At 71.5% G+C, this 54,612-nt stretch carries 59 protein-coding genes, 2 tRNA genes, 1 pseudogene and 1 riboswitch; of the genes and pseudogenes, 46 read left to right on the top strand and 16 right to left on the bottom strand.

Going from position 1 to position 54,612, the window contains the following annotated elements; translation table 11 throughout:
- Positions 1 to 85 precede the first annotated feature (85 nt).
- On the top strand, positions 86 to 2,488 hold the full coding sequence (locus ABTY04_RS21805) for an immune inhibitor A domain-containing protein (RefSeq protein ID WP_352215081.1): 2,403 nt from the start codon (positions 86 to 88) through the stop codon (positions 2,486 to 2,488).
- 114 nt (positions 2,489 to 2,602) lie between these two features.
- Positions 2,603 to 2,905 carry a hypothetical protein gene (locus ABTY04_RS21800; protein WP_266628912.1) on the top strand — a complete coding sequence of 101 codons (303 nt, stop codon included), beginning with the start codon at positions 2,603 to 2,605 and terminating at the stop codon, positions 2,903 to 2,905.
- A 117-nt stretch (positions 2,906 to 3,022) separates the two neighbouring features.
- Here ABTY04_RS21800 and ABTY04_RS21795 read toward each other — a convergent pair whose 3' ends face one another.
- Positions 3,023 to 3,616 (bottom strand): nicotinamidase, encoded by a 594-nt coding sequence (locus ABTY04_RS21795; RefSeq protein ID WP_352215014.1) that lies wholly within the window; start codon positions 3,614 to 3,616, stop codon positions 3,023 to 3,025.
- A 196-nt stretch (positions 3,617 to 3,812) separates the two neighbouring features.
- A complete protein-coding gene (locus tag ABTY04_RS21790; RefSeq protein ID WP_352215013.1) occupies positions 3,813 to 5,141 on the bottom strand; it encodes a nicotinate phosphoribosyltransferase in 1,329 nt (442 codons plus the stop codon).
- Positions 5,142 to 5,221: 80 nt separating this feature from the next.
- Between ABTY04_RS21790 and clpS the strand changes: the two genes are divergently transcribed.
- From clpS to ABTY04_RS21755, 7 genes are all read left to right on the top strand, one after another.
- Positions 5,222 to 5,536, top strand: coding sequence for an ATP-dependent Clp protease adapter ClpS (gene clpS, locus ABTY04_RS21785; RefSeq protein ID WP_352215012.1), 315 nt, complete (start codon positions 5,222 to 5,224; stop codon positions 5,534 to 5,536).
- Positions 5,536 to 6,153, top strand: a complete 618-nt coding sequence (locus tag ABTY04_RS21780; RefSeq protein ID WP_352215011.1) for a DUF2017 domain-containing protein — start codon at positions 5,536 to 5,538, stop codon at positions 6,151 to 6,153. Before clpS ends, ABTY04_RS21780 begins: the two co-directional genes overlap by 1 nt.
- A 380-nt stretch (positions 6,154 to 6,533) precedes the next feature.
- Positions 6,534 to 7,967 carry an amino acid permease gene (locus ABTY04_RS21775; RefSeq protein ID WP_352215010.1) on the top strand — a complete coding sequence of 478 codons (1,434 nt, stop codon included), beginning with the start codon at positions 6,534 to 6,536 and terminating at the stop codon, positions 7,965 to 7,967.
- Positions 7,968 to 8,100: 133 nt separating this feature from the next.
- Entirely contained in the window at positions 8,101 to 8,523 is a 423-nt protein-coding gene (locus ABTY04_RS21770) for a M67 family metallopeptidase (protein ID WP_352215009.1), read from the top strand.
- A gap of 77 nt (positions 8,524 to 8,600) precedes the next feature.
- Positions 8,601 to 8,708, top strand: a complete 108-nt coding sequence (locus tag ABTY04_RS21765; RefSeq protein WP_311318620.1) for a putative leader peptide — start codon at positions 8,601 to 8,603, stop codon at positions 8,706 to 8,708.
- An 82-nt stretch (positions 8,709 to 8,790) separates the two neighbouring features.
- Positions 8,791 to 9,069 carry a MoaD/ThiS family protein gene (locus tag ABTY04_RS21760; protein WP_352215008.1) on the top strand — a complete coding sequence of 93 codons (279 nt, stop codon included), beginning with the start codon at positions 8,791 to 8,793 and terminating at the stop codon, positions 9,067 to 9,069.
- On the top strand, positions 9,069 to 10,019 hold the full coding sequence (locus ABTY04_RS21755; RefSeq protein ID WP_352215007.1) for a PLP-dependent cysteine synthase family protein: 951 nt from the start codon (positions 9,069 to 9,071) through the stop codon (positions 10,017 to 10,019). The genes ABTY04_RS21760 and ABTY04_RS21755 overlap by 1 nt, the downstream gene beginning before the upstream one ends.
- Before the next feature lie 150 nt (positions 10,020 to 10,169).
- On the opposite strand, the gene ABTY04_RS21750 is transcribed toward ABTY04_RS21755, so the two are convergent.
- Together ABTY04_RS21750 and ABTY04_RS21745 are read right to left on the bottom strand one after the other, a co-directional pair.
- Positions 10,170 to 10,532 (bottom strand): DUF488 domain-containing protein, encoded by a 363-nt coding sequence (locus ABTY04_RS21750; RefSeq protein ID WP_352215006.1) that lies wholly within the window; start codon positions 10,530 to 10,532, stop codon positions 10,170 to 10,172.
- Entirely contained in the window at positions 10,532 to 10,951 is a 420-nt protein-coding gene (locus ABTY04_RS21745; protein ID WP_352215005.1) for a hypothetical protein, read from the bottom strand. Before ABTY04_RS21745 ends, ABTY04_RS21750 begins: the two co-directional genes overlap by 1 nt.
- Before the next feature lie 215 nt (positions 10,952 to 11,166).
- Here ABTY04_RS21745 and ABTY04_RS21740 point away from each other — a divergent pair, with 215 nt between their 5' ends.
- Entirely contained in the window at positions 11,167 to 11,919 is a 753-nt protein-coding gene (locus tag ABTY04_RS21740) for an MBL fold metallo-hydrolase (protein ID WP_352215004.1), read from the top strand.
- Between the two features lie 83 nt (positions 11,920 to 12,002).
- Here ABTY04_RS21740 and ABTY04_RS21735 read toward each other — a convergent pair whose 3' ends face one another.
- Both ABTY04_RS21735 and ABTY04_RS21730 read right to left on the bottom strand, forming a co-directional pair.
- Positions 12,003 to 13,259 (bottom strand): PTS transporter subunit EIIC, encoded by a 1,257-nt coding sequence (locus ABTY04_RS21735; RefSeq protein ID WP_352215003.1) that lies wholly within the window; start codon positions 13,257 to 13,259, stop codon positions 12,003 to 12,005.
- A gap of 286 nt (positions 13,260 to 13,545) precedes the next feature.
- On the bottom strand, positions 13,546 to 14,847 hold the full coding sequence (locus tag ABTY04_RS21730) for a PTS transporter subunit EIIC (protein WP_352215002.1): 1,302 nt from the start codon (positions 14,845 to 14,847) through the stop codon (positions 13,546 to 13,548).
- Positions 14,848 to 15,093: 246 nt separating this feature from the next.
- On the opposite strand from ABTY04_RS21730, the gene ABTY04_RS21725 reads away from it, so the two are divergent.
- The 4 genes from ABTY04_RS21725 (at position 15,094) to rdgB (ending at position 17,333) form a co-directional block, all read left to right on the top strand.
- Complete coding sequence (locus ABTY04_RS21725) at positions 15,094 to 15,327, top strand: PTS sugar transporter subunit IIB (RefSeq protein ID WP_352215001.1); 234 nt, start codon at positions 15,094 to 15,096, stop codon at positions 15,325 to 15,327.
- 144 nt (positions 15,328 to 15,471) lie between these two features.
- Positions 15,472 to 16,197, top strand: coding sequence for a ribonuclease PH (rph, locus tag ABTY04_RS21720; RefSeq protein WP_352215000.1), 726 nt, complete (start codon positions 15,472 to 15,474; stop codon positions 16,195 to 16,197).
- Positions 16,198 to 16,302: 105 nt separating this feature from the next.
- Positions 16,303 to 16,689: a hypothetical protein gene (locus ABTY04_RS21715; RefSeq protein WP_352214999.1), complete on the top strand. Its 387-nt coding sequence runs from the start codon at positions 16,303 to 16,305 to the stop codon at positions 16,687 to 16,689.
- A gap of 38 nt (positions 16,690 to 16,727) precedes the next feature.
- A complete protein-coding gene (gene rdgB / locus ABTY04_RS21710) occupies positions 16,728 to 17,333 on the top strand; it encodes an RdgB/HAM1 family non-canonical purine NTP pyrophosphatase (RefSeq protein ID WP_352214998.1) in 606 nt (201 codons plus the stop codon).
- Positions 17,334 to 17,388: 55 nt separating this feature from the next.
- Here the strand turns inward: rdgB and ABTY04_RS21705 are convergent.
- The 3 genes from ABTY04_RS21705 to bcp form a co-directional block, all read right to left on the bottom strand.
- Positions 17,389 to 17,463 (bottom strand) — tRNA-Leu (locus ABTY04_RS21705).
- 47 nt (positions 17,464 to 17,510) lie between these two features.
- Entirely contained in the window at positions 17,511 to 18,167 is a 657-nt protein-coding gene (locus tag ABTY04_RS21700; protein WP_352214997.1) for an HNH endonuclease signature motif containing protein, read from the bottom strand.
- A 142-nt stretch (positions 18,168 to 18,309) separates the two neighbouring features.
- Positions 18,310 to 18,777, bottom strand: coding sequence for a thioredoxin-dependent thiol peroxidase (gene bcp / locus ABTY04_RS21695; RefSeq protein WP_352214996.1), 468 nt, complete (start codon positions 18,775 to 18,777; stop codon positions 18,310 to 18,312).
- A 121-nt stretch (positions 18,778 to 18,898) separates the two neighbouring features.
- Here bcp and ABTY04_RS21690 point away from each other — a divergent pair, with 121 nt between their 5' ends.
- The 3 genes from ABTY04_RS21690 (at position 18,899) to ABTY04_RS21680 (ending at position 20,095) form a co-directional block, all read left to right on the top strand.
- A complete protein-coding gene (locus tag ABTY04_RS21690) occupies positions 18,899 to 19,216 on the top strand; it encodes a DUF3618 domain-containing protein (RefSeq protein WP_352214995.1) in 318 nt (105 codons plus the stop codon).
- A gap of 94 nt (positions 19,217 to 19,310) precedes the next feature.
- Entirely contained in the window at positions 19,311 to 19,613 is a 303-nt protein-coding gene (locus tag ABTY04_RS21685) for a GroES family chaperonin (RefSeq protein ID WP_250569469.1), read from the top strand.
- Between the two features lie 51 nt (positions 19,614 to 19,664).
- A riboswitch (guanidine-III (ykkC-III) riboswitch) is annotated at positions 19,665 to 19,744 on the top strand.
- 30 nt (positions 19,745 to 19,774) lie between these two features.
- Positions 19,775 to 20,095: a DMT family transporter gene (locus tag ABTY04_RS21680; protein WP_352214994.1), complete on the top strand. Its 321-nt coding sequence runs from the start codon at positions 19,775 to 19,777 to the stop codon at positions 20,093 to 20,095.
- Between the two features lie 39 nt (positions 20,096 to 20,134).
- On the opposite strand, the gene ABTY04_RS21675 is transcribed toward ABTY04_RS21680, so the two are convergent.
- Positions 20,135 to 22,579, bottom strand: a complete 2,445-nt coding sequence (locus ABTY04_RS21675; RefSeq protein WP_352214993.1) for a transglycosylase domain-containing protein — start codon at positions 22,577 to 22,579, stop codon at positions 20,135 to 20,137.
- A 176-nt stretch (positions 22,580 to 22,755) separates the two neighbouring features.
- Here ABTY04_RS21675 and ABTY04_RS21670 point away from each other — a divergent pair, with 176 nt between their 5' ends.
- The 5 genes from ABTY04_RS21670 to ABTY04_RS21650 all read left to right on the top strand — a co-directional run bounded on the left by ABTY04_RS21670 (position 22,756) and on the right by ABTY04_RS21650 (position 27,821).
- Positions 22,756 to 23,583: an ABC transporter permease gene (locus tag ABTY04_RS21670; RefSeq protein ID WP_352214992.1), complete on the top strand. Its 828-nt coding sequence runs from the start codon at positions 22,756 to 22,758 to the stop codon at positions 23,581 to 23,583.
- Positions 23,584 to 23,788: 205 nt separating this feature from the next.
- Positions 23,789 to 24,553, top strand: coding sequence for an ABC transporter permease (locus tag ABTY04_RS21665; protein ID WP_352215080.1), 765 nt, complete (start codon positions 23,789 to 23,791; stop codon positions 24,551 to 24,553).
- A gap of 3 nt (positions 24,554 to 24,556) precedes the next feature.
- Positions 24,557 to 25,522, top strand: a complete 966-nt coding sequence (locus ABTY04_RS21660) for an ABC transporter ATP-binding protein (RefSeq protein WP_352214991.1) — start codon at positions 24,557 to 24,559, stop codon at positions 25,520 to 25,522.
- A gap of 190 nt (positions 25,523 to 25,712) precedes the next feature.
- The gene (locus ABTY04_RS21655; RefSeq protein ID WP_352215079.1) at positions 25,713 to 26,363 is read left to right on the top strand and encodes a DUF1707 SHOCT-like domain-containing protein; all 651 of its coding nucleotides are present in this window, start codon (positions 25,713 to 25,715) and stop codon (positions 26,361 to 26,363) included.
- Positions 26,364 to 26,456: 93 nt separating this feature from the next.
- On the top strand, positions 26,457 to 27,821 hold the full coding sequence (locus tag ABTY04_RS21650) for a DUF445 domain-containing protein (RefSeq protein ID WP_502996689.1): 1,365 nt from the start codon (positions 26,457 to 26,459) through the stop codon (positions 27,819 to 27,821).
- 88 nt (positions 27,822 to 27,909) lie between these two features.
- On the opposite strand, the gene ABTY04_RS21645 is transcribed toward ABTY04_RS21650, so the two are convergent.
- Complete coding sequence (locus ABTY04_RS21645; protein ID WP_352214989.1) at positions 27,910 to 28,209, bottom strand: hypothetical protein; 300 nt, start codon at positions 28,207 to 28,209, stop codon at positions 27,910 to 27,912.
- Between the two features lie 53 nt (positions 28,210 to 28,262).
- A complete protein-coding gene (locus ABTY04_RS21640; RefSeq protein WP_352214988.1) occupies positions 28,263 to 28,448 on the bottom strand; it encodes a hypothetical protein in 186 nt (61 codons plus the stop codon).
- Between the two features lie 154 nt (positions 28,449 to 28,602).
- Between ABTY04_RS21640 and ABTY04_RS21635 the strand changes: the two genes are divergently transcribed.
- The gene (locus tag ABTY04_RS21635; protein WP_352214987.1) at positions 28,603 to 29,139 is read left to right on the top strand and encodes a GNAT family N-acetyltransferase; all 537 of its coding nucleotides are present in this window, start codon (positions 28,603 to 28,605) and stop codon (positions 29,137 to 29,139) included.
- Positions 29,140 to 29,585: 446 nt separating this feature from the next.
- A complete protein-coding gene (locus tag ABTY04_RS21630; protein WP_352214986.1) occupies positions 29,586 to 30,572 on the top strand; it encodes a hypothetical protein in 987 nt (328 codons plus the stop codon).
- Here ABTY04_RS21630 and ABTY04_RS21625 read toward each other — a convergent pair.
- Entirely contained in the window at positions 30,493 to 30,837 is a 345-nt protein-coding gene (locus tag ABTY04_RS21625) for a DUF397 domain-containing protein (RefSeq protein ID WP_352215078.1), read from the bottom strand. The genes ABTY04_RS21630 and ABTY04_RS21625 overlap by 80 nt on opposite strands.
- 89 nt (positions 30,838 to 30,926) lie before the next feature.
- Here ABTY04_RS21625 and ABTY04_RS21620 point away from each other — a divergent pair, with 89 nt between their 5' ends.
- On the top strand, positions 30,927 to 31,853 hold the full coding sequence (locus ABTY04_RS21620; protein WP_352214985.1) for a YDG/SRA domain-containing protein: 927 nt from the start codon (positions 30,927 to 30,929) through the stop codon (positions 31,851 to 31,853).
- Positions 31,854 to 31,860: 7 nt separating this feature from the next.
- Here the strand turns inward: ABTY04_RS21620 and ABTY04_RS21615 are convergent, their stop codons facing one another.
- Positions 31,861 to 32,856, bottom strand: a complete 996-nt coding sequence (locus tag ABTY04_RS21615) for an SEC-C metal-binding domain-containing protein (RefSeq protein ID WP_352214984.1) — start codon at positions 32,854 to 32,856, stop codon at positions 31,861 to 31,863.
- A 56-nt stretch (positions 32,857 to 32,912) separates the two neighbouring features.
- Between ABTY04_RS21615 and ABTY04_RS21610 the strand changes: the two genes are divergently transcribed.
- The 4 genes from ABTY04_RS21610 (at position 32,913) to ABTY04_RS21595 (ending at position 35,839) form a co-directional block, all read left to right on the top strand.
- Positions 32,913 to 33,707, top strand: a complete 795-nt coding sequence (locus tag ABTY04_RS21610; protein ID WP_352214983.1) for a class E sortase — start codon at positions 32,913 to 32,915, stop codon at positions 33,705 to 33,707.
- A 90-nt stretch (positions 33,708 to 33,797) separates the two neighbouring features.
- Positions 33,798 to 34,073, top strand: coding sequence for a DUF6412 domain-containing protein (locus tag ABTY04_RS21605; RefSeq protein WP_352214982.1), 276 nt, complete (start codon positions 33,798 to 33,800; stop codon positions 34,071 to 34,073).
- A gap of 133 nt (positions 34,074 to 34,206) precedes the next feature.
- Complete coding sequence (locus tag ABTY04_RS21600) at positions 34,207 to 34,860, top strand: YidC/Oxa1 family membrane protein insertase (RefSeq protein WP_352214981.1); 654 nt, start codon at positions 34,207 to 34,209, stop codon at positions 34,858 to 34,860.
- Positions 34,861 to 34,981: 121 nt separating this feature from the next.
- Positions 34,982 to 35,839 carry a fumarylacetoacetate hydrolase family protein gene (locus tag ABTY04_RS21595; RefSeq protein ID WP_352214980.1) on the top strand — a complete coding sequence of 286 codons (858 nt, stop codon included), beginning with the start codon at positions 34,982 to 34,984 and terminating at the stop codon, positions 35,837 to 35,839.
- A gap of 153 nt (positions 35,840 to 35,992) precedes the next feature.
- On the opposite strand, the gene ABTY04_RS21590 is transcribed toward ABTY04_RS21595, so the two are convergent.
- Positions 35,993 to 37,075, bottom strand: a complete 1,083-nt coding sequence (locus tag ABTY04_RS21590; protein WP_352214979.1) for a Gfo/Idh/MocA family oxidoreductase — start codon at positions 37,073 to 37,075, stop codon at positions 35,993 to 35,995.
- Between the two features lie 40 nt (positions 37,076 to 37,115).
- Between ABTY04_RS21590 and ABTY04_RS21585 the strand changes: the two genes are divergently transcribed.
- From ABTY04_RS21585 to ABTY04_RS21530, 12 genes are all read left to right on the top strand, one after another.
- Positions 37,116 to 38,219 (top strand): ROK family transcriptional regulator, encoded by a 1,104-nt coding sequence (locus tag ABTY04_RS21585; protein WP_352214978.1) that lies wholly within the window; start codon positions 37,116 to 37,118, stop codon positions 38,217 to 38,219.
- A gap of 364 nt (positions 38,220 to 38,583) precedes the next feature.
- Positions 38,584 to 39,360 carry a hypothetical protein gene (locus ABTY04_RS21580; protein ID WP_352214977.1) on the top strand — a complete coding sequence of 259 codons (777 nt, stop codon included), beginning with the start codon at positions 38,584 to 38,586 and terminating at the stop codon, positions 39,358 to 39,360.
- Positions 39,361 to 39,393: 33 nt separating this feature from the next.
- Positions 39,394 to 40,158: a GntR family transcriptional regulator gene (locus ABTY04_RS21575; RefSeq protein WP_352214976.1), complete on the top strand. Its 765-nt coding sequence runs from the start codon at positions 39,394 to 39,396 to the stop codon at positions 40,156 to 40,158.
- Positions 40,159 to 40,306: 148 nt separating this feature from the next.
- On the top strand, positions 40,307 to 41,428 hold the full coding sequence (locus tag ABTY04_RS21570; protein ID WP_352214975.1) for a TIGR03364 family FAD-dependent oxidoreductase: 1,122 nt from the start codon (positions 40,307 to 40,309) through the stop codon (positions 41,426 to 41,428).
- Between the two features lie 5 nt (positions 41,429 to 41,433).
- Positions 41,434 to 42,159: a phosphonatase-like hydrolase gene (locus ABTY04_RS21565; protein ID WP_352214974.1), complete on the top strand. Its 726-nt coding sequence runs from the start codon at positions 41,434 to 41,436 to the stop codon at positions 42,157 to 42,159.
- The gene (locus ABTY04_RS21560) at positions 42,156 to 43,205 is read left to right on the top strand and encodes an ABC transporter ATP-binding protein (protein WP_352214973.1); all 1,050 of its coding nucleotides are present in this window, start codon (positions 42,156 to 42,158) and stop codon (positions 43,203 to 43,205) included. Before ABTY04_RS21565 ends, ABTY04_RS21560 begins: the two co-directional genes overlap by 4 nt.
- Positions 43,198 to 44,175, top strand: coding sequence for a 2-aminoethylphosphonate ABC transporter permease subunit (locus tag ABTY04_RS21555; protein WP_502996688.1), 978 nt, complete (start codon positions 43,198 to 43,200; stop codon positions 44,173 to 44,175). The genes ABTY04_RS21560 and ABTY04_RS21555 overlap by 8 nt, the downstream gene beginning before the upstream one ends.
- Positions 44,162 to 44,959, top strand: coding sequence for an ABC transporter permease (locus ABTY04_RS21550; protein WP_352214971.1), 798 nt, complete (start codon positions 44,162 to 44,164; stop codon positions 44,957 to 44,959). Before ABTY04_RS21555 ends, ABTY04_RS21550 begins: the two co-directional genes overlap by 14 nt.
- A 25-nt stretch (positions 44,960 to 44,984) precedes the next feature.
- Positions 44,985 to 46,067, top strand: coding sequence for a 2-aminoethylphosphonate ABC transporter substrate-binding protein (locus tag ABTY04_RS21545; RefSeq protein ID WP_352214970.1), 1,083 nt, complete (start codon positions 44,985 to 44,987; stop codon positions 46,065 to 46,067).
- Between the two features lie 160 nt (positions 46,068 to 46,227).
- A complete protein-coding gene (locus tag ABTY04_RS21540) occupies positions 46,228 to 47,007 on the top strand; it encodes an HAD-IIA family hydrolase (protein WP_352214969.1) in 780 nt (259 codons plus the stop codon).
- A gap of 79 nt (positions 47,008 to 47,086) precedes the next feature.
- Positions 47,087 to 47,746 carry a hypothetical protein gene (locus ABTY04_RS21535; protein WP_352214968.1) on the top strand — a complete coding sequence of 220 codons (660 nt, stop codon included), beginning with the start codon at positions 47,087 to 47,089 and terminating at the stop codon, positions 47,744 to 47,746.
- 10 nt (positions 47,747 to 47,756) lie between these two features.
- Positions 47,757 to 48,482: a class F sortase gene (locus tag ABTY04_RS21530; protein WP_352214967.1), complete on the top strand. Its 726-nt coding sequence runs from the start codon at positions 47,757 to 47,759 to the stop codon at positions 48,480 to 48,482.
- A 190-nt stretch (positions 48,483 to 48,672) separates the two neighbouring features.
- Here ABTY04_RS21530 and ABTY04_RS21525 read toward each other — a convergent pair.
- Positions 48,673 to 48,746 (bottom strand) — tRNA-Lys (locus ABTY04_RS21525).
- A 228-nt stretch (positions 48,747 to 48,974) separates the two neighbouring features.
- Between ABTY04_RS21525 and ABTY04_RS21520 the strand changes: the two genes are divergently transcribed.
- The 5 genes and pseudogenes from ABTY04_RS21520 to ABTY04_RS21500 form a co-directional block, all read left to right on the top strand.
- Positions 48,975 to 50,519, top strand: coding sequence for a peptidoglycan-binding protein (locus ABTY04_RS21520; RefSeq protein ID WP_352214966.1), 1,545 nt, complete (start codon positions 48,975 to 48,977; stop codon positions 50,517 to 50,519).
- A gap of 11 nt (positions 50,520 to 50,530) precedes the next feature.
- Positions 50,531 to 53,083, top strand: coding sequence for an SPFH domain-containing protein (locus ABTY04_RS21515; protein WP_352214965.1), 2,553 nt, complete (start codon positions 50,531 to 50,533; stop codon positions 53,081 to 53,083).
- Positions 53,084 to 53,289: 206 nt separating this feature from the next.
- Entirely contained in the window at positions 53,290 to 53,883 is a 594-nt protein-coding gene (locus ABTY04_RS21510; protein WP_352215077.1) for a lytic polysaccharide monooxygenase auxiliary activity family 9 protein, read from the top strand.
- 26 nt (positions 53,884 to 53,909) lie between these two features.
- Positions 53,910 to 54,239, top strand: a pseudogene (locus ABTY04_RS21505) (acyl-CoA synthetase); the annotation flags it as partial.
- Positions 54,240 to 54,286: 47 nt separating this feature from the next.
- Positions 54,287 to 54,612, top strand: a 326-nt coding sequence (locus tag ABTY04_RS21500) for a helix-turn-helix domain-containing protein (protein ID WP_352214964.1), incomplete at its 3' end; no start/stop codon positions are given.

Below are 54,612 nucleotides of genomic sequence, written 5' to 3'. Positions count from 1 at the left end.
CGCGCCGCGCGGAACCCCCCGCTCCTATGGAGACGTTCCGACCTGTGTCGCGGCCGCGGGAGGGGAACGACATCAAGTGACCAGCATTTCCAGTCGTCGACGAGCGCTGCGTGCCGCAGCCGTCGGTGTGACCCTGGCCGCGACCGCGGCTTCCGGCGCCTTCCTCGTCACTGCCCAGGCCTCCGAGACGCCGTCGACCGCGGCCGCCGTGGAGCGCCAGGACCCGACCGCCCCCGCCAAGGAGCAGGTCCAGCACAACCTGAAGGGCCCGTTCAGCGACCAGCAGGCCCAGGCCCGTGAAGCAGCCATCGACCAGGTGCTGACGGGCAAGAAGGCCGTCGAGCAGCGCGGCGCCTCCAAGGTCGTCAAGCTCGACGACAAGAAGTACGTCGAGCTCGGCCGTGAGAAGACCGACAAGATCTTCACGATCCTCGTCGAGTTCGGCGACCAGGTCGACAACACGACCATGTTCGACCCGGACGGTCCGGACGGCCCGAAGCCGGCCGTCCCGAAGTACGGCGGCACCCCCGGTCCGCTGCACAACACCATCGCGCAGCCCGACCGTGCGACCAACAACAGCACGGCCTGGCGCAAGGACTTCAGCCGCGACTACTTCCAGGACCTGTACTTCGGTACCGGCCAGGGCAAGGACTCGCTGAAGACCTACTACGAGAAGACCTCCTCGGGCCGCTACTCCGTCGACGGCCAGGTCGCCGACTGGGTCAAGATCCCGAACAACGAGGCCCGCTACGGCTCGAACTACTGCGGCCAGACCAACTGCGCCAACGTCTGGGACACCGTCCGCGACGGCGTCAACGCGTGGGTCGACGCCCAGAAGAAGGCCGGCAAGACCGACGCCGAGATCAAGGCGACGCTGGCGCAGTACGACCAGTGGGACCGCAACGACTACGACGGCGACGGCAACTTCAACGAGCCCGACGGCTACATCGACCACTTCCAGATCGTCCACGCGGGCGAGGACGAGTCGGCCGGCGGCGGTGTCCAGGGCCACGACGCGCTGTGGGCGCACCGCTGGTACGCGTACGGCACCGACAACGGCAAGACCGGCCCGGCCAACAACAAGGCCGGCGGTACCCAGATCGGCGACACCGGCATCTGGGTCGGCGACTACACGATGCAGCCGGAGAACGGCGGCCTCGGCGTCTTCGCGCACGAGTACGGCCACGACCTCGGTCTGCCGGACCTCTACGACACCACCGGTGGCGGCGACAACTCGGTCGGCTTCTGGTCGCTGATGTCGGCCGGCTCCTGGCTCGGTGACGGCAAGGACTCCATAGGCAACGTTCCGGGCGACATGGACGCCTGGAGCAAGTTCCAGCTGGGCTGGCTGAACTACGACACGGCCAAGGCCGCGACGAAGTCCACGCACAAGCTGGGTGTCTCGGCCTACAACACCAAGGACAAGCAGGCGCTGCTCGTCGAGCTGCCGAAGAAGCAGGTCAAGACCGACATCGTCGCTCCCGCCGAGGGCTCCTCGCAGTGGTGGAGCAACATGGGTGACGACCTCAAGAACACCCTGACCCGCACGGTCGACCTGTCCGGCAAGAAGTCCGCCGCGCTGTCCCTCAAGGGCTGGTGGGACATCGAGAAGGACTACGACTACCTCTACACCGAGGTGTCCACCGACGGCGGCGCCACCTGGACCGTCCTCGGCGGCACCGCCAACGGCAAGGCCATCCCGGCGGACGCCGCGGGCAACGCCGGTCTGACCGACGCCTCCGGCGGCTGGCAGGACCTGAAGTTCCCGCTCGACGCCTACGCCGGCAAGAAGATCGACCTCCGCTTCCGCTACCAGACGGACGGCGGCGCGGGCGGCAAGGGCTTCACCGCCGACGCCCTCGCGATCACCGCGGACGGCCAGACCCTGTTCACCGACGGCGCCGAGAACGGCGACAACGGCTGGACCGGCAAGGGCTTCTCCCGCGTCGGTGCCGGGTTCACCAAGGAGTACCCGCAGTACTACATCGCGGAGAACCGCCGCTACGTCTCGTACGACTCCACCCTCAAGGTGGGCCCGTACAACTTCGGCTGGGCCAACTCCAAGCCGGGCTGGGTCGAGCACTACCCGTACCAGGACGGCCTGCTGATCTGGCTGTGGGACAAGTCCCAGAAGGACAACAACACGAGCGTGCACCCCGGCTCGGGTCTGATCCTTCCGATCGACGCCAACGCCAAGCCGATGAAGTGGTCGGACGGCACCCTGCTGCGGAACAAGATCCAGCCGTACGACGCGCCGTTCAGCGCGTACTCGACGGACGCCTTCACCCTGCACAAGAACGGTGAGGCGCTGTTCCTGAAGCCGAAGCCCGCGAACCTGGTCTTCGACGACCACAAGGGCAAGTACTACTACGACGAGAACCCGACCGGTTCGGTGAAGGTCACTGACACCAACACCAAGATCAAGATCGCCAAGGAGACGTACGACGGTCTCCAGATGACGATCGAGGTCGGGCCCGCCGCCAAGTAACTCGGCAAACCTGCAGGTCAAAGCGTGATCGGCCGTCGCCCACTAGCGGGCGGCGGCCGATCGCGTTTAGATGCGGGGGCTGAGTTTTTCTTATTGACGGGGGAGCTGAAGATCATGCCCGGTGGTGGATTCGTCAGATTGCCAGGCGGCAGCGTGGTGGTCGCGCTCACGCTGCCGAGGCCCTGCGGCGAGGGCGGCAACGTCCGCGTGCTGGTGCACGCCGCGAACCGGGCCCGCGCCCTGACCAGGCTGCGGAACCTCGGGATGCGGGCGGTGTACCTGCGCGGCAACGCACAGCCGCCGACCCCGGACGAGGTCACGGCCGTCCTGCACCACCCGGACGGCCTGCTGTGGCGCGGCGCCCCGGACCGGGCCCAGGAGCTCTGGCACCCGATCCGGGCCCTGCTGGGCGGCTAGGGCCGGCCTGGGCCCGCCCTGTCCTGCCTGGGCCCGCCCGGTTCTGCCTGGGCCCGCGGGGACCCGTCTGGGCTCGGCCTGGACCCGCCTGGACCGTCCGGGCCCGGTGCGGACCGTCTAGCGGGCGCTCCCGCCGACGAGCCGGACCCCGGCCGACCGGAGCTCCTCCACCGCCCGTGCGGCGGTGTGGGGGGCCACGGCGGCCGTCAGGTCCAGCAGTACGCGCGTGGCGAACCCGGCGCGGACGGCGTCGAGGGCCGTGGCCCGCACGCAGTGGTCGGTGGCGATCCCGACCACGTCGACCTCCGTGACCTCCCGGTCGCGCAGCCACCGGGCGAGCGGCGTGCCGTTCTCGTCGGCGCCCTCGAACCCGCTGTACGCGGCTTCGTACGCGCCCTTGTCGAAGACGGCGGCGACGGCCCCCGAGGCGACCGCGGGCGCGAAGTTCGGGTGGAACCCGACGCCCTCGGTGCCGGCGACGCAGTGGACCGGCCAGGAGGTCTCGTAGTCCGGCTCGGCCGGGGCGTGCGCGAAGTGCGCACCGGGGTCGATGTGGTGGTCCCGGGTGGCGACCACGTGCCGGTAGCCGGCCGTGGCCTGGCCGATCAGCTCGGTGATCGCGGCGGCGACGTCGGCCCCGCCGGTGACCGCGAGGCTGCCGCCTTCGCAGAAGTCGTTCTGTACGTCGACGACGATCAGTGCGCGGTGCATGTCGCGTGTCCTTCGGTTGTCGTGGTTGCCGCTGCGCGGGCTCTTCCCCCGCCCCGCCCCTTCCCGAAACCGGGGGCGGTCCCACCCGGGGCCCGGGTCCGGCCCCGCCGGCGATCCGGGCGCCCGGGCCGGGTCCGCCCACCGGCGGGCGGGAGGGGCGCCGCCCGGGGCGGGCCCCGCGGGGCCAGGGACCCCGCTATGCGTACTCGGTCGGGATCACGGGCTCGCCGCGCGACAGCTGCGTCGCGGAGAGCGGGAGCCCGGCGCGGGCCTCGCGGTGGCGGTCGCGGGCCGCCTCCAGGGACTCGCGGGCGACCACCTCGCCGCTCTTGACCAGCTCGATCAGCAGCTGCCGGTCGGCGAGGGCGTTCGGGACCGGCCCGGTCCCGACGACCTCCGCCTCCGCGACCCCCTCGGAGTCGACCCGGCGCGCGGCCCACTTGCGGCCGCCGATCGAGGTCTTGCCGCCCGTGGACTTCTTCGCCACCGGCACCAGCGGGGCCTTCGGGTCCGCGGATGCGGCCCGTGCCACCAGCTTGTAGACCATCGAGCACGTCGGGTGCCCGCTGCCGGTCACCAGCTGGGTGCCGACCCCGTATGCGTCCACGGGCGCCGCCGCCAGCGAGGCGATCGCGTACTCGTCCAGGTCGGAGGTGACCACGATCTTCGTCCCGGTGGCCCCGAGCTCGTCCAGCTGCTGCCGCACCCGGTGTGCGACCAGCAGCAGGTCGCCGGAGTCGATCCGGACCGCGCCCAGCCCCGTACCGGCGACCTCGACGGCCGTCCGTACGGCCTCCGCCACGTCGTACGTGTCCACCAGCAGGGTGGTCCCGCCGCCGAGCGAGGCCACCTGGGCCCGGAACGCGTCCCGCTCGCTGTCGTGCACCAGCGTGAACGCGTGCGCCGATGTCCCGACCGTCGGGATCCCGTACCGGAATCCGGCCGCCAGGTCCGAGGTGGAGGTGAAGCCGCCGACGTACGCGGCCCGCGAGGCCGCCACCGCCGCCAGCTCGTGGGTGCGTCGTGCGCCCATCTCGATCAGCGGCCGCTCGCCGGCGGCCGAGGCCATGCGGGAGGCGGCGGCCGCGATCGCCGAGTCGTGGTTCAGGATCGACAGGATCACGGTCTCCAGCAGCACGCACTCGGCGAAGCTGCCCTCGACGCGCAGGACCGGCGAGCCGGGGAAGTAGGCCTCGCCCTCCGGGTAGCCCCAGATGTCGCCCGAGAAGCGGTACGAGGACAGCCAGTCCAGGGTCCGCATGTCGACGACGGCCCGCTCGCGCAGGAACTCCAGCACGGCGCCGTCGAAGCGGAAGTTCTCCACCGCGTCCAGGACGCGGCCGGTGCCGGCCACCACCCCGTAGCGGCGCCCCTCGGGCAGCCGCCGGGTGAAGACTTCGAAGACCGACCGGCGGTCGGCGGTGCCGTTCGCCAGCGCCGCCTGCAGCATCGTGAGCTCGTAATGATCCGTGAAGAGCGCTGTCGACGGCACGTCCACCGGCAGGCCCAGGTCCGCAGGGTTCATGCCCCGGATGCTAGCGCACATTTCGTCAAAGTGACGAGATCTCGGGGTCGTTTGTGCGACCGGCCGGTCACAGTGGCAGCATGGGACAAGTGAGTGTTGCTCCCATTGAGATCGAACGCACCGAGTCGGCCGAAGAGGCCTTCGCGGTCCCCGAACCCGACGTCCCCTGGGTGACCCTGGTGCACAACGACCCGGTCAACCTCATGAGCTACGTGACGTACGTGTTCCAGGCGTACTTCGGCTACTCGAAGGACAAGGCGCACAAGCTGATGCTCGACGTCCACCACAAGGGGCGGGCGGTCGTTTCCAGCGGCACCCGCGAGGAAATGGAGCGCGACGTGCAGGCCATGCACGGCTACGGCCTGTGGGCGACCCTCTCCCAGGACCGCATCTGATGGGGCGGTCCGCCGGGATGTTCGAAGCCCTGAAGGGCGGCGGCGCCGCCATCGCGCTGGACGAGATCGAGGTCTCCATCCTGCGCTCGCTGGCGGTGCAGCTGCTGGAGCTCATCGGCCCGGGTGCGCCCGAGCCCGACGAGGATGCCGATCCGCTGGCCGTGCTGTTCGCCGAGGGCAACCAGGGGCCCACCGAGCGGCCCTCCGACCCCGCGCTGATCCGGCTCTTCCCCGACGCCTACGGCGGCCCCGGCTCCGAGGACCGGGGGGTGGACCCGGCCGAGCTCGCCGCCCGGTCGGCGGAGTTCCGCCGGTTCACCGAGAACGACCTGCGCGCCCGCAAGCGGGAGGACGCGCTGGCCGTCGTGCGCAGCCTGGACGGGCTCGTCCCCGACGGCGACGGGACGGCCGTGCTGGAGCTCACCGGGGAGCTCCCGCTGCGCTGGCTGGGTGCGCTCAACGACCTGCGCCTGACCGTCGCGGCCCGCCTCGACATCACCGAGGACGACGAGAGCGCGATGCTCTTCCGGCTGCCGGACGACGACCCGCGCAAGCCGATGGTGATGGCGTACCTGTGGCTCGGCGGCCTCCAGGAGACGCTCATCGAAACCCTCTGAGGACCCTCTCGGAGCCCTCCGAGGACCGTCCGAGACCGTCCGAGAAGCCTCGGAACCCTCAGGAAAGCCTCAAACGCGAACACTGTTCGCTCAGCGGACGCTCAAATCCGGATAACGATCAGATCACCGCCATGCGGTGATCTGGCGTTTTTCGGGCACCTTGTCCTGAATTTTATGTGTTCCAGGTCACTTTTCCTCTCCTCGGTCCCTCGTAAGCCCGTGATAAATCTTCACGACCGCCGGCGGGGCGCCACCCATGCCCCCCGGCCCGCTTGAACCGGCTGACCGCCGGGTGCAACTCCATCCGTATCCGGGGGGATCGAGGACCCGATCCGCAGCCATCGAGGCGCGGGTCGGCGTGGAGAAAGGCGCACCAAGACATGACCTCTGTGCAGGTCGAGCAGCACGACAGGACGCCCGCCGAGGGCGCCGAGGGCGGGGAGGGGTACCACCGCGCACTCGGAGCCCGCCAGATCCAGATGATCGCGATCGGCGGAGCCATCGGCACAGGCCTCTTCCTGGGCGCCGGCAAGGCGATCTCGAAGGCGGGCCCGAGCCTGATCCTGGCCTACGCCATCGCGGGCCTGGTCATCTTCTTCATCATGCGCGCCCTGGGCGAGCTGCTGATGTACCGCCCGGTCTCGGGCTCCTTCTCGGACTACGCCCGGGAGTTCCTCGGCCCGTTCTGGGGATATGCGACAGGCTGGACGTACTGGCTGTTCTGGGTGGTCACCGGCATCACCGAGGTGACCGCGGCGGCCAAGTACATGTCGTACTGGACCCATGACAGCTTCCCGCAGTGGGCCTACGCGCTGATCTTCACGGTCATCCTCTACGCCGCCAACCTGATCTCCGTGAAGCTCTTCGGCGAGCTTGAGTTCTGGTTCTCCATGGTCAAGGTCACCGCCATCGTCGGCATGATCCTGATCTGCGCCGGCATCCTGACCGTCGGCTTCTCCGACGCCGCCGCCACGGCCTCCGTCTCCAACCTGTGGAGCGACCGCGGCTTCTTCCCGAACGGCATCGGCGAGACGCTGATGACGCTCCAGATCGTCATGTTCGCCTTCCTGGCGGTCGAGCTGGTCGGCGTCACCGCCGGCGAGTCCAAGGACCCCGAGAAGACCCTGCCCAAGGCCATCAACACCGTGCCGTGGCGCATCGCCGTCTTCTACGTCGGCGCCCTCATCATGATCATGTCGGTCATCCCGTGGTCCAACTTCAAGGCGGGCGAGAGCCCGTTCGTGCTGGCCTTCGAGAAGATGGGCCTCGGCGTCGGCGCCGCGATCGTCAACTTCGTCGTGCTGACCGCCGCCCTGTCCTCCTGCAACTCGGGCATGTACTCCACCGGCCGCATGCTGCGCGACCTCGCCCTCAACGGGCAGGGCCCGAAGGTCTTCACCAAGCTCACCAGGAGCGGCACCCCGCTCGTGGGCACCACCTTCTCCGCCGCGCTGATGCTGGTGGGCGTCTGGATCAACTACGTCGCCCCGGGCAAGGCCTTCGACTACGTCGTCTCCTTCGCCACCATCTCCGGCATGTGGGCCTGGATCATGATCCTGGTCTGCCAGATCCGCTACCGCGCCAAGGCCGACCGCGGCGAGCTGCCGCAGTCCCCCTTCCGGGCGCCCGGCGCCCCGTGGAGCAGCTGGTTCGCCCTGCTGTTCATCGGCATGGTCATCGTGATGATGGGCATCGACAAGGACTCCCGCGTCTCGCTGTACTGCGCGCCGCTGTGGGGCCTGATCCTGGGCGTCTCGTACCTGGTGCTCAAGAAGCGCAACCCGGCCGGAGCCGCCTTCAACAAGGTCTCCTGACCGACCCCTCCCTTCGGGGCCCGGCCGCCCGTCACGGCCGGGAGCCGAGGCCCCACGGACCTTGTGTCCAGCATCCGGGCCCTTCCGTACCACACCTCGGTACGGGAGGGCCCGTCTGCTTATCCTGTCGCTCATGCTGACCCTCACCCAGGCGCTGTACGACCAGATCGTCGAGCACGCCCGCAAGGACCACCCCGACGAGGCGTGCGGCGTCGTGGCCGGACCGGCCGGCACCGACCGCCCCGAGCGGTTCATCCCGATGCTCAACGCGGCCCGCTCGCCCACGTTCTACGAGTTCGACTCGAAGGATCTGCTCAAGCTGTACCGCGAGCTCGACGACCGGGACGAGGAGCCCGTGATCGTCTACCACTCGCACACCGCGACCGAGGCCTACCCCTCCCGTACGGACGTCACGTACGCGAACGAGCCCGGCGCGCACTACGTGCTGGTCTCGACGGCGGACACCGACGGCCTCGGGGAGTTCCAGTTCCGCTCGTACCGGATCGTCGACGGGGTCATCACCGAGGAGGAAGTGAAGGTCGCCGAGGCCTACTGACCACGATGCGAGCAGATTGCGTCCACGATGCGGGATCACACTCCAGATGGGGGACCGGGAATCGTTAACATGACCGCATGGTTCCCCATGACGTGAGCATCGAGACGCCCAGCAGGCTGCTGCTCGTGGCGCGGCTGCACGTCGACCTGTGCCGGCTCGCCAGCAGCATCTGTCCTGCCGCCTGAGCACCCCGGCCCCTCGCGCGGGGGCCCACGCGCCGCGCGCCCTTACGCCCTCTCCCGCTTTACTTCACGACTGGAGCCTGCCATGGCCATCGAGGTCCGCATCCCCACCATCCTCCGCACCTACACCGACGGCGAGAAGGCCGTCACCGGTGAGGGCGCCACGCTGTCCGAGCTCTTCGCGGACCTGGAGACGCGCCACAAGGGCATTGAGGAGCGCATCGTCGACGGCGGCAAGCTGCGCCGCTTCGTGAACGTCTACCTCAACGACGAGGACGTCCGCTTCATCGACGGCATCTCCACCGCGCTCAAGGACGGCGACAGCGTCACCATCCTCCCGGCCGTCGCCGGCGGCTCTGTCTGATGCGCTACGACTCCCCGCTGGCCGCGGTCGGCAACACGCCGCTCGTCAGGCTGCCCCGGCTGTCGCCTTCCGACGACGTCCGCATCTGGGCCAAGCTGGAGGACCGCAACCCGACCGGCTCGATCAAGGACCGCCCGGCGCTCCACATGGTCGAGCAGGCCGAGAAGGACGGCAGGCTGTACCCCGGCTGCACCATCCTGGAGCCCACCTCGGGCAACACCGGCATCTCGCTGGCGATGGCGGCCAAGCTCAAGGGCTACCGGATCGTGTGCGTCATGCCGGAGAACACGAGCCAGGAGCGCCGTGACCTGCTGGCCATGTGGGGAGCCGAGATCATCTCGTCGCCGGCGGCGGGCGGATCGAACACCGCGGTCCGGGTGGCGAAGGAACTCGCCGCGGAGCACCCCGACTGGGTGATGCTCTACCAGTACGGAAACCCGGACAACGCGGGCGCCCACTACGCGACGACGGGCCCCGAGATCCTGCGGGACCTCCCCTCGGTCACCCACTTCGTGGCGGGCCTGGGCACGACGGGCACCCTGATGGGCGTCGGCCGCTACCTGCGCGAGCACGTCGAGGGCGTCAAGATCGTCGCCGCGGAGCCCCGCTACGACGACCTGGTCTACGGCCTGCGCAACCTGGACGAGGGCTTCGTCCCGGAGCTGTACGACGCCTCGGTCCTGACGACCCGCTACTCGGTGGGCTCGGCGGACGCGGTCACGCGCACGCGTGAACTCCTCCAGCTGGAGGGCATCTTCGCGGGCGTCTCCACCGGGGCCGCCCTGCACGCGGCGATCGGCGTGGGCCGCAAGGCGGTGGCCGCCGGCGAAACGGCGGACATCGTCTTCGTCGTGGCCGACGGAGGCTGGAAGTACCTGTCGACGGGCGTCTACACGGCCGCCACGACGGAAGAGGCCATCGCGGTCCTCCAGGGCCAGCTCTGGGCCTGACCCCTCCGGGGACCCCACACCGGAACCCCGTCCGCCGCAATCGCCGGCGGGGCTGGACTGCGCCGGCAGGGCCGGACCTCGCCGGCGCCGCCAGGTGGATCCAGCCCCGCCGGCGTTTGAGGCGCGGGGGCTCGCGTCGGGGGCCGGGAATCACCCGGACAGGAATGCCGCCAGGACGGCGGCGTGGCTCGTGGCGGGGTCCTTGACCGCGGTCAGCAGGGTGACCGGTCCCGCCTCGGCCATCGCGCGCAGCCGCTCCAGCTCCGCCTCCGCCTCCGGAGCCGCCAGCTCCGCCTCGTACCGGGCCCGGAACTCCTCCGGTGAGCCCCCGCCGCCGTGGTACCACTTCCGCAGCTCCGCGGACGGGGTCACCGCCTTCGGCCACTCGTCCACCGCGGCCGCCGCCTTCGCCAGGCCCCGCGGCCACAGCCGGTCCACGAGCACCCGTACGCCGTCCGCCCCCGGCTCCGGGGGATCGTAGACCCGCCGCAACCGCACCGGTCCGGATCCCATCAGCGCCCACCTCCGAGTCCCTTGACCTCGTCCCACACCGCAGGATCCAGCACTCCCAGCCGGCTGCGGAACTCCCACACCGACACCTCCGCCGGCCGGTCCGCCTCCAGGAAGCCCGCCCGGCCCTGCGCCCCCACCGTTCCCGGCGGCAGCGGGATCACCCCGGCCCGCCGGTCGTCGTACTTCCCGGTGATCCACGCGACCCGCGCCCGGTGCGCCCGTACGGACGCCACCGCCAGCACCAGGCAGCGGCGCCCGTCTGCCAGGGACCACAGCTCACCCGCCCGCGGCTGCGGCGGCGCCCCCGGCCCGTGCGGGGGCCGGGCCCGCCGGGCCGTCCCCGGCCGACGCCCCGCGACCAGCACCACCAGCACCACGGCCACCACCGCGGCCGCCGCGGGCCACCAGGACGTGTCCATGTTCCGAAGGTAGCCGCGCCCCGCACCCCGGCACGGCAGTACACGCGCAGGGCACCGGCACGCCCGTGCCCACCGTCGCTCCCCCGGGTGACAGCACAGGTGATTCCCCCCACAACGGCCTGCCGCGGAGGAGCGACGTGACGTTTCGCGCCTTACGCTCGACCCACGCACGGCCCGCATTCCGTCCACGGACCGTCCCCGGAGGTTCTCGCTCCATGAAGCTCACCGTCGTCGGCTGCTCGGGGTCGTTCCCGTCCGCGGAATCGGCCTGTTCGAGCTACCTCGTCGAGGCCGACGGCTTCCGGCTGCTCCTCGACATGGGCAACGGCGCCCTGGGCGAGCTGCAGCGCCACATCGGTCTCTACGACCTCGACGCGATCTTCCTGAGCCATCTGCACGCCGACCACTGCATCGACATGTGCGCGTACTTCGTCGCCCGCTACTACCGGCACGAGGGCGGCCGGTGCGCCGCGATCCCCGTCTTCGGCCCCGAGGGCACCGAGAAGCGCCTGACGACCGCGTACGAGGACGTCCCCGACGAGCGTTCCATGAGCGAGGTCTTCGACTTCCGGCCACTGAAGTCCGGCAGCTTCGAGATCGGCCCGTTCACCGTCCGCACCGAGCGGGTCCGCCACCCCGTCGAGGCCTACGGCATCCGCGTCGAGCACGGCGGCCGCTCCCTCACGTACTCCGGTGACACCGGCGTCTGCCCCGAGTTGGGGCTGCTCGCCGAGGGCACGGACCTCTTCCTGTGCGAGGCCTCGTTCACGCACGGCAAGGAGGACATCCCGGACCTCCACCTCAACGGCCGCGAGGCCGGGGAGTTCGCGCGCGGCGGCCGCGTCGGCCGGCTCGTCCTGACGCACATCCCGCCGTGGACGGACCCCAGCCAGAACCTGGCCGACGCCCGCGCGGTCTACGACGGCCCGGTGGACCTGGCGCACGCGGGCGCCGTCTACGAGGTCTGACACGCGAGGACCGGATACGGCGAAGCCCCCGCCCTCCCCTTCCGGGAGAACGGGGGCTTCGCCGTACGCACGCGGCGTCGTGGTTACTTGGCCTCGGCCTTCGCCAGCTCGGCGAGCTCCTCGTCGGACTCGCGGCCCGGCGTCGGGAGGTTGAACTTCGTGATCGCGAAGCGGAAGACGAAGTAGTAGACCACCGCGAAGCAGAGGCCGATGCCGGCCAGGCCCCACGGGTTGGACGCGATGCCGAGGTTCAGGCCGAAGTCGACCAGGCCGGCCGAGAAGCCGAAGCCGTCCCTCATGCCCAGGGACCAGGTCAGGGCCATCGAGACACCGGTCAGCACCGCGTGGACCGCGTACAGCACCGGGGCGATGAACATGAACGTGAACTCGATCGGCTCGGTCACACCGGTGACGAAGGAGGTGAGCGCGAGGGAGAACATCATGCCGCCGACGACCTTGCGGCGCTCGGGGCGGGCGCAGTGGACGATCGCGAGGCAGGCCGCCGGGAGGGCGAACATCATGATCGGGAAGAAGCCGGTCATGAACTGTCCGGCGCTCGGGTCGCCGGCGAGGAAGCGGGCGATGTCGCCGCTCTTGCCGTTGTACTCGCCCGCCTGGAACCACGGGAAGGAGTTCAGCAGGTGGTGCATGCCGACCGGGATCAGCGCACGGTTGGCGACGCCGAAGATGCCCGCGCCGACGGCGCCGGAGCCGACCAGCCACTCACCGAAGCTGTGCAGACCCGTGCCGAGGACGGGCCAGACGAGACCGAAGACGATGCCGGTGACCAGGCCCGCGAAGGCGGAGAGGATCGGGACCAGACGGCGGCCGCCGAAGAAGCCCGCCCAGTCCGGCAGCTTGGTCCGGTAGAACTTCTGGTAGAGCAGCGCGACGATGATGCCCATCACGACGCCGCCGAGCACCTTGGCGTCGACCGGCGCATCCACCTGTACGATCTTGCCGTCGACGACCTTCGAGAGCTTCGGCAGGTTCGAGTCGGTGAACGTGGCCAGCACGTTCTTGAAGACCAGGTAACCCGTCACGGCGGCCAGGGCCGTCGAGCCGTCGGACTTCTTGGCGAAGCCGATCGCGATGCCGACGGCGAACAGCAGTGCCATGTTGTCGAGGATCGCGCCGCCACCGGCGGCCATGTAGCCTGCGATCTTGGTGAGGAACGTCGGCAGCGTCGGATCGCCGAGCATGTCGTCGTTGCCGAGGCGGAGCAGCAGCGCACCTGCGGGCAGCACTGCAACGGGGAGCATGAGGCTCCGGCCGATGCGCTGCATGACAGCCATCACGCCCGCGCCCTTCTTCTTTTCCGCAGCGGTGGCTGTGGACATGAGCTTCCTCCAGAAGGCAAGGCGCCGCCCAGGGGGTGCAAAACGGGGGCTGGCGGCGTCTCAAAATGGGGGTACGCGAGCTCCGGACCGGGCTTGCGTGGTCTACACCAATGGGTGGTGTAGACCAGTTGTAGCATGGTCGGGGATAGATAAGGAACCTTCGATTTCCTGTGGTCTACGCCACACTCCGACCGGCGCGGGCGAATGCCACGGAAGCCGGCGGGCGGACAAGCGGAAGGCCCCCGGATCCCATGGATCCAAGGGCCTCTGGCCGTGCGGGGGTTCGTTACGCCTTCGTGTTCTCCGCCTGCATCGCGGCGATCTCCTCGTCGGACTCCCGGCCGGGGGTCGGGATGTCGAACTTCGTGATCGCGAAGCGGAAGACCGCGTAATAGACCACCGCGAAGCACAGGCCGATCGGAATGATCAACAAGGGCTTCGTCGCCAGGCCGAAGTTGATGACGTAGTCGATCAGGCCCGCCGAGAAGCTGAAGCCGTCATGGACGCCCAGCGCCCAGGTCACCGCCATCGATACGCCCGTCAGCAGCGCGTGGATCACGTACAGCACCGGCGCGACGAAGAGGAACGAGTACTCCAGCGGCTCCGTGATGCCCGTGACGAACGAGGTCAGGCCGACCGACAGCATCAGACCGGCGACCTCCTTGCGCCGCTGCGGCTTCGCACAGTGCGCGATCGCGAGCGCCGCCGCAGGGAGCGCGAACATCATGATCGGGAAGAACCCGGACAGGAACTGCCCCGCATTCGGGTCGCCCGCCAGGAACATGTTGATGTCGCCGTGCACCGTCGTCCCGTCCGGCTTCGTGTAGCTGCCGAACTGGAACCACACCGGCACGTTCAGGAACTGGTGCAGGCCGATCACCAGCAGTGCGCGGTTCGCCACCCCGAAGATGCCGGCGCCCCACGAGCCCAGCCCCACCAGCCAGTCGGAGAAGCTCTCCAGCGCGTTGCCGACCGGCGGCCAGATCCACAGGCAGAGCGCCGCGAACCCGATCGCCACGAACGACATGATGATCGGCACCAGCCGGCGGCCGTTGAAGAAGCCCAGCCAGTCGACCAGCCTGACCCGGTGGAAACGCTGCCAGAACCACGCGGCCAGCAGGCCCATGATGATGCCGCCGAATACCCCCGGGTTCTGGTACGTGAACTCCACGAACGTGTTGTTCGGCCCCACGCAGCCGCCCCCGATGGCCTTGGTGCCGACCGGGCAGGTGTTGGGGAAGGCGTGCAGCACGCCCCGGTAGACGAGGAAGCCCGCCACCGCCGCGAGTGCCGTCGACCCGTCCGCCTTCTTGGCCATGCCGATCGCCACCCCGATGCAGAAGAGCAGGGGCAGGCCGAGGTCCGCGTTGAGCAGGGCGCCGCCCGCGGCCACCATCACCTTGGCCACGATCGTCCAGTTCAAGCCCTCCTCGCCGAAGACCCCGGGCTGCCCGAGCCCGTTGAGGAGCCCGGCCGCGGGCAGCACCGCGATCGGCAGCTGCAGACTCCGCCCCATCCTCTGCAGCCCCGGGTACAAGCCGCCCCACCACTTCGGCTGCGGTGCTGCTGCCGTGCTGCTCGCGCTCATCGGCGTCCTCCCTGGCAGGCCCGTTTTGGCAGGTGCGCCCCGTGCGGCACACTGGTGTAGACCAGTCGTGGTGCGACGGCATCCACCCGCCCGGAAGGCAGGTTGCTGCTGATCGTCATCATTCGGCAGAAGCTGGACCCACGCTCGCGAAGCTGGGCCAACAGTGGGCTACCGTGACAAACCAGAGCGCACTGGCCGGACCAGGGCCGCCGAGACCCGTTCTTCGTAGAACCCAGGGAGAAACACATGGCCACCAAGGCTGAGAAGATCGTCGCCGGGCTTGGCGGCATCGAGAACATCGAAGAGGTCGAAGGCTGCATCACCCGCCTGCGCACCGAGGTGGTCGACCCTGACCTCGTCGACGAAGCCGCCCTGAAGGCCGCCGGCGCCCACGGCGTCGTCAAGATGGGCACCGCGGTCCAGGTCGTCATCGGCACCGACGCCGACCCGATCGCCGCCGACATCGAAGACATGATGTGAGCTGAGCACCCGCTTGCACACCCGCAGGCCCGACGGCGCCGACACCCGTCGCCGCACCTGCACGAGACCCCGTCCCGGACCCGTCCGGACGGGGTCTTCGCACAGCGGCACGGGCCCGGCCGCGCACCGACTAGGCTCGGACGCATGTCTCGCATCGACGGCCGCACGCCCGAACAGCTCCGCCCGGTCACCATCGAACGCGGATGGAGCAAGCACGCCGAGGGCTCCGTGCTCATCTCCTTCGGCGACACCAAGGTCTTCTGCACCGCCTCCTTCACCGAAGGCGTCCCGCGCTGGCGCAAGGGCAGCGGCGAAGGCTGGGTCACCTCCGAGTACTCGATGCTGCCCCGCTCCACCAACACCCGCGGCGACCGCGAGTCCGTACGCGGCAAGATCGGCGGCCGCACCCACGAGATCTCCCGCCTCATCGGCCGCTCCCTGCGTGCCGTCATCGACTACAAGGCCCTCGGCGAGAACACCATCGTCCTGGACTGCGACGTCCTCCAGGCCGACGGCGGCACCCGCACCGCCGCCATCACCGGCGCGTACGTCGCCCTCGCCGACGCCATCGCCTGGGGCCAGCAGAAGAAGCTGATCAAGGCCGGCCGCAAGCCGCTCACCGGCACCGTCGCCGCCGTCAGCGTCGGCATCGTCGACGGCGTCCCGTTGCTCGACCTCTGCTACGAGGAGGACGTGCGCGCCGAGACCGACATGAACGTGGTCTGCACCGGCGACGGCCGCTTCGTCGAGGTCCAGGGCACCGCCGAGGGCGAGCCCTTCGACCGCAAGGAGCTCAACGCCCTCCTGGACCTGGCCGCCGGCGGCTGCGCCGACCTGGAAGCCATCCAGCTGGGCGCCCTCCAGCTCTAGGCAGAACCACGGGGCGCGCTCCTGCGTCCCCTTGCATACGGGCGCACGGTGTCAAAGCCGTGCGCCCGTCCTCGCATCCGTGTCGATTTCTGGGAGACCCGAACCATGAACCCGAAGCACCGCATAGCGGCGGTCGTGCTCGCCGCGGCCCTCGCCGTCCCGGCGCTGACGTCCTGTGACGCGATCTCGACGGCGATGGACTGCGCGAACACGGCGGTGGCCATCACGGACGGCGCGAACGACCTGCAGCAGGCGGTCTCCCAGGCCGGTAACAGCCCGCAGGACGCCCAGAACGCGCTGAACCAGATCGAGACGAACCTCAAGAAGGTCGGCGACCAGACGGACAACGCCGACCTCAGCAAGGCCGTCTCCTCCATGACCACGGCGGTGAAGAACGTCCGCACGGCCATCGAGAACGGCAACCCGAACCCCGACATCCAGCCCGTCGCCGACGCGGCGAAGGAACTGTCGAAGGTCTGCACCCCGGGCTGAACCGCCACCCGTCCGGAGGGGACCGGATAATGGGCGCCATGACCAGCCGCCTGATCCTCGCCACCCGCAACGCGGGCAAAATCGCCGAGCTCCACGCCATCCTGTCCGACGCCGGCCTGCCGCACGAGCTGGTCGGCGCGGACGCGTACCCGCAGATCCCGGACGTCGAGGAAACCGGCGTCACCTTCGCCGAGAACGCGCTCCTCAAGGCCCACGCCCTGGCCCGGGCCACCGGCCTCCCGGCGATCGCCGACGACTCCGGCCTCTGCGTGGACGTCCTGAACGGCGCCCCCGGCATCTTCTCGGCGCGGTGGGCGGGTACGCACGGCGACGACAAGGCGAACCTGGACCTGCTGCTGGCCCAGCTCGGGGACATCGCCGACGAACACCGCGGAGCCCACTTCGCGTGCGCGGCGGCCCTGGCCCTGCCGGACGGCACCGAACGCGTCGTGGAGGGCCGCCTCCCCGGCACCCTGCGCCGCGCCCCGTCGGGCACGGGCGGCTTCGGCTACGACCCGATCCTGCAGCCCGAGGGCGACACCCGCACCTGCGCGGAACTCACCTCGGCGGAGAAGAACGCCATCTCCCACCGCGGCCACGCCTTCCGCGCCCTGGTCCCCTTCATCCGCGCCCTCGTGGCCTGAGCCGGCACGCCAACGGCCCGGTGGCCATCAGGGGATGGTCACCGGGCCGTCACTGTGGGCCCGGTGGGACTCGAACCCACGACATACCGGATCTAAACCGGCATCCTCTTGCCAGCTGGGATACGGGCCCCTCGCGGTGCCTACCTTACTGGTCCTCTGGGTATCGTCGCGAAGAGATCAACCACGGTGCTGCCGAGGCGCGCCGCCGCGACACCAGGTGCTGGTGAGAGCATGGCAGTTGGGGCAGAGGAATCGCAGGTTCTGTGCGCGGTTGTCGCGCCAGTTGCCGTCGATGTGGTCGACCTCGAGCTGTAGCGGCTCCCCCAGCCAGATGGCCTTCATGCCGCACATGGCGCAGTGTTCCTCGACGCCGCTCTCGAGCAGCGCACGTCGCAGTCGGGAGTTGGGGACCCTGGCAACGGCCGGGGACCGGTCCTCGCGAAGGATCTCCTCGGGGGTGCGCCGCCTTCGGTTGTCGCGCATCCGCTCCGTTGGCGGCGGAGGTGCGAAGTGGGAGGTGTCTATGCCGAGGGACTTCACTTTGCGGCTGATGTGGGTGTGGTGGCCGCCCACGACGTCGAGGCCGAGGCGCCGGAGCACCTCGCACATGGTCGTCGAGGCCGCGACGGCCTCCGCCAGGACCTCCCTGGTCCATTTGACCCCCTCCCGTTCGAAGTGGGAGACGTCCACGCCCAGCTTCCGCATGCGGTCGTGAACGTAGCGCCGCGAACCCCCCTTCGGGTCGACCCCCAGCTTCCGTAGCGCCTCCGTCAGCGTGTGCGACGTCGTCGCCGCCTCCGTGAGGCGTTCCCTCGTGTACCGACTGATCGGCATCTCGGCCCCCTCCGCTCCCGGCTGCCCGTGCGGCCCTCGCACGGAGTATCGGACCGGCAGTCGGACAGTTACGGGCCCTTTCGTCCGATAAGCGGAACGGCCCGCGCCAATTGGTGCGGGCCGTGGAGGGGCGGGCGGCGGTCTAGATGCCCAGGTCCTTGATGATCTTGGCTACGTGGCCGGTGGCCTTGACGTTGTACAGGGCGCGCTCGACCTTGCCCTCCTCGTCCACGATCACCGTGGAGCGGATGACCCCGGTCACCGTCTTGCCGTACAGCTTCTTCTCGCCGAACGCGCCGTAGGCGGTCAGGACCTCCTTCTCCGGGTCGCCGACCAGGGTGACCTTCAGGTGCTCTTTCTCGCGGAACTTCGCCAGCTTCTCCGGCTTGTCCGGGGATACGCCGATCACGTCGTAGCCGGCCTCGGCCAGCACCGCGAGGTTGTCCGTGAAGTCGCAGGCCTGCTTCGTGCAGCCCGGCGTCAGCGCCGCGGGGTAGAAGTACACGATCACCTTGCGGCCCTTGTGGTCGGCGAGCGAGACCTCGTTGCCGTCCGCGTCGGGCAGGGTGAAGGCGGGGGCGGTGTCGCCCGGCTGGAGTCGCTCACTCATGTCAACAGTCTCCTCGGGAGGGGATCGGTACGGTCCGAGACTAAGCTGACAGACTGTTCATGGTGGGCTACGCCCCCCACGACCGAGCACGACCGACCATGACGACGACGGAGGCAGCGCGGTGCCGGAAGCCAGGACCCCCGCACAGATCGAGGCGGACATCGTCCGCCGCCGCGAGCAGCTCGCCGAGACGCTCGACGAGATCGGTGTGCGCATGCACCCGCAGACGATCATCGGGGATGCGAAGGCCAAGGTCGCCTCGACCGTCGACCACACCGTCGGGCGTGCCGTCGTCGCCGTGAACCGTCTCGTGACGGATGTACGGGACGGCCTGCGCCACGAGGACGGTGCCCCGCGCTACGAGCGGATCGTGCCCGTCGCACTGGTCGCGGCGGGTGTGGTCGGCCTGCTCGTCGCGTCGGCGCGGCGCAAGCGCTGATGGCCCCGCGGCGCACGGACCGGGCGCGGACGGGTAGGTTCGTTGCGTGAGCGACAACACCAACACCACCACCCACGACAAGCTGCCCATCCGCATGCTGCACGACCGGGTGCTCGTGAAGTCCGATTCGCCGGAGGGCGAGCGGCGTTCGGGCGGCGGCATCCTGATTCCGGCGACCGCTGCCGTCGGCAAGCGGCTGGCCTGGGCCGAGGTGGTCGCGGTCGGGCAGAACGTGCGCAGTGTGGAGCCGGGGGACCGGGTGCTGTACGACCCTGAGGACCGGGCCGAGGTCGAGGTGCGGGGTGCGACGTACGTGCTGATGCGCGAGCGGGATCTGCACGCCGTGGCCGCGGAGCGGCTGGAGGGGTCCGAGGACTCCACCGGGCTGTACCTCTAGATCGTCCCTTTGTGAGAAGGGCCGGTGACGGGCGTCACCGGCCTTTTTCGTGGGTTTTGCTACGGTGGCGGGGAACCCCGACGAGACGCGCCGTACCGGGTAGCCGTGGCTGGATGACAAGACGACGCACCCCGTTCGCTCTCGTTCCGGAGGTGCCCGTCATGGCCTGGGTTCTGCTTCTCGTCGCCGGTCTGCTTGAGGTCGGCTGGTCGATCGGTATGAAGTTCACCGAGGGATTCACCAGGCTGTGGCCCAGTGTGTTCACGGGTGCCGGGATCGTCGCGAGCATGGTGCTGCTCTCGTACGCCGCCAAGACCCTGCCCATCGGCACCGCGTACGGCGTGTGGGTGGGCATCGGTGCGGCCGGGGCGGCGGTGCTCGGCATGGCGGTGCTGGGGGAGCCCGTCACCGCCGCCCGGATCTTCTTCATCTGCCTGCTGCTGGCCGCCGTGGTGGGGCTGAAGGCGACCTCCGGGCACTGATCTTCCGGCCTTCTGGTCTTCCGATCTTCCGTCGTACCGCTATTCCACGTATTGCGACGGTGGGCGGCGGCGCAGGCCGCCGGTGACCCCGCCCAGGGTGCCTGCGGTCGTGCCGGTCGTGGAGCCCGCGTCGGTCCCGTCTTCCGTGGTGTCGCCTTCCGTGGTGTCGCCTTCCGCGGTGTCGCCCTCCGTGGTCTGGCCCTCCGTCCGGCCGCCCTGGTTCTGCCCGCCCGTCGGCGGCGTCGGCCGGTTCGGCCGGTTCGGCCGTCTGGGCCGTGCCGGGGTTTCCGGGGATTCGGGGAACTCGGAGGCGCTCTCGTCCGGCGTCGGCTCCGGGCTGTTCGGGATGAACGGCGGCGGGGACGCGACGGCGCCCGGCTGGAGTTCGAGGTCGAAGTCCAGGGGTTCGCTGCCCTCCAGGGCCGTCTTCGTGTACTGCGCCCAGATGCGGGCCGGGTAGCCGCCGCCCCCGATGCGGGGCTCGCCGAGCGCGCCGTAGAGGGATTCCAGGGTGCCGGTCTCGGGGTCCTGGCCCATCATCGCGACGACCGTGACCAGGTCCGGGGTGTACGCCGCGAACCACGCGGCGCGGTCCAGTTCGGCGGTGCCGGTCTTGCCGGCGGCCGGGCGGCCGGCGGCGAGGGCGGCCGTGCCGCTGCCGTTGTCGACGACGCTGACCAGCATGGACGTGGTGGTGTCGGCGGCTTCGCGGCTGACGGCCTGCTTCGGGGTGCGGTCGGGCAGGTGGACGTTGTCGCCGCCCTTGGTGATCTTCTCGACGAAGGTGTACGGGGTGTAGCGGCCGTGGTCGGCGAGGGTGGCGTACGCCTGGGTCATGTCCAGGACGCTGGCCTGCATGGTGCCGAGTGCCATGGCCGGGCTCGCGACGAAGTTCGGGGTGTTCTCGGGGATGCCGAGTCCGATCGCGGTCTTCTTGACCCTGGCGGTGCCGACGTCGACGACCATCTGGGCGAAGACGGCGTTGACCGAGAGGTCGGTGGCGGTGCTGACGGTGATGTACCCGTAGGACAACTGGCCTTCGTTCTCGGGGGCGTACGGGATCCGGGTGCCGACGACGCGGCGCTTGTTGTCGCCGTTGTAGAGGGTGTTGGGGGTGATCCGGCGGCCGTCCTGGGTGTGGGAGCCGTTCTCCACGGCGGAGGCGAACACGAACGGCTTGAAGGTGGAGGCCACCTGGTAGTCGTGCCGGGTCGCGTTGTTGACGTACTGCTTGGTGTAGTCGATGCCCCCGTACATGGCGACGACCTTGCCGGTGGCGGGGTCGACGGAGACCCCGCCGGCCCGGACGAAGCGGTCGGCCTTGCGCGTCTCCGGGTCGAGTTTGCTGACCATCTCCTTGTCGACGGCGTCGACGATGTCGTTCTCGCGGCGCCTGTCGATGGTGGTGGTGATGCGGTAGCCGCCCTTGGCGAGGGTCTTCTCGCCGACGATCCCGCGCTCGACGATGTAGTCCTTGACGGCTTCGACGAGGTAGCCGCGCTGGCCGGAGAGCCCGGCGGCCGGGCGGATCTTGCCGGGTTCGGGGAACCGGGTGGCGGCCTGCTCGGCCGCGGGCAGCCACTGCTTCTTGACCATGCCGCCGAGTACGTAGTTCCAGCGGGCGAGCGCGCGTTCGCGGCTCTGCGGGTGGGAGACGACGTCGAAGGCGCTGGGGGAGTTGAGGAGGGTGGCGAGGTACGCCCCCTCGGCGGTGGTGAGTCTGCCGACGTCCTTGCCGTAGTAGGCCTGGGCGGCGGCCTGGATGCCGTACGCGTTGCGGCCGAAGTAGCTGGTGTTGAGGTAGCCCTCAAGGATGTAGTCCTTCGACTTCTCGCGGCCGAGTTTGATCGCGATGAAGAACTCCTTGACCTTGCGCTTGATCGTCTGTTCCTGGCCCAGGTAGTAGTTCTTGACGTACTGCTGGGTGATGGTCGAGCCGGACTGGGTGCCCTTGCCGGTCGCCGTGTTCCAGGCGGCGCGCAGCATCGCCTTGGGGTCCACCGCCCGTTCGGAGTAGAAGTCCCGGTCTTCGGCGGCCAGCACGGCTTCCTGCACCGTGCGGGGGATCTGCGAGAGCGCGACGTTGACGCGGTTGACCTCGCCGTCGCGGGCGAGCTGGGAGCCGTCGGCGTAGAGGTAGACGTTGGACTGGGCGGTCGCGGCGGAGTTGGCGGGCGGGATGTCGACCAGCAGGTAGCCGGCGGCGAGGGCGCCGAGGACCAGCAGCGCGAGCAGCAGCACGGCGCCGACGACCATGCGCCAGGTGGGGACCATGCGGCGCCAGCCGGTCCGTTTCCGTTGCCGGTCGGCCTTTTTGGCGGCTCTGCGCTCCTGCTTCCCGCTCTTCCTGTCTCCGGGCGTGGACGGCGTCTTGGGCTGCGGCTGCTGTGCCGAGGGGGGTTGGGCGGGCGGCTGCGCGGGAGGTTCTGCGGGGGTGTCCGGGTCACGAGGGGTCCACCCCGGTGGTGGTGACTGGTCGCTCATCGCCAGGACTCCTCGACGCCGTACGAAATATCCGTATCTGTACCCCCTGCTGTCTACCCGATGGCCGCCCGTTCCGCTTCGGACGGGCGTAAATCGGTCGCGTGGCTCGCCCCTCCGCACTAAGCTCGCGCGCTTTGGCCGACCGTAGGAACGACCGGGAAATACGGAGGGATACGGTGCGCCAGTCAACGGCTCACAGGACGTGGCTCTATCCGGCCGTCGCGGCCGGCGGGTTCCGGCGCTACGCCACCTACGGGACCGCGACGGCGGCAGGGGTGTTCACCAACACCGTCTTCGGCTTCATCCTCGCGTACACGTACGTCGCGCTGTGGGACGAGCGGCCCGGGCTGGGCGGTTACGACCAGGCGCAGGCCCTGACCTTCGTCTGGGTGAGCCAGTCGCTGCTCGCCGCTGGCGCGCTCATCGGCGGCGGCTTCCAGGACGAGATGCACGAGCGCATCCGCACGGGTGACATCGCCGTCGACCTGTACCGGCCGGCCGACCTCCAGATGTGGTGGCTCGCGGCCGATCTGGGGCGGGCCGGCTTCCAGTTGCTCGGGCGCGGGGTGGCGCCGCTGCTCGCGGGGGCGCTGGCGTTCCAACTGGCCTTGCCCGCCGACCCGCTGCGCTGGCTGCTGTTCCTGGTGTCCGTCACTCTCGCGCTGCTCGTCAGCTTCGGGATCCGGTACCTGCTGGGGCTGGCCGCGTTCTGGCTGATGGACGGGACCGGGATCAACCTGATGGCCGTCGTCGTCACGATCTTCTTCTCCGGGATGCTGCTGCCGCTGACGGTGTTCCCGGGCGGCTTCGGCGAGTTCGTGCGCGTCCTGCCGTGGGCGGCGATGCTCCAGGTGCCGCTGGACGTGCTGATGGGCGAGCACGCCGGGGCCGGGGGAGCGGTGCGGGCGCTGGGCTTCCAGGCGGGATGGGCGCTCGTGCTGCTGGGCGCTGGACGGCTGTTGCAGTCGGCCGCGACGCGGAAGGTGGTCGTCCAGGGTGGCTGAGGCAATGGATGCGGCGGGGGCGGCCGAGGCGCCCGGCGAGGCGGAGGCGCCCGGCGAGGCGGAGGCGGCGGATGCGGCTCATGCGTCGGACGTGGTGCCGCGGCCGCGCGGGAGCGCCCTTCCGCCCGACGCACCGCAGCGGAACCGGAACGGGAACCGGCTCCGAGCGGCGGAGGGACTGCGGGGATACGGGCTGATCGTGGCCATGTGGGTCCGGTCGACGATGACGTACCGGACGTCGTTCTTCCTGTCCGCCTTCGGGAACGCGGCGATCCAGCTCCTCGACTTCGTCGCGATCTGGATCATGTTCTCGCACGTGGACGTCCTGGGCGGGTTCACGCTGCCCGAGATCGCCCTGCTGTACGGGTCCTGCTCGGCCTCCCTGGGACTCGCGGACCTGTTCCTCGGCAATACGGACCGGATCGGGGTCCGGATCCGCGACGGCTCGCTCGACACCATGCTGGTGCGCCCGGTCCCGGTGCTCGCGCAGGTCGCGGCCGACCGGTTCGCGCTGCGCCGGGTGGGGCGGATCGGGCAGGGCCTGGCGGTCCTGGTGTGGGCGGTTGCAGCGCTGGACGTGGAATGGACCGCCGGGAAGGTGCTCCTGGTGCCCGTGATGATCGCGGCCGGGGCGGCGATCTTCGGGGCGGTGATGGTGGCCGGGGCGGCGTTCCAGTTCGTCGCGGGGGATGCGGCGGAGGTGCAGAACTCCTTCACGTACGGCGGCAACACGATGCTGCAGTACCCGCCGACGGTGTTCGCGAAGGACCTGCTGCGCGGGGTCACCTTCATCGTGCCGCTGGCCTTCGTCAACTGGTTGCCCGCCCTGCACGTGCTGGGGCGGCCCGACCCGCTGGGGCTGCCGGGGTGGGTGGCGTTCCTGAGCCCGCTGGTGGCCTTCGTGGTGTTTCTGCCCGCATCGCTGGCGTGGCGTGCGGGTCTTCGTTCGTACCGGAGCACAGGGAGCTGAGCGGTGGCGGGCACGGATGTGCTGATCGAGCTGGACGGGGTCGAGAAGGTCTTCGACGTACGGCGCCGGGTGGGCCTGATGCGCCGGGAGAAACGCCAGGTCAGGGCCGTGGACGGGATCAGCTTCGAGGTGGCGCGGGGGGAGGTGGTCGGCTACATCGGGCCCAACGGCGCCGGGAAGTCGACCACGATCAAGATGCTGACCGGCATCCTCACCCCGAGCGGCGGCCGGCTGCGGGTCGCGGGCATCGACCCGGCACGGGAGCGGATGCGGCTGGCGCACCGGATCGGGGTGGTGTTCGGGCAGCGGACCACGCTGTGGTGGGACCTGCCGCTGAAGGACTCGTACGGGCTGATGCGGCGGATGTACCGGATCCCGGAGGCGAGGTTCAAGGAGAACCTGGAGCGCTGCGTGGACCGCCTCGACCTGGCCGAGCTGCTGGACGTACCGGTCCGCCAGCTGTCGCTGGGCCAGCGGATGCGCGGGGACGTCGCGGCGGCGCTGCTGCACGATCCGGACGTGCTGTACCTGGACGAGCCGACGATCGGGCTCGATGTGGTGAGCAAGGCGAAGGTACGGGGCTTCCTGCGGCAGTTGAACGCGGAGCTCGGCACGACCGTGCTGCTCACGACCCACGACCTCCAGGACATCGAGCAGCTGTGCGAGCGGGTGATGGTGATCGACCACGGGCGGCTGATGTACGACGGGCCGCTGGCCGGTCTGCACTCGATGGGGGAGAGCGAGCGGACGCTGGTGGTGGACCTGGAGCGGGAGCTTCCGGAGATCAGCGTGGCGGGGGCGCGGGTGGTGAAGGTGGACGGGCCGCGGCAGTGGCTGGCGTTCCCGGCGGGCTCCTCGGCGGCGCCGCTGGTGGCGGAGGTGGCGGCGCGGTATCCGCTGCAGGACCTGTCGGTGCGGGAGCCGGACATCGAGGACGTGATCGCGCGGATGTACGCGGGGCGGGGGTAGGGGGAAATCAGGGGCGGACCCCGGGTGCGGCTCGGGGGCGGAGCCGTTCAACCGGGGCGCTTCTGTGCATAGGCTGACCCGCATGAGTGACGAGCGGTCTGAGAAACCGTTGCCGGAGAAGGCATCACCGGAGAAGACATCGCTGGAGAAGAAGGTTCCGGAAGGCGCGGGCCCCGAGCCGCTCCCGGCCATGCGGGCGTCGGACGCCGACCGTGAACGGGTGGTGGAGCGTCTGCGGGACGCCGTCGCCGAGGGCCGGCTCGACATGGAGGAGTTCGAGGAGCGGCTGGAGGCGGCGTACACGTCCCGTACGTACGCGGAGCTCGAACCGCTGACCCAGGACCTGCCGCCCGTGGCCGGTCCCATGGACCGGCCCGTGGCCCCGGCCGCTTCCCCGGGCTCGTCCTGGCCGACGCGGATCGGCGGCACGGCGACCTCCTCGTCGGCGGTCGCGGTCATGTCGGGGTTCCAGCGCAAGGGCCGCTGGACGGTGCCCGACCGGTTCAACGCGCTGGCCTTCTGGGGCGGCGGTGAGCTCGACCTGCGCGAGGCCGACTTCGCGGCGCGCGAGGTCGTGATCACCTGCGTGGCCATCATGGGCGGCATCGAGATCACGGTCCCGCCGGGCGTGGAGGTCGACGTACGGGGCATCGGCATCATGGGCGCCTTCGACCAGGGCAAGACCCTGGAGAACCGGCCGGAACCGGGTGCTCCGCGGGTGATCGTGAACGGTCTCGCCTTCTGGGGCGGGGTCGAGGTCAAGGTCAAGCCGCCGAAGGGCGCCAAGGGCGCCAAGGGTGCGAAGCGGCTGGACGGCGGCACCGTACGCAAGGAGCTCTAGCCGGTCCGGAGCCGAGGTCGTGGCGGGCCGGAGACGGGCGGGCGGCGCATCGGCGTGCCGGGAACTCTTCGGGCCTCCGGGGAGTCGGATGCTATGCAGACGAAACCGGCGTCCGGGGGAAGGGAGGAGAACGTGGACAACCGCACCACGGCCACACGCACGCACGCACGTACAGGCACCGGCACGGGCACCGGCGGCTTCGTGTTCAGCGCGGCCGACGAGGAGCGCCGCCGCGGCGTCCGCCGCATGAAGACCACCGCGACGGGCCTGCTGATCCTGGTCGCGCTGGTCTACGTACTGACCACCTGGGCGGAGCACTCCGGCGCCGGCGGCTGGGCCGGGTACGTCCGGGCCGCAGCCGAGGCCGGCATGGTCGGCGCGCTCGCCGACTGGTTCGCCGTCACCGCACTGTTCCGGCGCCCGCTCGGCCTGCCCATCCCGCACACCGCGATCATCCCGACCAAGAAGGACCAGCTCGGCGTCACCCTCGGGGAGTTCGTCGGCGAGAACTTCCTCTCCCCGGACGTGGTCCGCGCCCGCCTGCACGCCCTCGGCATCGGCGGCCGGCTGGGAGCCTGGCTGGCCGAGCCCGCGCACGCCGACCGGGTCACGGCCGAACTGGCCACCGCGCTGCGCGGAGCCCTGACCGTACTGCGCGATTCCGACGTGCAGGCCGTCGTGGGGGAGGCGATCACGCGGCGGGCCGAGACCGCCGAGATCGCACCCGGGATCGGCAAGACCCTGGAGAAGGTCGTCGCGGACGGCGGGCACCGCCGCGTCGTCGACCTCGTCTGCGTCAAAGCCCACGACTGGCTGGTGACGCACGGGGACTCGGTGATGGGCGCGGTCCAGGGCGGAGCGCCCGGCTGGACCCCGCGGTTCGTGGACCGAAAGGTCGGCGAGCGGGTGTACAAGGAGCTGCTCCGCTTCCTGACGGAGATGCGGGACATGCCGGAGCACCCGGCGCGCGGGGCGGTGGACCGGTTCCTGACGGACTTCGCGGCCGACCTCCAGTCGGACACGGACACCCGGGCCCGGGTGGAGCGCCTGAAGTCCGAGATCCTCCAGCGCGGGGAGGTCCAGGACATGATCGCCTCCGCCTGGACCGCGGTCCGGTCGATGATCATCTCGGCGGCGGAGGACGAGCAGAGCGAGCTGCGGCTGCGGGTCCGGTCCTCACTGCTGTCCCTGGGCGCGCGGCTGGCCACGGACGGCCGGCTCCAGGACAAGGTGGAGGGCTGGATCGAGGGCGCGGTGGTGTACGTGGTGACCACCTACCGGACCGAGATCACCTCGCTGATCACGGACACCGTGGCCGGGTGGGACGCCGGGCACACGTCACGGAAGATCGAGGCCCACATCGGTCGGGACCTCCAGTTCATCCGCATCAACGGCACGGTGGTCGGTGCCCTGGCCGGGCTCCTGATCTACACGGTGTCGCAGGCGTTCGGCGCGTAGGCCGGACCGGCGCACGGGCCGTTCCGGCACCGAGGCCGGTCGGCGGGCGGGCCGGTCCGGCGCTCGGGCCGGTTCAGCCTCGGCCGGTTCAGCCGCGGTCGGCCACGGCCCAGGAGGCGGCCGCCACGACGGTGGCCGCCCCGAGGACGGCCGGCCAGGCCCCGACCTTCTTGGCCAGCGGGTGCGCGCCCGCGAATCCGGCGAGGTACAGCGCGCCGAGCCCGGCGGCCGCAGGGGCCCCGCCGCGCCGGTGCCATTCCCGCCCGGCGGCGAGCCCGGCGGCGCCGAGCACGACGCCGCCCAGCGGGCGCTTCTTGGTCCACCGGGCGACGGCGTATCCGCCGACCAGTCCGGCGGCCGCCACTGCGGAACTCGGTACGCGCACCATGCCCAACTCTCCTGAAGTCGAAGTCGTCTGATCCCACTTGTATTACTGCGAGGCTAACGCGGGGGCTTGACCGCCCGGCGGGCGCCCAGCGCCCCCAGGACGAGGACGGCCCCGCCGATCACACCGTCCGGTACGGCGTCCTGCACGGCGCGCGGCAGCACGGCCACCACGCCCAGGACGAGGAGGAAGGCGAGCACGCACCGGCCCACCGCCCGAAGTAGTCCGTCGAGTCCATACACGGGCTGCTCAACGCGCGCCGGGTCCCCCCGACACGGAGCGCGGGGAGGGGATTTGTCGCACACTCGCCGGATCCGTGCGATACGCGCTCCGGGAACCGGACGGGCATAAATTGACTCTCCCACCCCAAACGGGAAAAAGAGGAGCTCGGACATCGTGATCTGCTACGGACGGGCCGTCCTCGATCTCGCGGACGAGCTGGTCGACGCCTATGCCGACGTCTTCTCCGCCCCGCCGTGGAACGAGGATGAAGAAACCATTCGGCAGTTCGCGGTCCGCCTCCAGGCCGACACCCGGCGCCGGGGCTTCCGTACGGCTCTCGCCCAGTCCGCGGCCGGCATCGACGGCTTCGCCACGGGCTGGACCACCCCGGCGGCCCTCCCCAAGAACCGCGGATACGCCCAGGTGGCGGCCCAACTCGGCCCGGAGCGGGTGCGGGACCTCCTGACGGGCGCGCTGGAGATAGACGAGCTCGCCGTACGCCCCTACGCGCGCGGACACGGCACCGGCCGGGCCCTGCTCACCGAGATCACCGCCGACGCCCCGGACCGGCGGGCCTGGCTGCTGACCTCCCGCCTCGCGACCGACACGGTGGCCACGTACCGGCGCCTGGGCTGGCACGAGGTCACCGCCCTGCCAGGCACGCAGACGGGGGTGATCGTCTTCCTGTCCCCGGACCACCCGGGCCGCTAACGGGGTGTCTCCGGCACGGGGCCGGGCATACCGCCAGCATGATCACGCCGAACCGGACAACCAGCCGCCCGCTCACCACCACGACGAGCCGCCTGCCCACGAACACAACCGGGCAACCGCTGCGCCAGACCGCAGGCCGGCCCGCAAACCGGCCGACGGCGAACACGACCCGGCGAACCCCGAGGCCGGCATCCGAGAGCACGGCCCGACAGCCGACGAGCCATCCGGCGGGCGGGACCACGGACCGGACGCCCGGCAGCGCGACTGGGCAGACCACGAGTCCGGCCTCCGGGAACACGACGAAGCGGACGAAGAAGATGCGGCCGACGGGGCCGACGGGGCCGACGGGGCCGACGAAGCAGACCGGGCCGCCGGGAGCGACGGGAGCAACGAGGCCGCCAACCGGCGCGACGAGGCCGACGACGGCCGGGCGGACGACCGGACAGATGGCCTCGCAGGCCGCCCGCCGGCAGTTCAACCTGGCCACCCGCCACCAGCTCACCACCGCAGGGGTGCCCGATGGCACCATCACCTCCCGCACCCGCCCGGGCGGGCCCTGGCAGCGCCTGCTGCCCCGGGTCTACCTGCTGCAGACCGGCCCCCCGGACCACCGCCAACGCGCCCTCGCCGCCGTCCTGTACGCCGCCGAGCCCGCCGCGGACCCGCTGTCCGGCGACACGGCCGCCCTCACCGGCGCCGCCGCCCTGGCCCTCCTCGGCATCCGCGACGTCCCGCACACCCCGGCCGACGTCCTGATCCGCGCCCCGCGCCGGCTCACCGGCACCCCGGAGGTCCGCCCCCTGACCACCGCCCGCTGGCCGCGCACCATCGCGGTATCGGGCGTCCCGAGCACCCGCCCGGTGCGTGCGGCGGCCGATTTCGCCGCCCGCACCGAGGACCCCGACCGCATCCGCTCGACCCTGGCACAGGTGGTCCAGGCCGGCTGGTGCCACCCGCAGGACCTGCACGCCGAGCTCCGCGCGGCCCGCCTGCTGACGAGCCCCGCGATCCGCGCCGCCGCGTCGGAGCTGGTCGCCGGGGTCCGCTCGATCGCCGAGGCCCTGGCCCGGGACGCCCTCGCGGCGACGGACCTGCCGACCCCGCTGTGGAACGCCCGCCTGTACAGCCCGGACGGTGCCTTCCTGGCCAGCCCGGACGCGTACTGGCCGGAGGAGGGCGTGGCCCTGGAGGTCGACTCGGCGGAGTACCACTACACGCGCGACGCCTGGCACGCCACTCTCCTGCGCCGCCTGCGCCTGGAGTCCCACGGCATCCTGGTGGTCAGCGCAACCCCGTCGATGGTCCGCGACACCCCCACCCAGGTCATCGCAGCCCTCCGAGCCCTCCTCACCCTCACCACCCCCCGCCCCACCCCACCCACAGCCCACGCCCGCGGCCACCAACAGCTCCTGCTCTTCCCCGGCCCGGACTGAGGCCCGGAACTACGGGTTTCCCCTCGGCAGACGAGGATCCCGCCTGAGAGACAAGCAACTGTCGGTCGGTCACTGAACGGTCATGGACGGGACGGGGCATCGCAAAAACGCCGCCCAAGCATGTGGGCGGAAGAGCAGGACGGGGTCCTGGGGGCTTCGAGTCGCGCACAGCTATGCACTCAGCGGCCTGGGCGACTTCGAGGCACTCGCCACCAGTGCGGTTGCTGTAGCTGCTCTTTCGCCACAGGGGGTTGGTGAGAGCCATCATCGGGAGTGTTCCTCCAGAGTCAGGCTAGCGGCAGTGATCGTCGCAAATGGGTGGGGCTCTCATTGATCATTTGACATGATGCGCCCATGGGCGAGCGTTCAAGTTCCATTGCATTTGGCACCCCTGACGGTGTGACCGAGGGTGACTGGTTTAAGGGGCATGCGGAGCTCCACGCCAAGGGAGTTCATCGCTTCAGCGGTCGTGGGATCTCCGGGGTCGAGAAGACGGGTGCTGACTCGATCGTTCTCTCCGGCGGATACGTGGATGATCGCGATGAAGGCGACGTGATCATCTATACGGGAGAAGGGGGGCGCGATCGAGATTCAGGCAGGATGGTCGCCGATCAGTCTGTCGGGGAGAGAGGTAACGCTGCGCTCGTTGTCTCGCAAGCCATGGGGTATCCCGTGCGAGTGATCGAGGGACTGGGGGTTACAACAGGCAAGCGCCGGCGAGCGACTAAGGGCTACGTGTATCGCGGGCTCTTTCGTGTGGCGGATCACTGGCTGATGGTTGGGCAGGAAGGTTTCCGCATATGCCAGTTCAAGTTGCTCAAGATTACGTCTGAGCAGCTTCCGCATCCTCAGTCAGTGGACCCGTTGGCGGGTGCAGAGACGACCTTCGAGGAGCAGGCGCGTCGCTACATCTCGCAAGATCGGCTTGTGCGAGACTCCAAGGTCGTTAGCGATGTGAAGAAGCTTCACAACAACACCTGCCAGATCTGTAGCTCGCGGCTGATTGTCTCCCCAGAGGGCGAGGCGTACAGCGAAGCAGCGCACATACAGGCCGTTGGCAAGCCGCATTTCGGTGACGACCGGATTGAGAACGTTCTCTGCCTGTGCCCTAACTGCCATGCCCTGTTCGACCGGGGGGCGCTGCAGCTGACTGACGAGCTCAACGTGATCGATGGACTCACTGGGCAGTTCCGTGCGGCGCTTGCGCGGGTCAAGGGCCATAACATTGGCGTCGAATTCGCGCGCAAGCACCGGGAACGCTGGGCGGGAAGGCTCCTTTAGGACTCTCCTATCCCCCGTGGCACTCCGCGTACGGCTTGGCCGAGGTGCACCAGCAGGGGGAGGTGGGGGTGGGGGGCCAGGGGGTGGCTTTGCCGCGGGCTGCCAGGGTCGTCGCGTATTCCGGGAGGAGGGACGGGGAGGCCGGGGAGGTCTTCTCGGATGCCGCGAACGCCTCGTACGAGGGGACGCTGGCCGTGACGATGCCCAGGTTCGTGGTGCCCGAGGCGGCCAGGGCGCGCAGGGACGTCTCGATGTGCGTGAGGTGGGCCTCGTGGGAGGGGTATTCCGCCGTGAGGGTCGGGTAGCTGGTCAGGAGCTCGGCCAGTTCCCGCTGGGGCCAGTGCAGGATGGCCACCGGGAACGGGCGGGAGAGGGCCGCGCGGCGGTCGCCCAGTTCGGCGCGGAGGCGGGCGATCTCGGCGCGGAGCTCGGCCGGGTCGTCGGAGCCGAGGGCCCAGATGCGCTTGGGGTCGTGGAGCTCGTCCAGCGGGATCGGGCCGACGTGGCGGGTGTCGGCGACCATGTCCCAGTCGTCGTGCGGGAGTCCGAGGAGGCGGCGGACCCGGTGACGGCCCGTCAGGAGGGCCGTGGTGGCCGGGGTGAGGGGCGTGCTCTCGGTGATCAGGAGAGTGGCCGCCTGGGTGAAGCACTCCTCCGAGGCGGTCAACTCGTCGTGTGCTTCGAGGGCTTCCGCGATGACCTCCCAGGGTGCCGGGTCCGCGGGGGCCGCCGCACGGATCCCCTGGATGAGGGCGCGGGCCTCGGGCTCGTGGCCGTACTCCCACAGGTTTGCGGCCTGGAGCGCCTTGATCAGGTGCGGGTCGGCGGGTGAGGAGGCGAGGAGCTGGTCGTACAGCGCGCTGGCGCGGTCCCGGGCGTCACCCAGTTCGAGGTGGGCCGCGGCCTGGAGGAGCAAGGGCTCCTGGTCCTCGGGGTAACGGGTCGCCGTGCGGATGAGGCGCTCGGCTTCGGCGATGTGCTCGGCAGGCGTGTCAGGGCGCATGGTTCACACCGTACTGCCGCTGGTCTGTTGGCGGGGGAGGACTTAAGGTGCGGGCCGTGCGGGATCACATGCGTGTGGTGGTGCAAGGGGGTGGCCGGCGGGGGCGGCGCGCCGGTCTCGCCGGGGTGCTGTGGGGCGTCGCCGAACTGACCGTCACCGTGGGCGTGGTGGTGTTGTTGCTGGTGGTGCACCAGGTGTGGTGGACCAACCGGCAGGCCCTGGCCGCCGCGCACGAGCAGGTCCGGGAGCTGGAGCGGGACTGGACCGCCTCCCCTTCCGATTCCTCTCCCTCTCCCTCTCCCTCTCCCTCATCCGCCTCCGTCTCCGCCGGTTCGGCGTCGGCTCCCTCTGCGTCTCCTTCTCCGCGCCCTTCCTCCGCGAGCCCCGCCAAGCCGCCGCCGGCGCCTGCGCGGGAGTCGGCGTACGGGGTCCTGCGGATCCCGCGGCTCGGTGTCGTCGTGCCCGTTGCGCAGGGGGTCGACAAGCGGGCCGTGCTGGACAAGGGGTACGTCGGGCACTACCCCGGGACCGCGCAGCCCGGAGCGGAGGGGAACTTCGCGCTCGCCGGGCACCGCAACACCCACGGCGAGCCGTTCCGGTACATCAACCGCCTGCGGGCCGGGGACGAGCTGATCGTCGACGTACGGGGGCAGAGGTACACGTACGTGGTGGGGAAGGTTCTGGCGGAGACCGGCGAGCGGGACACCGGGGTGATCGCGCCCGTGCCGCGCAGTACCGTCCGGCCGGAGTACGGGTACAGCGAGCCCGGCGCGTACATCACGCTCACCACCTGCACGCCCGAGTACACCTCCAAATATCGGCTCGTGGTGTGGGGAACCTTGAGGCGATAACCCGCGTTCTTCTCTTTGTTGAGTACGGATCTTGGGAGGGGGCACCGCATGGCTCGGCATGATCGTGGGCGACTGCTGATGCCCCTGTTGATGTCCCTGCTCCTGTTTCCGGGGATTCTCGGGTTCCTCGGTGCGTTCGCCGGGGAGGGCGGGCTGGGCGCCGTCGTGGTCGCCCTCGCGACCACCGTCGCCGTGGGCGCCGCGGCCCTCGCAGCCCGCCTGGTACGGCCCGTGCCGCCGCACCGCATACGCACCGCGATCCGCGATCGCGAGCAGCGCACGGCGTTCCTGCCGCAGCGCGATCCCGATGCCTCCGGCCGGTCGCGGCCCAGGGCGCCCGGCCGGCCCGTCCCGACGGCCGCGTAGGGGCGCGCAGTACTCGCAGACGCGCAGTGCTTCCGAGTTCTTCCTTTCCTTTCCTTGCTGTCGTGCCCCTCGTGGGTCGTCGCGCCGAAATGCAGTTCTTTCGACGTTCGACGAGACCCTTCGGAGGGCCCGCGTGTCCGTATTCACTCATCTTGTTGCCGAGCTGGGCCGGCTCCTGGAGCCCGTACTGGCCGAGTCGGCCACCGCTGCCGCGATCGTCCTGTTCACCGTGCTCGTGCGGCTCGCCCTGCATCCGCTGAACCGGGCCGCGTTCCGCGGGGCGACCCCGGTGGCCGGCTGCCTGCCGGTGCTGCTCCAGCTGCCGGTGTTCTTCCTCATGTACCGGGCTTTCTCCTCGTCCGGCGAGCTGCTGGACCACCGGCTGTTCGCCGCCCCGCTCGGGGCCCGGTGGAGCGATGCCCTCGGGGAGGGCGGCCTCCTCGGGGCGCAGGGGCTGGTCTTCCTCGGGCTGTTCGCGGCCATCGCGGCGGTCGCCGCGTGGAGCGCCGTACGAGGGCGGCGGGCCGCCGCCGGGGCGCCGGTCCTCCAGCCGAAAGGCGAGCCCGGCGTCGCCGCCGAGGTGAGCGCCGAGCGGCGGGAGACGCTGCGCAAGCTGGGCGGCGTACTGCCCCTGCTGTCGTTCGGGACGCTGGTCACGGCGGCCGTGGTGCCGCTGGCCGCAGGGCTGTACCTGGTGACCACCACCGCATGGTCCGTGGCGGAGCGGGCCTGGCTCCAGCACCGCAAGGAGCGGCAGGCAGGGAAGCTCGTGCGTTCCAGTCCGTGAACAGGGTCTTGCGGATCGGTCGGGCATCTTGGAGGATCAACCAAATTCTCCGATGGCCGCAACCCATCGGCAGGCCCGGGCACGCCCTGGGCCGACCACTCACGACCACGGGAGAATGCCCATGAAGCTGCTGCGTGTCGGACCGGTCGGAGCGGAGCGCCCCGCCCTGCTCGACCAGGACGGAATCCTGCGCGACCTCTCCGGCCTGATCACGGATGTGGACGGCGCCCTGCTCGCCGACGACTCCGTGCTGTCCCGGGTGCGGGATGCGGCGGCGTCCGGCGGGCTTCCGGTCCTGGACGCGGAAGGCCTGCGGATCGGTGCGCCGGTCGGCCGGATCGGCAAGATCGTGGGCATCGGGCTGAACTACTTCGGGCACGCGGCCGAGATCGGTGCCGAGCCGCCGGCCGAGCCCATCCTGTTCCTCAAGGCCGCGGACACCGTGGCCGGCCCGGACGACACCGTGCTGATCCCGCGCGGCAGCGTGAAGACCGACTGGGAGGCCGAGCTCGGCGTCGTCGTCGGCAGCACCGCCCGCTACCTGTCCTCCGCCGCGGAGGGCCTGGCCCACGTGGGCGGATACACGCTGGTCAACGACGTCTCGGAGCGCGAGTTCCAGATCGAGCGCGGCGGCACCTGGGACAAGGGCAAGAACTGCGAGACGTTCACCCCGCTGGGCCCGTGGCTGGTCACCGCCGAGGAGGTCGGGGACCCGCAGGCCCTGGACGTGAAGCTGTGGGTCAACGGCGAGCTCAGGCAGGACGGCAACACCGCCGACCAGATCTTCCCGGTCGGCGAGGTCGTCCGGTACCTGAGCCAGTTCATGACCCTGTACCCGGGCGACGTCATCGTCACCGGCACCCCGGCGGGCGTGGCCATGGGCCAGCCGGAGCCGAAGCCGTACCTGCGGGCCGGCGACGTCGTGGAACTGGAGATCGAGGGGCTCGGCCGCCAGCGCCAGGAGTTCAAGGGCGCGTAACGGCGGGCGGTACGGACGAGGGGGCGGACCGTCCAGGGCGGTCCGCCCCCTCGTCCCGTACGGGTGGGTGCGTACGCGGCGCAGCTCAGCGCTGCCCGGCCGCGATCCGGTGGCGCCGGTCTGCCGGACGCCGCCCTCGTCCCGGGCCGCAGGTCACAGGCTGACGGTGACCCCGTCCCGGGACGACGTCCGCGCGGCCTCCAGCACGGCCAGGCACTGCGCCGCCTCGTGCGCGGTGACCGGCGCCGGGCCGCCCTCGCGCAGGGCCGCCGCCACCGCCGCGTAGTACGCGGGGTAGTCGCCCGGCACGGTCGGAACCGGGGTCCCGCCGCCGGTCAGCGGGGACTCGCCGGAGCCCACCCGGCCCCACAGGTGCTCGGGCTCCTCGCCCCACGGGGCCTCCCCGCTGCCCGGCCGCTGCCCGTCGCGCAGGGCCGCTTCCTGCGGGTCGAGCCCGTACTTCACGTAGCCCGCGCGGGAGCCCAGTACGCGGAAGCGCGGACCCAGCTGCGCAGTGGTCGCGCTGACGTAGAAGTGGGAGCGGACCCCGCTCGCGTGCGTGACGGCGATGAAGGTGTCGTCGTCCGCCTCGGCGCCGGGGCGGCGCACGTCGGTCTCCGCGTAGACCCGTACGGCCGGACCGAACAGCACCAGTGCCTGGTCGACGACGTGGCTGCCGAGGTCGTACAGCAGGCCGCCGACCTCCTCCGGGGCCCCGGACTCGCGCCAGCCGCCCTTGAGCTGGGGGCGCCACCGCTCGAAACGGGACTCGAAGCGCTGGATCTCGCCGAGTTCGCCGTCGGCGATGAGGCGGCGCAGGGTGAGGAAGTCGTTGTCCCAGCGGCGGTTCTGGAACACGGACAGGAAGGTGCCGGTCTTCTCGGAGAGGGCGGCGAGTTCGCGGGCCTCGGCTGCGGTCGCGGCGAGCGGCTTGTCCACGACGACCGGGATGCCGGCGTTCAGCGCGGCCGTGGCGAACGGGACGTGGGTCTTGTTGGGGGAGGCGACGACGACCAGGCCGACGGCGGGGGTGAGGTCCCAGAGCTCCTGCGCGGAGCTCACGATCCGGACGTCGGGGTACGCCCCGCGCGCGTCCGCCTGCCGGCCGGGGTCGGCGGTGACGACGGTGTCGAGGACCAGCCCGTCGGTGGCCGAGACGAGCGGCGCGTGGAAGACGGAACCGGCCAGTCCGTAGCCGATGAGGCCGACGCGGAGGGGGGTGGTGGTGGCGGTCATGGGCCTACTTTGGCAACAGTGTTGCCTAAGTGCAAGGAGGGTGGACAATGGAGAGGTGGACTGGGAGAGCAAGGGCAACGGAAGCGGCGTGAACCTACCGGCGCTGCGCGGGCACAACGACGCGCTGGTGCTCGGCCTGCTGCGCGAGGCGGGCGTCGAAGGCCTCAGCCGCGCCGACCTCGCGGCCCTCACACGTCTCACCCCGCAGGCCGTCAGCAAGATCGCGGCTCGGCTGCGGACGGAGGGGCTGGTCGCCGAAGCCGGGCGCGGTGCGTCCACCGGGGGCAAGCCGCGGACGCTGCTCCGGCTGGCCTCGGGTGCCCGGCACGCCGTCGGCGTCCACGCGGACCGTGACGAGCTGCGGGCGGTATGGGTGGACCTCGCGGGCACCGTCGTCGAACGGTTCCGAGGCCCCCTGGACTTCAGGGCCGGACCGGAGGTCGCTGCGGAGGAGGTCGCAAACGCCGTGTTCCGGCTGTGCGGGGAGGCGGGGACGCGGTCCCTGCTGGGCGTGGGCGTCGCCGCGCCGGGGCCGCTGGACTGGCAGGCCGGCGTACTGGGGCGGGTGACGGGACACCCCGACTGGGAGGGGTTCCCGCTGCGGCAGGCGGTGGCGGAGCGGCTCGGACCCGACGCCCCGCCGGTGGTGCTGGACAAGGACACCAACGCGGGCGCCGCCGCCCCCGGCCGCCGGGCCTTCGGAACCTCGCTCTACCTGCACCTGAGCACCGGCTTGGGGGCCGGGCTCCGGCTCAACGGAGAGGTCTACCGGGGGGAGCGGTCCGCGGCCGGGGAGTTCGGACACCAGGTTCTGAGCCTGGACGGCCCGCTCTGCCGGTGCGGAGGCCACGGCTGCGCGGAGGTGCTCTGCCTCGCGGCGGTGGACCGCGGCGACCTCCCGGAGGCGGCGCGGATCCTGGGCGAGGGCGCTGCGAACGTGGTCGCGCTGCTGGACGTGGACCGGGTGTGGCTCGGGGGACGGGTGGTGGACTCCGCCCCGGAGGTCTTCACGGAGGGCGTCCGCCGCGTCCTGGCGGCCCGCACCCTGGGCGGCCCGATTCCGGAGGTCGAGGCGTCCGAGGACGGCGTCGCCGAGGGCGCGGCGGAACTGGCCCTGGCCCCGCTGTTCGGCCGCGTGCGCTGAGGCTCCACCGCCCGACCCGACGTCATGCAAGAAGCCGGCCCTGCGTGTTGGGGTTGAGCCGGTGCTGCGGCTGAGGGGCGCGCGGTGCCGGCGCCGGTGTCGGTGCCGCCCGGTGGTTGGTGCGTCGCCCGCGGCGAGCCCGTGGGGGCGTCGGCGGTGGCCCGGCTCGGTGGCCCGGCTCGGTGGCCCGGCTCGGTGGCCCGGCTCGGTGAGCCGGCTCGGTGGGCCGATCAGGCGTAAAGCGCGGGACTCGGGCGCGGCAGGGGTCGGGGTGATGCGGGGGCGTGGGAGGGTGCGGGGAGGCCGGGGTGATTGTCGCCTCGTCCGACCATCCTCCCGTCCGGCGAGCAGCGAAGGGTCTTCCATGCGACTGCGCAAAGCCCTTGCCCTTTCCGCAGTCCTGGCCGCCCTCGCCGCGCCGCACGCGGCCGCGGACGTGGGCAACGGCGGCGCCCGACCGGCGCCGGCGCTGCCGTCCCGGATGGAGGCCACCTGCGGCGACGGGAAGAGCAGTGCCTTCCCCATCGGCGCGCGGATCCGCGGCGGGCCGGCTGTGTACCGGACCGGCGGCGGGCCGCAGACCTGGCTCCTGGACCTCACGAACACGACGAACTCCGAGTGCACCGCCATCCACCCCGTCGTGGTGTTCACGGACAAGGACCGCGCGCTGCTGCCCGCCCACTTCCGGATGGAGTTCGAGGCCCCCGGGGGGACGTTCCCCGTCAGCTTCGAACGCAGCGACCGCGACGAGATCATCGCCGTTTTCGACGGGGGCGAGGCCTTCTCCGGCTTCGCCGTGCGGGCCGGCGGCACCCTGACCGTCAAGGTCGGTCTGGCGTTCGCCCCCGACACGCCCCCCGGCGAGGTCGTCGCCGACGCCGCCCTCGTCCAGCGCCGGGGCGACGACGGCGACTGGGTCGGCGAGTCCGGTGGCTACCGGTTCTCCGTCGAGGGCCCCGAGGAGACCGGCTCGCTCGCGCACACCGGGCCCGGCGGCTGGATGTACGGCGCCGGCGAGGCGGGCGTCCTCGCGCACACCGGGCCCCGCGGCTGGATGTACGGCGCCGGCGCGGCGGGTGCCCTGGCCTGCGGCGCCGGGCTCCTGCTGGCGGCCCGGCGGCTGCGGACTCCCGCGCGCTGATCTCCGTACATCCGGCCCGCGTACAGTCCGAGGGTGGAAGAACAGAACCGGCACCACCGCCCCGGCTCGCCCGTCCGATCCGGTATCCCGGAGCACGGCCGCATCCCCAAGTACTACGCCGTCAAGGCCCGGATCGCGGACCTGATCGACGACCTCGGCGAGGGCGGCCTGCTGCCCACCGAGCGCGATCTCGCCGAGCGGTACGAGGTGTCCCGGGAGACCGTGCGGCAGGCCCTGCGCGAGCTCCTGCTGGAGGGCCGGCTCCGCCGCTCCGGCCGCGGTACGGTCGTCGCCGGCCCGAAGCTCGAACAGCCCCTGTCGCTGGCGAGCTACACCGAGGGCGTACGCCGCCAGGGCCGCCGGCCCGGCCGCAATCTCATCGGGCTGGAGCGGTTCTCCTGCCCGTCCGAGCTGGCCCCCGGCATCGGCGCCGAGCCCGGCGAGCCCGTCTGGCACCTGGAGCGCGTCCTGCTCGCCGACGACGAGCGGGTGGGCCTGGAGAGCACGTACATCCGGGTGGCGCGGGCGCCCCGGCTGGACACCGAGTTCCAGCCGGACTCCTCCTTCTACGGCTACCTCCTCGACCGGCTCGGCATCTCGTTCGGGGACGCCGACGAGAAGCTGGAGACCGTCCTCGCGACCCCCCGCGAGGCCCTGCTGATCGGCACCCCGCCCGCCCTCCCCATGCTGCTCATCCACCGCTTCTCGCGGGACCGGGACGGGCGCCCCCTGGAGCGGGTGCGTTCGCTCTACCGTGGCGACCGGTTCAGCTTCACGGCCCACCTGCGGCCCGAATAGCCCCGAGCAGATCGCCGCCAAGATGGCGAAAAGGGGCATGAGCGCATCACGATAAGGTAACGGGTCTAGTCCGAGTGTCGAGGGCTGTTCACCGTCCCGTTGCCGCTCCGATCCCCCCGGTCCACGGGCCGCGACGACCGTGGACCGCGTGAGAGTCATAGTCGTCGGAGGCGGCGTGGTCGGCACCATGCACGCCTGGCAAGCAGTCCAACGCGGCCACGAGGTCGTCCAGATCGAGCGAGAAGCGGAGGCCCGCGGCGCATCGTTGCGCAATTTCGGCCAGATCTGGGTCAGCGGACGGGCCGGGGGCGAGGAGCTGGAGACCGCCCTGCGCGCCCGTGAGCTCTGGGAGCGGATCGGCGCGGAGGTGCCCGGCCTGGGCTTCCGCGCGATCGGCTCCCTCACTCCGGTCCGCACTGCCCGCGAGTACGCCGTCGCCGAGGCGGCCGCCGCCCGCCCCGACGCCGCCGCCCGGGGCTACGAACTGGTCACCGCCGCGGAGGCGCGGAAGATCAACCCCGCCCTGCGCGGAACCTTCGAGGCCGCCCTGTGGTGCGAGCGGGACGCGGCCGTCGAGCCGCGCACCGCCCAGCTCCACCTGCGCGAGGCCCTCCGGGCGACCGGCCGGTACACCTTCCTGCCCGGACGGGAGGTGCGCGAGGTCGTCGGGAACGGCGCCGTCCGCGACGACCACGGCGACGTCCACCAGGGCGACGCCGTCATCCTGGCCACCGGCGCCTGGCTGTCCGGACTGGTCCGCGAGCTGGCGCCCGACCTGCCCGTACGCCGCGTCCGGCTGCAGATGATGCAGACCGCCCCCCTCGGCGAGCCGCTCACCACCTCCATCGCGGACGCCGACAGCTTCCGCTACTACCCCGCGTACCGGAGCCACGCCCTCGACGCCCTCAACGCCGGGCAGCCGCAGGCGCCGGTCGCCGCCGCGCACAGGATGCAGCTGCTCATGGTCCAGCGCCAGGACGGCGGACTGACCATCGGCGACACCCACGAGTACGAGCACCCCTTCGCGTTCGACACGCTCGAAGACCCGTACGACCACCTGACCGAGGTGGTCGAATCCTTCCTGGGCCGCCCGCTGCCGAAGATCAGGCACCGCTGGGCGGGCGTGTACGCGCAGTGCACCGACACCACCCGCGTCGTCCACCGCCAGCAGGTTGCCGACGGCGTCTGGCTGGTGACCGGACCCGGCGGCCGGGGGATGACCTGCTCGCCCGCCATGGCCGAGACCACCGCGAACGAACTGGGCTGGTAGAGAAGATGAGCGACACCGACACCGACACCGACAGCAACAGCAGGCGCGACCGCCGCAACCTGGTCGTCCTCGACATGGCCGGCACCACCGTCGCCGACGGCGGCCTCGTCGAGCGCGCCTTCGAGCGCGCCGCCGAACGCCTCGGCGTCGAGCCCGGCACCGCCGACCACGACGCCAAGCTCCGGTACGTCCGCGACACCATGGGCGAGTCGAAGATCTCCGTCTTCCGCCACCTCTTCGGCGCGGAGGAGCTCGCCCGGCGCGCCAACTCCGCCTTCGAGGAGGCGTACGGCGACCTCGTCGACAGCGGGCTCATCGCTCCGGTCCCCGGCGCCCGCGAGGCCATCGAGAAGCTCCGCGCCGACGGCCGCACCGTCGTCTTGACCACCGGCTTCGCCCGCGTCACCCAGGACGCCATCCTCGACGCCCTCGGCTGGCAGGGCCTGGCCGACCTCACCCTCTGCCCCGCCGACGCGGGCGGCCGCGGCCGCCCGTACCCCGACATGGTCCTCGTCGCGTTCCTGCGCACCGGCGCCGTCGACGACGTACGGGACGTCGTGGTCGCGGGCGACACCGCGTACGACATGCTCGGCGGCCGCCGCTCCGGCGCCGGGACCGTGGCCGGAGTCCTGACCGGCGCCCACGACCTCGCGGCGCTCACCGCACACGGCGCGACCCACGTCCTCGGCTCGGTCGCCGAACTGCCCTCGCTCCTGCTGGAGTCGCCGTGAGCGGCATCCGCTTCGAGGCGGTGTCCGTCGCGTACGGCGGCAACACCGTGCTGGACCGGCTCGACCTGACCGTCGAGCCGGGCGAGGTCATGGCACTGCTCGGCCCCTCCGGATCGGGCAAGACCACGGCGCTGCGCGCGGTCGCCGGCTTCGTACGGCCTGCCGCGGGCCGGGTACTGATCGGCGGCCGGGACGTCACCGCCCTCCCGCCGCACAAGCGCGGCATCGGCATGGTCGTCCAGCAGTACGCGCTCTTCCCGCACATGCGGGTGGAACAGAACGTGGCGTTCGGCCTCAAGGCGCAGAAGGCCCCCAGGGCCGAGATCCCGGGGCGCGTCGCCGAAGCCCTGGAGATGACCGGGATGGCGGCGTACGCCAGGCGCCACCCGCGCGAGCTCTCCGGCGGGCAACAGCAGCGCGTGGCGATCGCCCGCGCGCTGGCGATCCGGCCCGGGGTGCTCCTGCTCGACGAGCCGCTGTCCGCGCTCGATGCGCAGCTGCGCTCCGGAATGCTCGCCGAACTGGCCCGGCTGCACCGCGAACTGCCCGACGTATCGATTCTGTACGTCACGCACGACCAGGTGGAGGCGCTGACGCTCGCCGACCGGATCGCGGTCATGGACAAGGCCCGGCTCCAGGACTGCGGCACCCCGCAGGAGCTGTACCGGGCGCCGCGCACCGAGTTCACCGCCTCCTTCGTCGGCAACGCCAACCTGCTGCCGGTGACCGTCGCCGACTCCGGGGCGCTCTTCGCGGGCCGGGAGCTGGAGCTGGACCGCGGGCGGGCCGTGCCGGGCGCGAGCGCGACCCTGTGCGTACGGCCGCACCTGCTCGGCCTCGGGGACGGCCCCAACGCCCTGGCCGGCACGATCACCGAGGTGCAGTGGCGGGGCTCGACCCACCGGCTGTACGTCGACGTCGGCGGCCACCGCGTCAAGGCGGACCTGCCGGAGCTGCGCGAGACGCCCGCGCCGGGCGACAAGGTGACACTGCACTTCGAACCGCGCGACGCGGTCCTGCTGTCGGCGGGGGTGTCCGATGGCTGAGGCCACGCCGCCGGCCGCTGCCGTGGCAACTGCACCGCCGGATGCGGAGCCCGGTCGCCCGGCCGGAACCGGGCCTGCGGTCGTGCCGGTCGTGCCGGCCGTGCCGGCCGTCAAGGCCGGGGCGGCACAGGGCCGGGGCCGCTCGCTGCGGCTGCCGCGCGGGGGGATCTGGGCTGTGCCGCCCGTGGCCTTGCTCGCGCTGGTCTTCCTCTATCCCCTCGCGCTGGTCGTCCAGCAGTCCCTCACTCCCGAGAACGGCGGCGGAGCCTTCGACGCGTACGCCTCCGTCTTCCGCTCCCGCGCCTTCCGCGAGGCGCTCGGGACCACGGTCTGGCTGGCCGCCGGCGCCACCGCCGGCTGCCTCGTCCTCGGCTTCGTGCTCGCGCTGGTCATCGCGTTCGTCCCGTTCCCCGGGGCCCGCGGTGTCGCGAAGTTCATCGACGTGTTCCTCTCCTTCCCCTCCTTCCTCATCACCCTCGCCCTTCTCTTCATCTACGGCACGGTCGGCATGGCCAACGGGCTCTGGACCGACGTGACCGGCACCGCGGAGGGGCCGTTCCACTTCCTCACCACCCCCTGGGGCGTACTGCTCGCGGAGATCACGTACTTCACGCCCTTCGTGATGCGCCCGCTGCTGGCCGCCTTCTCCCAACTCGACACCGCGCAGCTGGAGGTGGCATCCTCGCTCGGCGCGAAGCCCGCCCGGATCATTCGGCGGGTGATCCTCCCCGAAGCGCTCCCGGCGCTCGCCGCCGGCGGCAGCCTCGTCCTGGTCATGTGCCTCAACGAGTTCGGGATCGTCCTGTTCACCGGCGCCAAGGACGTCACCACGCTCCCGATGCTCGTCTACGGCAAGGCGATCCTCGAATCCGACTACGCGGCCGCCTGCGTGGTCGCCGTCGTCAACATCGCGATATCCGTCGGCCTGTTCGGCCTCTACCGGGTGGTGAGCAAGCGTGCTGGTGCATAGCAGGACCGGCCGCTGGGCCGCCTGGGCCCTGTTCGGCCTCCTCTTCCTGCCCCTCTTCGCCCTGCCCCTGCTCGTCGTGGTGGCCGCGTCGTTCTCCACCCACTGGTCCGGCGCCTTCCCCTCCGGCCCGACGACCGGGAACTACGCCTCCGCCGTCCAGGGGGAATCCCTCCAGGCGCTGACCACCTCGCTGGTCACCGCCCTCGCGGCCAGCCTGCTCGCGCTCACCGTCGGCACCTGGGCCGCGCTGGCCGCAGCCGGGCTGAAACGGCACGGAAAGCGCTCCTTGGACGCCCTGTTCATGCTGCCCGTCGCCGTGCCGTCCGTGGTCGTCGGCCTCGCCGTCCTGGTCGCCTTCAGCAAGCCCCCGCTGCTGCTCAACGGCACCAGCTCAATCGTGATCCTGGCGCACACGATTCTTGTCACGGCGTTCGCCCACCAGTCGGTTTCGGCCGCCATGGTTCGTCTCGACCCCGCGTACGAGCAGGCGGCGGCCTCCCTGGGCGCCCGTCCCGCGTACGTGCTGTGGAGGGTCAAGCTGCCCCTGCTGCTGCCGTCCCTCACGGCGGCCGCCGGACTCTGCTTCGCCCTGTCCATGGGCGAGCTGAGCGCCACGATGATGCTGTACCCGCCGGACTGGACGCCCCTCCCCGTCCGGATCTTCACAGCCACCGACCGCGGTTCGCTCTTCGGCGGCTCCGCCGTCGCCGTGGTCCTGATGGCCGCCACCCTGCTGGTCCTCCTGGCCGTCTCACGCATCCGCACCAGAGCCACGTACCGCTGACTCCCTTTCCCCGTGAGGAAGTTCCATGTCCAGAAACCGCATGCTGCTGCGCGTCACCGCCTCCGCAACCGGCAGCCTCGCCCTCGCCGCCGGCCTCACCGCCTGCGGCGGATCGTCCTCCTCCACCGACTCCAAGGGCGGCGGCGAGAAGATCGTCACCGTCTACAGCGCCGACGGCCTCAAGAGTGACAAGGGCGACGGCTGGTACGACAAGGTCTTCGCCGACTTCACGAAGAAGACCGGCATCGAGGTCAAGTACGTCGAGGGCGGCTCGGGCGAGATGGTGCAGCGTGCCGTCCGCGAGAAGACCAACACCCAGGCCGACGTACTGGTCACCCTGCCGCCGTTCATCCAGCAGGCGGACGGCAAGGGCCTGCTCCAGGCCTACAAGCCGCAGGGTTCGGACAAGGTCAACGGGGCGGACAAGGCCGCCGACGGCAAGTGGACCTCGGTCGTCAACAACTACTTCGGCTTCGTCTACAACAAGAAGGAGCTCGCCGAGGCGCCCGAGACCTGGGAGGAGCTGCTGGACGCCAAGTACAAGGGCAAGCTCCAGTACTCGACCCCGGGCGTCGCGGGCGACGGCACCGCCGTCCTCGTCAAGTCGATGCACGACTTCGGCGGCAAGGAGCCGGCGATGGAGTACCTGAAGAAGCTCCAGGCCAACAATGTCGGCCCGTCCTCCTCCACCAGCAAGCTCGCGCCGAAGACCGACAAGGGCGAGCTGCTCGTCGCCAACGGCGACGTCCAGATGAACTTCGCACAGTCCAAGTCCATGCCGAACCTGGGCATCTGGTTCCCCGCCAAGGACGGCGGCAAGCCGACCACCTTCGCCCTGCCGTACGCCGCCGGCCTGGTGGACAGGGCCCCGCACACCGAGAACGGCAGGAAGCTCCTCGACTACCTCCTCAGCGAGGACGCCCAGAAGCTGGTCAGCGCGGTCGGCGGCGGCTTCCCGGCGCGCACCGACGTCAAGCCGACCGACGCCAACGCCGTCGAGCTCACCAAGCTGATGACCGGCGTCGAGGTCTTCGAGCCGGACTGGGCCGACATCGACAAGAACCTCGCCGGCCACGTCGACGCGTGGAAGTCGGCAACCGGCAGCTGACCGGTTGCACGGACCGTCGACGACGTCAAGATCGGCTGATCCGGCCCCGCGGTCCGGGCTGTGGACGCCGAAAGCGTCCACGGCCCGGCCCCGATAGGGTCGTACAGACCAGCGGTCACAGGTCAGAGGGTCACGGCCACCGAGAGCGGAGAACAGTCCAGTGGCAGAGCGCAAGCCGATCGAATCCTGGCTCACCGACATGGACGGGGTCCTCATCCACGAGGGCACCCCGATCCCCGGCGCCGATGCCTTCATCAAGCGGCTGCGCGAATCCGGCAAGCCCTTCCTGGTCCTGACCAACAACTCCATCTACACCCCCCGCGACCTCCAGGCCCGGCTGTCCCGCATGGGGCTCGACGTCCCCGTCGAGAACATCTGGACCTCGGCGCTGGCCACCGCCAAGTTCCTCGACGACCAGCGCCCGGGCGGCACCGCGTACGTCATAGGCGAGGCCGGCCTGACCACCGCCCTGCACGACATCGGCTACATCCTGACCGACCACGAGCCCGACTACGTGGTCCTCGGTGAGACCCGGACGTACAGCTTCGAGGCGATGACCAAGGCGGTGCGCCTGATCAACGCGGGCGCCCGCTTCATCTGCACCAACCCCGACGAGACCGGCCCCTCCACCGAGGGCCCGCTGCCCGCCACCGGCGCCGTCGCCGCACTGATCACCAAGGCGACCGGCAAGCAGCCGTACTTCGCCGGCAAGCCCAACCCGCTGATGATGCGGACCGGCCTGAACGCCATCGGCGCGCACTCCGAGAGCAGCGCGATGATCGGCGACCGGATGGACACCGACGTCCTGGCCGGGCTTGAGGCGGGGATGCAGACCTTCCTCGTACTGACCGGACTGACCTCCGTCGAGGACACCGAGAAGTTCCCGTACCGCCCGACCAAGACCGTCGACTCCATCGCTGACCTGGTCGATCTCGTCTGATCCGAACGGGTCAAGCGCGTGGCGCTCCGGATGCGGAGCGCCGCCGCGCGCGTGAATCTCCTTGATGAGGAGGTTCACCATGCGCAGTGCTCTGATCGCTCTCCGTGCCACCGGGGTGGCCGTCGCCCTGACGGCCGTGACCGCCGTGTCCTCGCCCACCGCCCTGGCGGGCGAGGAGAACCGCAGCGGCGTCACGGTCGATCCGCACCAGGCCGAGCTGGGCGCGCAGGTCAAGCTGCGCGTCCGCGGCTGCGAGGACAAATGGGCGTCCGCCAGGTCCGCGGTCTTCGTGTCGGAGGTCCACCTGTCGTCCGGGCACGACGGGGACAAGTCCCTGTCGGGCGACGCGATGGTCGGCTCGCACGCCCAACCCGGCCGGCACGAGATCCGGGTGAAGTGCGACGGAGGCGAGGACCGCGTACGCGGCTCCATCGAGGTCGTCCGCCGCCGCGACGACCACGAAAAGGACCGGGACCGGGATCGCGACCGCGACCGGCCGAACCCCCACCAGTCGCCCGTCCGGCCGGTCCACGCGGGCGGCGGCGGCATGTCCGCCGAACTCGCCGAGACGGCCCGGGCGGCCCAGGCCCGGGACCAGGTCGCGGCGGCCGAGAAGAACCACGGAGGTGACGGCCCCGGCCTCCCGCACACCGTGGTCGGTGCCGTGCTCGCCGCCGCGGCCACCCTGGCCGTCGCGTTCCGGGCACTGACCCTGCGCCGGCGCCGCAGCGGCGAGTGAGGGCCCGCCGGTGACGGGCTCGGGGGAGCCGAAGTCCTCCGGCGGCGGGCGGCTGCTGACCTTCGCCGCGTGGTCCGTACTGGTGCTCGGCCTGTGGTTGTGGGGCCGCGAGATCACCGGCGTCCCGCCGAGCCCGTCAGCCGGGATGGCCGGAGAGTCGGCGATCCCGGTTCCCGGGCTGCCCGCCGCGCACGCCCCGCTGGCGGCGTCCGTGCCCGCACGGGTCGACGTGCCGTCGCTGGGCATCCGGGCCCCGGTGATCTCCCGGGGTCTGGACGCCCGAGGCGCGATCGAGCCGCCGCCGTTCGAGCTTTCCGGCACGGTGGGCTGGTGGGGCGGCGGCGCCAAGCCTGGCGAGGCCGGCGCCGCGCTGATGGTCGGGCACGTGGACACGGTGTCGAAGCCGGCGGTGTTCTTCGGCCTGAGCTCGGCGCAGCCGGGCGGCAAGGTCCGGGTGCTCCGGACGGACGGATCGGTCGCCGAGTTCACGATCGATGACGTACGGGTCTACGAGCGCGCGCGCTTCGACGCGCACCGGGCGTACGGCCCGCGGATCGCGGGCCGGGCCGAACTGCGCCTGGTGACCTGCGGGGGCACGTACGACAAGGCGGCCAAGGAGTACACGGCGAACGTGGTGGTCTCGGCCTATCTGACGGGAATGAGCGCCGGTGCCGGTGTCGGTGCCGGAACAGGAGCCGGAGCGGGGGCGGGAGTCCGGCCCGGCGCGGCGGCGTGAGGCGACGCGCGCACGGTCGCGCGCACCTGGCCCCGCCGCCGGCCGGTCCGGCCCTCGACCGCGCGGGCGCGTCCGGACCGCGGGAGGAGTCCGGGACCCGGCGCGGGAGACCCGCCCGCCGCTCTAGGGCCGGAGGGCATGACGAAGAAGCCCCTCGCAGCTTTCGCTACGAGGGGCTTCCCCTTGTCTGTGCGCCGCCAGGGACTCGAACCCCGGACCCGCTGATTAAGAGTCAGCTGCTCTAACCAACTGAGCTAGCGGCGCTTGCTGACAGGGAAAACTCTACCCCACCTCCAGCCGTGCTCGTGACCAGCCGCGCCCGGCTTATCCGATTAGCTCACGTTTGAGGGGTTTATCGTGCACGATATGTCTGGGCCGAGCCGAATCTGACGCCCCGACAGATGAATGGCCCGCCGGACCAGCGACGAGCAGGGGAGTGGACGGAACCGCATGACGATCCAGCCTCCGATGCGTGTGCAGATGCCTGCATCGATGCCGATGCCCGTTTTCGAGGAGTACGAGCCCGCAGTCGACTGTGTCTGCCCGGGCTGCGCGCACCGCCGTCGGGCTCTCGCCCGCGCGCGGGCCATACCGCTTCGTGACGGGGGCCACCCGGCCGCCCGCGGGGCCCGCCGGGCGCTGGTGCTGGCCGCCGCGGCGGGCGTGGCCCTGGGCGGCGGATCGGCCGCACTGGCGGCGGCCATCCCCGTGCCCGGCTCGGAGCCGGTCTCCCTCGACGGCCCGGGCTCTGTCGACGGCTCGGGATCCGCCGACGGGCCCGGCTCCCCACAGGGCGGCCGGTCCCCGCTGCACGGCCGTCCGGCACCGGCGAAACCGGCGGGTGCGCCCGGGGCGCCGTCGGCGATCAAGCGGATCGACCGGACGTCGATCATCAACCGGGCGAAGCTGTGGCTCGACGCGCAGGTCCCGTACAGCATGTCCGCGTACTGGTCCGACGGCTACCGGCAGGACTGCTCCGGCTTCGTCTCGATGGCCTGGAACCTTGGTACGAACGAGTGGACCGGGAGCCTCGACAAATTCGCCACCAAGATCACCAAGGAGGAGCTGCTGCCGGGGGACATGCTGCTCTTCCACAACCCGGCCGACCCCAACAACGGCTCGCACGTCACCCTCTTCGGAGGATGGGTCGACGAGACGCGCACGCACTACATCGCCTACGAGCAGACGCGCCCGATCACGCGGAAGCAGGCCACCCCCTACGGCTACTGGAACAACGCGACGAAGTACCTCCCGTACCGGTTCAACGGGGTGACGGGCATCACCGAGGACCCGGCGACCGACCCGAAGCAGGCGGTCCCGACCGTCTTCCCCGGCGCCTCGCAGTTCGGCCCGGGCGCGAACAACGAGCACGTCGCCCAGCTGGCCCGGATGCTGATCGACCGGGGCGGCCGCCGCTTCTACCCCAAGGGGGCGAGCACGGTGTGGAGCGACGCCGACCGGCTGGCCACCCAGGCGTTCCAGAGCGCCCAGGACTGGACGGGCGCGGACGCCGACGGGATCCCGGGCGCGCACACCTGGCAGCTGCTGGTCGAACACAAGGGCAATGACATCTGGCCGACGGTGGACGCCGCGCCGGGCCCCGCCGGGGTGCCGGCCCTGCGCGGCCCTGCCGGGGTGCCGGCCCTGCGCGATCCTGCCGGGGTGCCGGCCCGGCCCGGCCCTGCCCGGGTGCGGGCCCTGCGTGGCCCTGCCGGGGTGCGGGCCCTGCGTGGCCCTGCCGGGGTGCCGGCCCGGCCCGGCCCCGCCGGGGTGCGGGCCCTGCGCGACCCCGCCGGGCTGCCGGCCTATCCGGGCCTTTCGGTGTTCCGCCCAGGGTCCTCCCACCCGCTCATCACCGCCCTTGGCCGCCAGCTGGTGAAGAAGGGCTTCGGCAAGAACTACCCATCCGGCCCGGGGCCCGCCTGGAGCGAGGCCGACCGCCGCAGCGTCGAGGCCTTCCAGCGCGCCCAGGGCTGGCGCGGAGCCTCGGCCGACGGCTATCCGGGCCCGGAGACCTGGCGCCGGCTGTTCGCATGACGGAGGCAAACATGTACCCCACGCGCACCACCTCGACGACGGGCACCTTCCGCGTGCCCCCGGCGGCAGCCGTGCCCCCGATCGCCCCGCTGCCCCCGCAGGCCCCGGTCCTGCGGGGCACGGGGGAGCTGTACGCGGCCCCGGCACGGGTCTCGACCGAGCCCGCCCCGGCATCCCCGCTCCCGCACGCGGCCCGGACAGGGCCCGCGCTCCCGTACGCGGTTCAGGCCGGTCCGGAGTCCGGGCCCGCCCCCGAGCCCGCGCTGGCGTACGCGGCTCAGGCCGGGCCCGCGATCGAGCCCGAGGCCGCTGTGACCCCGCCGCTGTACGCGGTTCAGGCTGGTCCGGAGTCGGGACCGGCCCCCGAGCCTGCGCTGGTGTATGCGGTTCAGGCCGGGCCCGCGATCGAGCCCGAGGCCGCTGCGGTCCCGCTGGCGTACGTGGTTCAGGCTGGTCCGGAGTCCGGGCCCGCCCCCGAGCCTGCGCTGCCGTACGCGGTTCAGGCCGGTCCGGAGTCCGGGCCCGCCCCCGAGCCTGCGCTGCCGTACGCGGTTCAGGCCGGTCCGGAGTCCGGGCCCGCCCCCGAGTCCGTGCCGGCGTATGCGGCTCAGGCCGGGCCCGCGGTCGAGGCTGCTGCGGCGGATCCCGCCGAGCCGGACCGGCCGGCCGGGCGGGCCTGGGTCACCGGTATCCCGGCCAGGCTGCTGGCCGTACCCCGCGAGGTCGCCCTGCCGCACGGCCGCCCGGCGGCGGACACCGCCTGGAGCGAGGTCCGGCCGGCCCGGATCCGGGTCGAGCCCGAGCCGGTGCACACGCCGGCCGGGGCCGTCGAGCGCGCCGAGTCGGGCGGGAGCCCGTACGGCCAGGAGCCCGATCCCCTGGTCTGCGTACCGGCCCCGGCGGTTCAGGGCCTCGACATCCCGCACCCGGCGCACGACGAGGCGTCGCACTCGGGCACGGCCACCCTGCGCCTGCGGGGCTTCGACGGCGCGGGTCCCGGGTACGCACCCCCGCCCCCGCACGGCCAGGTCTGGCCGCCGGCCGGCCCCGAAGCGGATGCCGGTGCCGGTGCCGGTGCCGGTGCCGGTGCCGTTGCCGGGCCGGTGGCGGACGGCCCCGCGCACCGGTACGGCGAGGGGTGGCCGCCCGCCGGGCCCCGGACCGCCCCCGCGCCCGCGGCCCACGGCCCCGCGCACCCGCAGGGCGAAACCGGGCCCGCAGTCCTGCACTTCCCGCAGCCGCACGCCGGTGCCGACGCCGACGCCGACGCCGACGCCGGTGCCGAGGCCGTCCGCGCCGACCCTCCGGCGGGCCCGGCCGAGCCCCCGCCCACCGGGGTGCCCGGCCCGGTCGCCGACATCGTCGCGCAGGCCGTGGCCCGCGGGATGGCCCGCGGCGCGGACAGCGGGGCGGAGCACGAGGGGGAGGACGCCCAGGACCTGCCCCGCCTCGCGCCGGTCCGCGGGGCCGCGGTCACCGAGGTGCCGGTGCGCCTCCCGTTCCTCGGGGAGGCCCGGGCCCAGACCGCGGCCCGGGCCGGAACCCTGTCCGAAATCCCGGCCGGACCCCGGGCCGGCGCACGAGCCCCGGATCCGGCCGACTCCCACGGCCCCGCCGCCGCGCCATGGGCCCGCGCACCCCGCCCCGCCCCCGGGCGCAGGGTTCCGCGCGGCGACGACCGGCTCCGGGAGCACCGCGGACCACTGCTGCCCGGCTGGGTCGGCGTGGGCGTCGGCGGGCTCGCCCTCGCCGGCTGCCTGGCGGTGCTCTGGCGGGCCGGAGCGGTCCCCGCGGTCTTCGTGGCCGCCTTCGGCGCGACGCCGCGCGCCTACCAGGGGCTCCGCGCCACCCACTGGCCCCCGCTCGCCTTCCTCGGCATCGTCGCGCTGCTCGCGCTCGGCGGACTGGGCCGCGTCAAGGCCGGCCACGCCTGGGTGCTCACCCTCTTCGGCCGCTACCGCGGCACGGTCCGCCGTACCGGGCTCACCTGGGTCAGTCCGCTCCTGCTGCGCCGCCGCGTCGACGTCCGGCTGCGACACTGGCGCAGCGATCCCATGCCGGCCGTGGACTCCGGCGGCCTGGCCCTGCAGGTCGTCGTCCAGGTCGTCTGGCAGGTCAAGGACACCGCCCGGGCCATCCTCGCCGTCGAGGACCACACCGAGTACCTGGCCGAGCAGGTCGAATCGGCGATGGCCCGGGTCCTGTCCCAGTTGCCCGCCGACGCCTTCCACGAGGACGCCCCGACGCTGCGCGACGCCGAAGCCGTCGGCGACGCCCTGACCCGGACGCTGGCGACCGAGACCGAGGCAGCCGGCATCGAGGTGTACTCGGCCCAGCCGACCCGGATCGAATACGCCCCCGAGGTTGCCGAGGCCATGCGGCGGCGCCGGGTCGCGGCCATCGACGCCAAGCACCGGGACACGGTGCTGACCTCGGTCGTGGACGCGGTCGACGACACGGTCCACCGGCTGACCTCGCGCGGGCTGGTCGAGCTCGACGACTACGAGCGCAAGGCCCTCGTGAAGGACCTCACCGTCGCCTTCTACACGGGGCGTCCGGAGTAGGGGGGCACCGCGAAGGCGGAAACCGATGAGCGAACGGGTGGCCGGAATCGACCGGGCCACCCGTTCTCTCATTGGTCTGGACATGGCCAACTCCCGTCAATAACCTGGTACTTGGTCTAGACCTGATCCCCGTATGTGCGCACGCTCTCGTCGAACTCCCCCCACGTTCAAGGAGCATCATGCGTCCTGTCCGCATGCCCGTTCACCTGCCCAGACGAGCCGGCGCCGCCGCGCTCGGCCTCGGTGTCGTCGCCGGCCTCGCACTGCTCACCGCCCCCACCGCGAGCAGCCACGGCTATACCGACACCCCCATCAGCCGCCAGAAGCTCTGCGCCAACAAGACCGTCTCCGACTGCGGCCCGATCCAGTGGGAGCCGCAGAGCGTCGAGGGCTACAAGGGCTTCCCGGCCGCCGGTCCGGCCGACGGGCAGATATGTTCCGGCGGCCACAGCGAGTTCGCGCAGCTCGACGACCCGCGCGGCGGCGCCTGGCCCACCACCAAGGTGACCGCCGGGCAGAGCTACGGCTTCCGGTGGCAGTTCACCGCCAACCACTCCACCACCGACTTCAAGTACTACGTCACCAGGAACGGCTGGGACCCCGCCAAGCCCCTCACCCGCGCCGCCCTCGAATCCCAGCCCTTCCTCACCGTCGCCTACAACGGCGCCCGGCCCGCCATGACCACCGTCCACCAGGGCACCATGCCGAGCGGCAAGACCGGCCGGCACATGATCCTGGCCGTCTGGACGGTCAACGACACCCCCATGGCCTTCTACTCCTGCTCCGACGTTCAGTTCTGACGGAACGTCAGCTACCCTCCCGCGGCATGCGGACGACACCCGGAACCGTCGCGGAGCTCATCGCAGGCCAATGGGGCGACCACCGGCCGGGGCTGAAGCACGGCGGCAGCACGCACACCGCCGTCCTCAGCCGCCACCGGACCGCCCAGGAGGCCGCCGCGCGCGCCGCGCTGCTCGTCGACCTGCTGCCGCCGGACGCCGAACCGCACGTCGGGGTGCTGCTCGACAACACCCCCGAGTTCCCGTTCTGGCTCGGCGCGGCGGCCCTCGCCGGGGCCGCCGTCGCCGGGATCAACCCCACCCGGCGCGGACCCGAGCTGGCGCGTGACATCCTGCACACCGACTGCCGGATCCTGGGTGGATTCAACTGATCGTTGCAACACCTCGTGGTGGAGGTGGAGTGATGGGTGTCGGTCCGCAACAGCGGAGGGTTCGTAAGTACCGGGGCCAGATGCCGTCGCCGGGCCGGCCGACGGTCGCCTGGCGTGAGGACCGAGTCCGGTTTTGGGCGGCGATCGCCCGGGGAGTCCGGACGGACGAAGCGGCGGCTGAGGCTGGGGTGTCGCCCGCGGTCGGGGCTCGTTGGTTCCGCCACGCTGGAGGCGTGGGACCAAACCTTTCACCATCGGTGTCGGGGCGCTACCTGTCGTTCCCGGAACGCGAGGACATCGCCATTTGGCAGGCTCAGGACCTTGGCGTCCGTGAGATCGCGCGCCGGCTGGGACGGTC

This window comes from Streptomyces sp. NPDC097981 (genome assembly GCF_040302565.1).
Lineage (GTDB): Bacteria > Actinomycetota > Actinomycetes > Streptomycetales > Streptomycetaceae > Streptomyces.
The sequence above is the reverse complement of the archived record's forward strand: the minus strand, read 5'-3'. Positions and strand labels throughout refer to the sequence as shown.

Coding starts and splice junctions, on each gene's coding strand:
- ABTY04_RS21800 (WP_266628912.1), top strand. CDS start 2,603: ATGCCCGGTGGTGGATTCGTCAGATTGCCAGGCGGCAGCGTGGTGGTC.
- ABTY04_RS21795 (WP_352215014.1), bottom strand. CDS start 3,616: ATGCACCGCGCACTGATCGTCGTCGACGTACAGAACGACTTCTGCGAA.
- ABTY04_RS21790 (WP_352215013.1), bottom strand. CDS start 5,141: ATGAACCCTGCGGACCTGGGCCTGCCGGTGGACGTGCCGTCGACAGCG.
- clpS (WP_352215012.1), top strand. CDS start 5,222: ATGGGACAAGTGAGTGTTGCTCCCATTGAGATCGAACGCACCGAGTCG.
- ABTY04_RS21780 (WP_352215011.1), top strand. CDS start 5,536: ATGGGGCGGTCCGCCGGGATGTTCGAAGCCCTGAAGGGCGGCGGCGCC.
- ABTY04_RS21775 (WP_352215010.1), top strand. CDS start 6,534: ATGACCTCTGTGCAGGTCGAGCAGCACGACAGGACGCCCGCCGAGGGC.
- ABTY04_RS21770 (WP_352215009.1), top strand. CDS start 8,101: ATGCTGACCCTCACCCAGGCGCTGTACGACCAGATCGTCGAGCACGCC.
- ABTY04_RS21765 (WP_311318620.1), top strand. CDS start 8,601: ATGGTTCCCCATGACGTGAGCATCGAGACGCCCAGCAGGCTGCTGCTC.
- ABTY04_RS21760 (WP_352215008.1), top strand. CDS start 8,791: ATGGCCATCGAGGTCCGCATCCCCACCATCCTCCGCACCTACACCGAC.
- ABTY04_RS21755 (WP_352215007.1), top strand. CDS start 9,069: ATGCGCTACGACTCCCCGCTGGCCGCGGTCGGCAACACGCCGCTCGTC.
- ABTY04_RS21750 (WP_352215006.1), bottom strand. CDS start 10,532: ATGGGATCCGGACCGGTGCGGTTGCGGCGGGTCTACGATCCCCCGGAG.
- ABTY04_RS21745 (WP_352215005.1), bottom strand. CDS start 10,951: ATGGACACGTCCTGGTGGCCCGCGGCGGCCGCGGTGGTGGCCGTGGTG.
- ABTY04_RS21740 (WP_352215004.1), top strand. CDS start 11,167: ATGAAGCTCACCGTCGTCGGCTGCTCGGGGTCGTTCCCGTCCGCGGAA.
- ABTY04_RS21735 (WP_352215003.1), bottom strand. CDS start 13,259: ATGTCCACAGCCACCGCTGCGGAAAAGAAGAAGGGCGCGGGCGTGATG.
- ABTY04_RS21730 (WP_352215002.1), bottom strand. CDS start 14,847: ATGAGCGCGAGCAGCACGGCAGCAGCACCGCAGCCGAAGTGGTGGGGC.
- ABTY04_RS21725 (WP_352215001.1), top strand. CDS start 15,094: ATGGCCACCAAGGCTGAGAAGATCGTCGCCGGGCTTGGCGGCATCGAG.
- rph (WP_352215000.1), top strand. CDS start 15,472: ATGTCTCGCATCGACGGCCGCACGCCCGAACAGCTCCGCCCGGTCACC.
- ABTY04_RS21715 (WP_352214999.1), top strand. CDS start 16,303: ATGAACCCGAAGCACCGCATAGCGGCGGTCGTGCTCGCCGCGGCCCTC.
- rdgB (WP_352214998.1), top strand. CDS start 16,728: ATGACCAGCCGCCTGATCCTCGCCACCCGCAACGCGGGCAAAATCGCC.
- ABTY04_RS21700 (WP_352214997.1), bottom strand. CDS start 18,167: ATGCCGATCAGTCGGTACACGAGGGAACGCCTCACGGAGGCGGCGACG.
- bcp (WP_352214996.1), bottom strand. CDS start 18,777: ATGAGTGAGCGACTCCAGCCGGGCGACACCGCCCCCGCCTTCACCCTG.
- ABTY04_RS21685 (WP_250569469.1), top strand. CDS start 19,311: ATGCTGCACGACCGGGTGCTCGTGAAGTCCGATTCGCCGGAGGGCGAG.
- ABTY04_RS21680 (WP_352214994.1), top strand. CDS start 19,775: ATGGCCTGGGTTCTGCTTCTCGTCGCCGGTCTGCTTGAGGTCGGCTGG.
- ABTY04_RS21675 (WP_352214993.1), bottom strand. CDS start 22,579: ATGAGCGACCAGTCACCACCACCGGGGTGGACCCCTCGTGACCCGGAC.
- ABTY04_RS21665 (WP_352215080.1), top strand. CDS start 23,789: ATGTGGGTCCGGTCGACGATGACGTACCGGACGTCGTTCTTCCTGTCC.
- ABTY04_RS21655 (WP_352215079.1), top strand. CDS start 25,713: ATGCGGGCGTCGGACGCCGACCGTGAACGGGTGGTGGAGCGTCTGCGG.
- ABTY04_RS21650 (WP_502996689.1), top strand. CDS start 26,457: ATGCAGACGAAACCGGCGTCCGGGGGAAGGGAGGAGAACGTGGACAAC.
- ABTY04_RS21645 (WP_352214989.1), bottom strand. CDS start 28,209: ATGGTGCGCGTACCGAGTTCCGCAGTGGCGGCCGCCGGACTGGTCGGC.
- ABTY04_RS21630 (WP_352214986.1), top strand. CDS start 29,586: ATGGCCTCGCAGGCCGCCCGCCGGCAGTTCAACCTGGCCACCCGCCAC.
- ABTY04_RS21625 (WP_352215078.1), bottom strand. CDS start 30,837: ATGGCTCTCACCAACCCCCTGTGGCGAAAGAGCAGCTACAGCAACCGC.
- ABTY04_RS21620 (WP_352214985.1), top strand. CDS start 30,927: ATGGGCGAGCGTTCAAGTTCCATTGCATTTGGCACCCCTGACGGTGTG.
- ABTY04_RS21615 (WP_352214984.1), bottom strand. CDS start 32,856: ATGCGCCCTGACACGCCTGCCGAGCACATCGCCGAAGCCGAGCGCCTC.
- ABTY04_RS21605 (WP_352214982.1), top strand. CDS start 33,798: ATGTCCCTGCTCCTGTTTCCGGGGATTCTCGGGTTCCTCGGTGCGTTC.
- ABTY04_RS21595 (WP_352214980.1), top strand. CDS start 34,982: ATGAAGCTGCTGCGTGTCGGACCGGTCGGAGCGGAGCGCCCCGCCCTG.
- ABTY04_RS21590 (WP_352214979.1), bottom strand. CDS start 37,075: ATGACCGCCACCACCACCCCCCTCCGCGTCGGCCTCATCGGCTACGGA.
- ABTY04_RS21580 (WP_352214977.1), top strand. CDS start 38,584: ATGCGACTGCGCAAAGCCCTTGCCCTTTCCGCAGTCCTGGCCGCCCTC.
- ABTY04_RS21565 (WP_352214974.1), top strand. CDS start 41,434: ATGAGCGACACCGACACCGACACCGACAGCAACAGCAGGCGCGACCGC.
- ABTY04_RS21555 (WP_502996688.1), top strand. CDS start 43,198: ATGGCTGAGGCCACGCCGCCGGCCGCTGCCGTGGCAACTGCACCGCCG.
- ABTY04_RS21545 (WP_352214970.1), top strand. CDS start 44,985: ATGTCCAGAAACCGCATGCTGCTGCGCGTCACCGCCTCCGCAACCGGC.
- ABTY04_RS21535 (WP_352214968.1), top strand. CDS start 47,087: ATGCGCAGTGCTCTGATCGCTCTCCGTGCCACCGGGGTGGCCGTCGCC.
- ABTY04_RS21520 (WP_352214966.1), top strand. CDS start 48,975: ATGCCGATGCCCGTTTTCGAGGAGTACGAGCCCGCAGTCGACTGTGTC.
- ABTY04_RS21515 (WP_352214965.1), top strand. CDS start 50,531: ATGTACCCCACGCGCACCACCTCGACGACGGGCACCTTCCGCGTGCCC.